57 protein-coding genes and 1 pseudogene (1 of these 58 cut by a window edge) are annotated in these 55,783 nt (G+C 72.7%); 31 read left to right on the forward strand and 27 right to left on the reverse strand.

Annotated elements, in window-relative coordinates; translation table 11 throughout:
• From D7044_RS28460 to D7044_RS28470, 3 genes are all read right to left on the reverse strand, one after another.
• On the reverse strand, nt 1-1,524 hold a 1,524-nt coding region (locus D7044_RS28460), incomplete at its 3' end, for a sodium:solute symporter family protein (protein WP_120690746.1).
• 143 nt (nt 1,525-1,667) lie between these two features.
• Nucleotides 1,668-2,711, reverse strand: a complete 1,044-nt coding sequence (locus D7044_RS33595; protein ID WP_120679572.1) for a hypothetical protein — start codon at nt 2,709-2,711, stop codon at nt 1,668-1,670.
• Between the two features lie 12 nt (nt 2,712-2,723).
• The gene (locus D7044_RS28470) at nt 2,724-3,458 is read right to left on the reverse strand and encodes a hypothetical protein (protein ID WP_233565157.1); all 735 of its coding nucleotides are present in this window, start codon (nt 3,456-3,458) and stop codon (nt 2,724-2,726) included.
• 558 nt (nt 3,459-4,016) lie between these two features.
• Here D7044_RS28470 and D7044_RS28475 point away from each other — a divergent pair.
• From D7044_RS28475 to D7044_RS28505, 7 genes are all read left to right on the forward strand, one after another.
• Nucleotides 4,017-6,428, forward strand: coding sequence for a sensor histidine kinase (locus D7044_RS28475; RefSeq protein WP_120679576.1), 2,412 nt, complete (start codon nt 4,017-4,019; stop codon nt 6,426-6,428).
• Entirely contained in the window at nt 6,428-6,850 is a 423-nt protein-coding gene (locus D7044_RS28480; RefSeq protein WP_120679578.1) for a roadblock/LC7 domain-containing protein, read from the forward strand. The genes D7044_RS28475 and D7044_RS28480 overlap by 1 nt, the downstream gene beginning before the upstream one ends.
• Nucleotides 6,840-7,226 carry a DUF742 domain-containing protein gene (locus D7044_RS28485; RefSeq protein WP_120679907.1) on the forward strand — a complete coding sequence of 129 codons (387 nt, stop codon included), beginning with the start codon at nt 6,840-6,842 and terminating at the stop codon, nt 7,224-7,226. The genes D7044_RS28480 and D7044_RS28485 overlap by 11 nt, the downstream gene beginning before the upstream one ends.
• Nucleotides 7,207-7,809, forward strand: a complete 603-nt coding sequence (locus tag D7044_RS28490) for a GTP-binding protein (RefSeq protein WP_120679580.1) — start codon at nt 7,207-7,209, stop codon at nt 7,807-7,809. Before D7044_RS28485 ends, D7044_RS28490 begins: the two co-directional genes overlap by 20 nt.
• 207 nt (nt 7,810-8,016) lie before the next feature.
• The gene (locus D7044_RS28495) at nt 8,017-9,054 is read left to right on the forward strand and encodes a lactonase family protein (protein ID WP_120690747.1); all 1,038 of its coding nucleotides are present in this window, start codon (nt 8,017-8,019) and stop codon (nt 9,052-9,054) included.
• A 146-nt stretch (nt 9,055-9,200) separates the two neighbouring features.
• The gene (locus D7044_RS28500; protein WP_199716808.1) at nt 9,201-10,952 is read left to right on the forward strand and encodes a substrate-binding domain-containing protein; all 1,752 of its coding nucleotides are present in this window, start codon (nt 9,201-9,203) and stop codon (nt 10,950-10,952) included.
• A 213-nt stretch (nt 10,953-11,165) separates the two neighbouring features.
• Entirely contained in the window at nt 11,166-12,650 is a 1,485-nt protein-coding gene (locus D7044_RS28505; RefSeq protein WP_120690748.1) for a sugar transferase, read from the forward strand.
• Nucleotides 12,651-12,660: 10 nt separating this feature from the next.
• Here the strand turns inward: D7044_RS28505 and D7044_RS28510 are convergent, their stop codons facing one another.
• The gene (locus D7044_RS28510; RefSeq protein WP_120679588.1) at nt 12,661-13,791 is read right to left on the reverse strand and encodes a PP2C family protein-serine/threonine phosphatase; all 1,131 of its coding nucleotides are present in this window, start codon (nt 13,789-13,791) and stop codon (nt 12,661-12,663) included.
• 59 nt (nt 13,792-13,850) lie between these two features.
• Between D7044_RS28510 and D7044_RS28515 the strand changes: the two genes are divergently transcribed.
• Complete coding sequence (locus tag D7044_RS28515; protein ID WP_233563219.1) at nt 13,851-14,423, forward strand: MarR family winged helix-turn-helix transcriptional regulator; 573 nt, start codon at nt 13,851-13,853, stop codon at nt 14,421-14,423.
• A 49-nt stretch (nt 14,424-14,472) separates the two neighbouring features.
• Here D7044_RS28515 and D7044_RS28520 read toward each other — a convergent pair whose 3' ends face one another.
• Nucleotides 14,473-15,711, reverse strand: coding sequence for an ROK family protein (locus D7044_RS28520; RefSeq protein ID WP_233565158.1), 1,239 nt, complete (start codon nt 15,709-15,711; stop codon nt 14,473-14,475).
• Nucleotides 15,712-15,787: 76 nt separating this feature from the next.
• Between D7044_RS28520 and xylA the strand changes: the two genes are divergently transcribed.
• From xylA to D7044_RS28535, 3 genes are all read left to right on the forward strand, one after another.
• Complete coding sequence (gene xylA / locus D7044_RS28525) at nt 15,788-16,975, forward strand: xylose isomerase (RefSeq protein ID WP_120690750.1); 1,188 nt, start codon at nt 15,788-15,790, stop codon at nt 16,973-16,975.
• Nucleotides 16,976-16,985: 10 nt separating this feature from the next.
• A complete protein-coding gene (xylB, locus tag D7044_RS28530; protein WP_120690751.1) occupies nt 16,986-18,437 on the forward strand; it encodes a xylulokinase in 1,452 nt (483 codons plus the stop codon).
• A 129-nt stretch (nt 18,438-18,566) separates the two neighbouring features.
• Nucleotides 18,567-19,994: an MFS transporter gene (locus D7044_RS28535; protein WP_120690752.1), complete on the forward strand. Its 1,428-nt coding sequence runs from the start codon at nt 18,567-18,569 to the stop codon at nt 19,992-19,994.
• A 94-nt stretch (nt 19,995-20,088) separates the two neighbouring features.
• Here D7044_RS28535 and D7044_RS28540 read toward each other — a convergent pair whose 3' ends face one another.
• The 5 genes from D7044_RS28540 to D7044_RS28560 form a co-directional block, all read right to left on the reverse strand.
• Complete coding sequence (locus D7044_RS28540) at nt 20,089-21,750, reverse strand: glycoside hydrolase family 13 protein (protein WP_411711007.1); 1,662 nt, start codon at nt 21,748-21,750, stop codon at nt 20,089-20,091.
• Between the two features lie 76 nt (nt 21,751-21,826).
• Nucleotides 21,827-22,900: a LacI family DNA-binding transcriptional regulator gene (locus D7044_RS28545; protein WP_120690753.1), complete on the reverse strand. Its 1,074-nt coding sequence runs from the start codon at nt 22,898-22,900 to the stop codon at nt 21,827-21,829.
• Nucleotides 22,901-22,967: 67 nt separating this feature from the next.
• Complete coding sequence (locus D7044_RS28550; RefSeq protein ID WP_120679600.1) at nt 22,968-23,933, reverse strand: carbohydrate ABC transporter permease; 966 nt, start codon at nt 23,931-23,933, stop codon at nt 22,968-22,970.
• A 1-nt stretch (nt 23,934) separates the two neighbouring features.
• On the reverse strand, nt 23,935-24,984 hold the full coding sequence (locus D7044_RS28555) for a carbohydrate ABC transporter permease (RefSeq protein ID WP_120690754.1): 1,050 nt from the start codon (nt 24,982-24,984) through the stop codon (nt 23,935-23,937).
• A 68-nt stretch (nt 24,985-25,052) separates the two neighbouring features.
• Nucleotides 25,053-26,396, reverse strand: coding sequence for an ABC transporter substrate-binding protein (locus D7044_RS28560; protein ID WP_120679604.1), 1,344 nt, complete (start codon nt 26,394-26,396; stop codon nt 25,053-25,055).
• Between the two features lie 245 nt (nt 26,397-26,641).
• On the opposite strand from D7044_RS28560, the gene D7044_RS28565 reads away from it, so the two are divergent.
• Nucleotides 26,642-27,418 (forward strand): M23 family metallopeptidase, encoded by a 777-nt coding sequence (locus D7044_RS28565; RefSeq protein ID WP_120679606.1) that lies wholly within the window; start codon nt 26,642-26,644, stop codon nt 27,416-27,418.
• Nucleotides 27,419-27,516: 98 nt separating this feature from the next.
• Here D7044_RS28565 and D7044_RS28570 read toward each other — a convergent pair whose 3' ends face one another.
• The 5 genes from D7044_RS28570 to D7044_RS28585 all read right to left on the reverse strand — a co-directional run bounded on the left by D7044_RS28570 (nt 27,517) and on the right by D7044_RS28585 (nt 29,925).
• The gene (locus tag D7044_RS28570; RefSeq protein WP_120690755.1) at nt 27,517-28,002 is read right to left on the reverse strand and encodes a TspO/MBR family protein; all 486 of its coding nucleotides are present in this window, start codon (nt 28,000-28,002) and stop codon (nt 27,517-27,519) included.
• A gap of 144 nt (nt 28,003-28,146) precedes the next feature.
• Nucleotides 28,147-28,290, reverse strand: a complete 144-nt coding sequence (locus D7044_RS32735) for a GPGG-motif small membrane protein (RefSeq protein ID WP_165435832.1) — start codon at nt 28,288-28,290, stop codon at nt 28,147-28,149.
• A 6-nt stretch (nt 28,291-28,296) separates the two neighbouring features.
• Complete coding sequence (locus tag D7044_RS28575; RefSeq protein WP_120690756.1) at nt 28,297-29,058, reverse strand: metallophosphoesterase family protein; 762 nt, start codon at nt 29,056-29,058, stop codon at nt 28,297-28,299.
• A gap of 10 nt (nt 29,059-29,068) precedes the next feature.
• The gene (locus D7044_RS28580) at nt 29,069-29,344 is read right to left on the reverse strand and encodes a hypothetical protein (RefSeq protein WP_120679613.1); all 276 of its coding nucleotides are present in this window, start codon (nt 29,342-29,344) and stop codon (nt 29,069-29,071) included.
• Entirely contained in the window at nt 29,341-29,925 is a 585-nt protein-coding gene (locus tag D7044_RS28585) for a nucleotidyltransferase (RefSeq protein ID WP_120690757.1), read from the reverse strand. The genes D7044_RS28580 and D7044_RS28585 overlap by 4 nt, the downstream gene beginning before the upstream one ends.
• Before the next feature lie 157 nt (nt 29,926-30,082).
• Between D7044_RS28585 and D7044_RS28590 the strand changes: the two genes are divergently transcribed.
• Nucleotides 30,083-30,790 (forward strand): dTMP kinase, encoded by a 708-nt coding sequence (locus D7044_RS28590; RefSeq protein ID WP_120679617.1) that lies wholly within the window; start codon nt 30,083-30,085, stop codon nt 30,788-30,790.
• 58 nt (nt 30,791-30,848) lie between these two features.
• Here the strand turns inward: D7044_RS28590 and D7044_RS28595 are convergent, their stop codons facing one another.
• Nucleotides 30,849-31,541 carry an SDR family oxidoreductase gene (locus D7044_RS28595; protein WP_120690758.1) on the reverse strand — a complete coding sequence of 231 codons (693 nt, stop codon included), beginning with the start codon at nt 31,539-31,541 and terminating at the stop codon, nt 30,849-30,851.
• 299 nt (nt 31,542-31,840) lie between these two features.
• Here D7044_RS28595 and D7044_RS28600 point away from each other — a divergent pair, with 299 nt between their 5' ends.
• The 3 genes from D7044_RS28600 (at nt 31,841) to D7044_RS28610 (ending at nt 35,207) form a co-directional block, all read left to right on the forward strand.
• A complete protein-coding gene (locus D7044_RS28600) occupies nt 31,841-32,755 on the forward strand; it encodes a MurR/RpiR family transcriptional regulator (RefSeq protein ID WP_120679621.1) in 915 nt (304 codons plus the stop codon).
• The gene (murQ, locus tag D7044_RS28605) at nt 32,752-33,711 is read left to right on the forward strand and encodes an N-acetylmuramic acid 6-phosphate etherase (protein WP_187398835.1); all 960 of its coding nucleotides are present in this window, start codon (nt 32,752-32,754) and stop codon (nt 33,709-33,711) included. Before D7044_RS28600 ends, murQ begins: the two co-directional genes overlap by 4 nt.
• A 506-nt stretch (nt 33,712-34,217) precedes the next feature.
• Nucleotides 34,218-35,207: a sigma-70 family RNA polymerase sigma factor gene (locus D7044_RS28610; protein ID WP_199716810.1), complete on the forward strand. Its 990-nt coding sequence runs from the start codon at nt 34,218-34,220 to the stop codon at nt 35,205-35,207.
• 69 nt (nt 35,208-35,276) lie between these two features.
• Here D7044_RS28610 and D7044_RS28615 read toward each other — a convergent pair whose 3' ends face one another.
• A complete protein-coding gene (locus D7044_RS28615) occupies nt 35,277-36,248 on the reverse strand; it encodes a C40 family peptidase (RefSeq protein WP_120679625.1) in 972 nt (323 codons plus the stop codon).
• 543 nt (nt 36,249-36,791) lie between these two features.
• Here D7044_RS28615 and D7044_RS28620 point away from each other — a divergent pair.
• Nucleotides 36,792-37,274, forward strand: a complete 483-nt coding sequence (locus D7044_RS28620; protein ID WP_120679626.1) for a DUF6232 family protein — start codon at nt 36,792-36,794, stop codon at nt 37,272-37,274.
• 16 nt (nt 37,275-37,290) lie between these two features.
• Here D7044_RS28620 and D7044_RS28625 read toward each other — a convergent pair whose 3' ends face one another.
• Both D7044_RS28625 and D7044_RS28630 read right to left on the reverse strand, forming a co-directional pair.
• Nucleotides 37,291-37,617, reverse strand: coding sequence for a DUF3817 domain-containing protein (locus tag D7044_RS28625; RefSeq protein ID WP_120679628.1), 327 nt, complete (start codon nt 37,615-37,617; stop codon nt 37,291-37,293).
• 25 nt (nt 37,618-37,642) lie between these two features.
• Nucleotides 37,643-38,071, reverse strand: a complete 429-nt coding sequence (locus D7044_RS28630; protein WP_120690759.1) for a hypothetical protein — start codon at nt 38,069-38,071, stop codon at nt 37,643-37,645.
• 131 nt (nt 38,072-38,202) lie between these two features.
• Here D7044_RS28630 and D7044_RS28635 point away from each other — a divergent pair, with 131 nt between their 5' ends.
• The 3 genes from D7044_RS28635 (at nt 38,203) to D7044_RS28645 (ending at nt 39,491) form a co-directional block, all read left to right on the forward strand.
• A complete protein-coding gene (locus D7044_RS28635) occupies nt 38,203-38,523 on the forward strand; it encodes a DUF6158 family protein (protein WP_120690760.1) in 321 nt (106 codons plus the stop codon).
• Complete coding sequence (locus tag D7044_RS28640; protein WP_120690761.1) at nt 38,523-38,858, forward strand: SRPBCC family protein; 336 nt, start codon at nt 38,523-38,525, stop codon at nt 38,856-38,858. Before D7044_RS28635 ends, D7044_RS28640 begins: the two co-directional genes overlap by 1 nt.
• 90 nt (nt 38,859-38,948) lie before the next feature.
• On the forward strand, nt 38,949-39,491 hold the full coding sequence (locus D7044_RS28645; RefSeq protein ID WP_120690762.1) for a DUF1360 domain-containing protein: 543 nt from the start codon (nt 38,949-38,951) through the stop codon (nt 39,489-39,491).
• A gap of 63 nt (nt 39,492-39,554) precedes the next feature.
• On the opposite strand, the gene D7044_RS28650 is transcribed toward D7044_RS28645, so the two are convergent.
• From D7044_RS28650 to D7044_RS28660, 3 genes are all read right to left on the reverse strand, one after another.
• Nucleotides 39,555-39,761, reverse strand: coding sequence for a hypothetical protein (locus tag D7044_RS28650; protein ID WP_120679638.1), 207 nt, complete (start codon nt 39,759-39,761; stop codon nt 39,555-39,557).
• Between the two features lie 36 nt (nt 39,762-39,797).
• Entirely contained in the window at nt 39,798-40,031 is a 234-nt protein-coding gene (locus tag D7044_RS28655) for a hypothetical protein (protein WP_407663369.1), read from the reverse strand.
• Between the two features lie 369 nt (nt 40,032-40,400).
• Entirely contained in the window at nt 40,401-41,486 is a 1,086-nt protein-coding gene (locus D7044_RS28660) for a 3-deoxy-7-phosphoheptulonate synthase (RefSeq protein WP_120690763.1), read from the reverse strand.
• A gap of 362 nt (nt 41,487-41,848) precedes the next feature.
• On the opposite strand from D7044_RS28660, the gene D7044_RS28665 reads away from it, so the two are divergent.
• The gene (locus D7044_RS28665; protein WP_120679643.1) at nt 41,849-42,073 is read left to right on the forward strand and encodes a hypothetical protein; all 225 of its coding nucleotides are present in this window, start codon (nt 41,849-41,851) and stop codon (nt 42,071-42,073) included.
• Here the strand turns inward: D7044_RS28665 and D7044_RS28670 are convergent.
• Nucleotides 42,040-42,795, reverse strand: coding sequence for a phosphodiesterase (locus tag D7044_RS28670; RefSeq protein WP_120690764.1), 756 nt, complete (start codon nt 42,793-42,795; stop codon nt 42,040-42,042). The genes D7044_RS28665 and D7044_RS28670 overlap by 34 nt on opposite strands.
• Before the next feature lie 122 nt (nt 42,796-42,917).
• On the opposite strand from D7044_RS28670, the gene D7044_RS28675 reads away from it, so the two are divergent.
• From D7044_RS28675 to D7044_RS28710, 8 genes are all read left to right on the forward strand, one after another.
• On the forward strand, nt 42,918-44,210 hold the full coding sequence (locus D7044_RS28675; RefSeq protein ID WP_120690765.1) for a M16 family metallopeptidase: 1,293 nt from the start codon (nt 42,918-42,920) through the stop codon (nt 44,208-44,210).
• On the forward strand, nt 44,207-45,544 hold the full coding sequence (locus D7044_RS28680; RefSeq protein ID WP_120679650.1) for a M16 family metallopeptidase: 1,338 nt from the start codon (nt 44,207-44,209) through the stop codon (nt 45,542-45,544). The genes D7044_RS28675 and D7044_RS28680 overlap by 4 nt, the downstream gene beginning before the upstream one ends.
• Before the next feature lie 337 nt (nt 45,545-45,881).
• Nucleotides 45,882-46,907 (forward strand): aspartate-semialdehyde dehydrogenase, encoded by a 1,026-nt coding sequence (locus tag D7044_RS28685; RefSeq protein WP_120690766.1) that lies wholly within the window; start codon nt 45,882-45,884, stop codon nt 46,905-46,907.
• A gap of 209 nt (nt 46,908-47,116) precedes the next feature.
• The gene (locus D7044_RS28690) at nt 47,117-47,593 is read left to right on the forward strand and encodes a PPOX class F420-dependent oxidoreductase (RefSeq protein ID WP_120679654.1); all 477 of its coding nucleotides are present in this window, start codon (nt 47,117-47,119) and stop codon (nt 47,591-47,593) included.
• 213 nt (nt 47,594-47,806) lie between these two features.
• Nucleotides 47,807-48,526, forward strand: coding sequence for a TMEM175 family protein (locus D7044_RS28695; protein ID WP_233565159.1), 720 nt, complete (start codon nt 47,807-47,809; stop codon nt 48,524-48,526).
• A 117-nt stretch (nt 48,527-48,643) separates the two neighbouring features.
• Nucleotides 48,644-49,060 (forward strand): CBS domain-containing protein, encoded by a 417-nt coding sequence (locus tag D7044_RS28700; protein ID WP_120679656.1) that lies wholly within the window; start codon nt 48,644-48,646, stop codon nt 49,058-49,060.
• Nucleotides 49,061-49,283: 223 nt separating this feature from the next.
• Nucleotides 49,284-49,652, forward strand: a complete 369-nt coding sequence (locus tag D7044_RS28705) for an SCP2 sterol-binding domain-containing protein (RefSeq protein ID WP_120690767.1) — start codon at nt 49,284-49,286, stop codon at nt 49,650-49,652.
• On the forward strand, nt 49,652-51,712 hold the full coding sequence (locus D7044_RS28710; protein ID WP_120690768.1) for an amylo-alpha-1,6-glucosidase: 2,061 nt from the start codon (nt 49,652-49,654) through the stop codon (nt 51,710-51,712). Before D7044_RS28705 ends, D7044_RS28710 begins: the two co-directional genes overlap by 1 nt.
• 39 nt (nt 51,713-51,751) lie before the next feature.
• On the opposite strand, the gene D7044_RS28715 is transcribed toward D7044_RS28710, so the two are convergent.
• The gene (locus D7044_RS28715) at nt 51,752-52,399 is read right to left on the reverse strand and encodes an alpha/beta hydrolase (protein ID WP_120679662.1); all 648 of its coding nucleotides are present in this window, start codon (nt 52,397-52,399) and stop codon (nt 51,752-51,754) included.
• Between the two features lie 208 nt (nt 52,400-52,607).
• On the opposite strand from D7044_RS28715, the gene D7044_RS28720 reads away from it, so the two are divergent.
• Nucleotides 52,608-53,216 (forward strand): isochorismatase family protein, encoded by a 609-nt coding sequence (locus D7044_RS28720; protein ID WP_120690769.1) that lies wholly within the window; start codon nt 52,608-52,610, stop codon nt 53,214-53,216.
• 3 nt (nt 53,217-53,219) lie between these two features.
• A pseudogene (locus D7044_RS28725) lies at nt 53,220-54,050 on the forward strand (GlxA family transcriptional regulator); the annotation flags it as partial.
• Nucleotides 54,051-54,081: 31 nt separating this feature from the next.
• On the opposite strand, the gene D7044_RS33475 reads toward D7044_RS28725, so the two are convergent.
• The 3 genes from D7044_RS33475 to D7044_RS28740 form a co-directional block, all read right to left on the reverse strand.
• On the reverse strand, nt 54,082-54,816 hold the full coding sequence (locus D7044_RS33475; RefSeq protein ID WP_325050924.1) for a hypothetical protein: 735 nt from the start codon (nt 54,814-54,816) through the stop codon (nt 54,082-54,084).
• A gap of 73 nt (nt 54,817-54,889) precedes the next feature.
• Complete coding sequence (locus D7044_RS28735) at nt 54,890-55,603, reverse strand: response regulator transcription factor (RefSeq protein ID WP_120679668.1); 714 nt, start codon at nt 55,601-55,603, stop codon at nt 54,890-54,892.
• A protein-coding gene (locus tag D7044_RS28740) for a hypothetical protein (protein WP_199716811.1) crosses the window boundary here: on the reverse strand, nt 55,576-55,783 show its final stretch. The gene runs 1,028 nt beyond the window's last position; the window shows 208 of its 1,236 coding nt (coding positions 1,029-1,236); the start codon falls outside the window, past its right edge; the stop codon is at nt 55,576-55,578. The genes D7044_RS28735 and D7044_RS28740 overlap by 28 nt, the downstream gene beginning before the upstream one ends.

Raw genomic sequence — 55,783 nt, forward strand, 5'->3', positions numbered from 1 at the left:
CCCGCGCAGGTCCTCGTCGCGCTTCGGCCTGGTCAGCGGAGTGAGGATCGCGGCGACCACGGCCACCGTGCCGAAGGCGAGGCCCGCCCCCCAGAAGCTCTCCTCCAGGTCCGAGTTGAAGTGGATCACTCCGGCCCGGTACAGCAGATAGGTCCCGACCGCCACCACGGTGCCGGAGAGCAGCGACCAGAAGCCGGCCAGCGCGGTCATCCGCTTCCAGAACATCCCGATGATGAAGGTGCCGAAGAGCGGGGCGTTGAAGACCGAGAAGAGGGCCTGGATGTAGTTCATGATGTTGCTGAACCCGGCCGCGATGAAGGCGGTGCCGATGCCGATCACGACGGCCCCGATGGTGGCGTACCGGCCGATCCGGAGGTAGTAGTCGTCCGGCCGGTCGCGGCGGACGTAGGCCTGCCAGATGTCGTACGTGAACACGGTGTTGAAGCCGCTCACGTTGGCCGCCATCCCGGCCATGAACGAGGCGAGCAGGCCGGTGACCGCCACCCCCAGCACGCCGTTGGGGAGCAGGTCCCGCATCAACAGCGGGATCGCGTTGTTGTACTGCAGGTCGCCGCTCGACGCGCCCAGGCCCTTCACGGTCACCAGGGCGATCAGACCGGGGATCACGGTGACGACCGGGATCAGCAGCTTCGGGTACGCGGCGATGATCGGCGTACGCCGGGCCGCGCTCATGTTCTTCGCCGACAGCGCGCGCTGCACCTCGGCGAAGTTGGTCGTCCAGTAGCCGAACGAGAGCACGAAACCGAGCCCGAAGACGATGCCGAGCCAGTGCGCCCCGAGCGGATTGGCCGAGCTGCCGGTCTCCTGCCAGGCGTGCAACCCCGCCGCACCGAGCTTCGAGTCGCGGACCGCGTCCATCAGGCCGGAGACGCCGCCGACCTTCACCAGACCGATCACGGTGACCGGGATGAGCCCGGCCAGGATCACGAAGAACTGGAGCACCTCGTTGTAGATCGCGCCGGAGAGGCCGCCGATGGTGATGTAGGCCAGCACGATCGCGGCGCCGACGATGACGGCCACCCAGAGCGGCCAGCCGAGCAGCGCCTGCATGACCAGCGCCAGCGCGTAGAGGTTCACCCCGGCGATCAGCACCTGGGCGACCGCGAAGCTGATCGCGTTCAGCAGGTGGGTCGGGCGGTTGAAGCGCAGCCGCAGGTACTCGGGCACGCTACGAACCCGGGAGCCGTAGTAGAAGGGCATCATCACGATGCCCAGGAAGACCATCGCCGGCACGGCACCGATCCAGTAGTAGTGGAGCGTCATCACGCCGTACTGAGCGCCGTTGGCGGCCATACCGATGATCTCCAAGGCCCCGAGGTTGGCGGAGACGAAGGCCAGGCCGGTCACCCAGGCGGGCAGTGACCGGCCGGAGAGGAAGAAGTCGACGCTCGTGCGGATCGCCCGGCGGGCGGCGAAGCCGACGCCGAGCACCGTGACGAAGTAGAGCGCCAGGAGGACGTAGTCCAAGGCGTTCATGTCGAGCCGAAGTCCGCCGCCGTCCATCCGCGTCACCTCTCGTCCCACCGGTCGCGTCTCGCGGGCGGCCTACTACCCGAGGCCACCGGAGTCCACGCCTGGATCGGAGGTTCACCGGCCGGGAAACACGAAAGCGCCCCGGCCGGTGGCCGGGGCGCCCTCGTGGACGGTCAACGACCGAGCACGCGGTCCAGGAAGTCCCGGTAGCGACGGACCGCCATCCGTAGCTCCTCGGTGTCCGCGGAGCCGTCCCCCTGCCAACTGCCGAGGCTGCTCTTCTGCGCCGCCAGCGCCGCGGAGAGCGCCTCGATCGCCTCCTCGACGAGCGCCTCGGCGTGGCCGGCCGCGGCCCGTGGGTCGTCCACGAAGCGCAGCTGGACGTCCCGCCAGCGATCGCGGAACCCCTGCGCGGTCAGCGCGTCGAAGAGGCTCGCCGGCTCGGCGGCCACGGTGGAGCCGGCCGGTCGGGCGGTTCCCGCCGAGGCGAGGGTGCCGGACCGGCCGGCCGGGGCGGAGCCCGGCATCTCGTGCCCCGTGGAGCGGGTGGGATCGGCGTCGGGCGAGACCGCGTCCGGGTCGACCGCCCCGGGGACGGGGCTGCCGTAGCCGGCCGCGTCGACCGTTCCCGCGTCGGGGTCGCCGCCGGACGCGGTCAGGTCCGCCCGTCGCTCCGGACCGCCCTCGACCGCGCCGGGTGGCACGACGGTGCGCGTCGCCGACGGGTCCGTCCGGACCGCCCCGGACGCGGCCGACGCGGTGACCGAGGTGCCCCGGCGGTGCAGTTCGGCCGTCGGATCGGCCCGCGGGCCCTCGCGGGTGCCCTCCTCGGCGCCGTCGCCCGGTCGCGCCGTCCGCTCCTCCCGGGCATCCGGCTCGTCCTCCGGACGTGGGCTGGCGAGTGCGGACGCGGCGACGGCGCCGGCCACCGTGGGGGCGCCGAGGGCGGTCGGCACCGGCCCCGGCTCGTGGAAGCCGCCCTCACCGGCGTCCCGCTGCGCCGTTCGGGCGACCCGGGTGTCGTCGTCGGCGTCGGTGCGCCCGGTCCGGGCGTCGTCGCCGGTCACCGACGGATCGTCGAACGTGCCCCGGTCGTCCAGCGCGTCCTCCGGCACCTCCGTCCGCCCACCACCGTCGCCGCCGGGCGGCACGGGTACCGGGGCGGACCGGACGGCCTCGGGCTGGTCGTTGCTCACCTGCTGCTTGTCCTGGCGCATCGCGGTGCCTCCTCAGCGGTTGGTGGCGTCGTGGGCCTGCTCCGGGCGGCGCTGCGCCGGGGGCTCCGCCTCCGACGCGCGGGGCTCGGGGTGCTCCGGCTCGCGCGGCTCCGGGTGCTTCCCCTCCGGTTCGCGCGGCTCGGGGTGCTCGCCCTCCGACGCGCGCGGCTCGGGGTGCTCCTCCGGCCGGCGCTGCTCCGGTGGCCGGGGATGCACCGGCTCCTCGCCGAGCAGGTCGGCGAAGAGCGAGCGGTAGTGCACGACGGCCTGCCGCAGCTCCTCGGTGTCGGCCTCGCCCCGGCTGTTGCGCAGGTGGATCTCGTGCGCGTCCCGGTAGTGGGTGAGCGTGCGGGCGTGCTCGACGGAGAGATGGGCGATCTGGTCGGAGAAGTCACCGGTGGGGTACCCGCGCTCGGCGATCAGCCGGGTGACCAGTTCGTCCGCGTCGCCGACGGCGTCGGCCGGGGAGTCGACGAAGCGGACCTGGAGCTCCTCCCAGGCGGCGGTGTAGCGGGCCCGGGACTCCGGGGTGAGCGGGGTGAGCGCCAACTCCGAGTGCCGGCGTTCCCGCTCGCGCAACTCCCGCTCGGCGGCCGCGCGGCTGTCCCGTTCGGCGACCACCCGGTCGTACTCCGGGCCGAACCGGTTGCGCAACGACCGCCGGCGCGCCGACGAGCGAGCGGCGACGGCGATCGCCACGAGCACCAGTACGGCGACGAGGATGACGATTATCTGCGTGGGCGACATGGCTCCTCCTTCGTCACCCGGTATTCCCTCGCCTCACCGATCGCCAATCCCGATCCGCCGTACTTTCCTGGGCGATCCCTGCGCTCCGCCGCGCCGGTACGCCCTCGCTGCGCGGCTTGTCCGGTTTCCGACCTGGAAGTTGCCGATTCCACGGCGACTCCCGGACCGGGGCGGCGGCCGGTGGGGCCGCTCGCCGCACCCGACCTCGTCGAGACCGTGGAGTCGCCGGATCGCGGAGCGCCGGGGGAGCAGCCCTGGGCCAGCGGCGAACCGGGGTCGACGAGGCGGGGTCGACGAGGACCCGGTCCTGGCGTGGCCGGCGTCCGGTCGTGCGGCTCCGACGATCGCCGGTCACCACCGGTCGACCCGCGCCCGCCCGGCTCCACATCGGAGCGTTGTGGTGACCGCAACGGGCGGTAGTGCATCTTGCCGCGATTACGTATCCTGCCCAAGGCGCCCGTGCCGGTGCCCGGCGCCAGGTGCCGGGAGGCTGCCCGGTGGGAGCGCTGCCCGGCCGTCGCCGGCGCTCCTCCTGCCACACCGCCCGGGCGAGGTCCGATGAGAACGCGCGACTGGCCGATCCGCTCGAAGCTGACGGCGCTGGTCGTCGTGCCGGTGACGGCACTGCTGGCACTTTGGATCTTCGCGACCACGCTGACCTTCGGGCCGGCGCTCGACCTGCTCTCCGCCCGTACGTTCCGCTACGACCTGGGCCGCCCCGGCGACGCAGCCGTCGCCGAGCTGCAACGGGAGCGCCGCCTCACCGTCGAGCAGCTCGCCGGCACCAGGCCGCTGCCCGCCCTCGCCGAGCAGCGGGAACGCACCGACCGGGCGCTCGCCGAGCTGCGCCGCCGGGTCACGGGCGAGGAGCTGCGGGACGCCGCGGACGCGTCTCTCCAGGCCCGGATCGACCAACTCGTCACCGCCCTGGACGCGCTCCCCGCCGGCCGGGGCTTCATCGACCAGCGGAGACTGGACCGGGCCGGCGCCTTCGGGCTCTACAACGGGATGATCGGATCGGCCTTCCAGGCGTTCGCCGCCACCGCGACGCTGCCCGAGCCGGAACTCAACCGGGAGTCCCGCGCGTTGACCGAGCTCGGCCGGTCCCGGGAACTGCTCGCGCAGGCCGACGCCCTGCTCAGCGGGGTGGTGACCGCCGGGCGGTACGCCGAGGGGGAGCACGCCCGGCTGGTGCAGATCATCGGCAACCACCGCTTCCTCACCGAGGACGCGGTGGCCGACCTGCCCGCCGCGGAGCGGGCCGCCTACCAACGGCTGACCGAGCAGCCGGCCTTCGCGCGACTACGGGTGATGCAGGACCGCCTGGTCGCCGGAGATTCCCGGACGGTGCCGTCGGTCGACCCGGCCGGCTGGCAGGCCAGCTACGACGAGGTGCAGCAGCAGCTGCGGGAGTACGAGCTCGACGCCGCCGACGGGCTCGCCGACCGCTCGGTGCCGAACGCGATCCGGATCCTCGTCCGGCTCGCCGTCGCCGGGGTGCTCGGGCTGGTCGCCGTCGTCGCCTCGGTGCTGGTCGCGGTGCGGGTCGGCCGGACGCTGGCCCGCCGGCTCAGCGGCGTACGGACCGCGGCCCTGGAGTTGGCCGAAGCGCGACTGCCGGAGGTGGTGACCCGGCTACGGCGGGGCGAACAGGTCGACGTGGCCCGCGAGGCACCCCCGTTGGAGTACGGCGACGACGAGATCGGCCAGGTCGGCCGGGCGTTCAACGAGGTGCAACGCACCGCCATCCGGGCGGCTGTCGACGAGGTCACCCTGCGACGTGGACTCAACGAGGTCTTCCTGAACATCGCCCGGCGCAGCCAGAGCCTGGTGCACCGGCAGCTCGCCCTGCTCGACCGGATGGAGCGGGGCACCGAGGACCCGGACGAGCTGGCCGAGCTCTTCCAGGTGGACCACATCGCCACCCGACTGCGCCGGCACGCCGAGGACCTGGTCATCCTGGCCGGGGCCGCCCCCGGCCGGGGCTGGCGCAATCCGGTCGCGGTCGTGGACCTCGTCCGTGGCGCGATCTCCGAGGTCGAGGCGTACGACCGGGTGGACATCGTGGACGTGCAGCCGGCCGGAGTGCTCGGGCGGGCGGTCGGCGACGTGATCCACCTGCTCGCCGAGCTGATCGAGAACGCCACCGCCTTCTCCCCGCCGGCCACCCGGGTCAGCGTCAACGGTCAGCGGGTGGCCAACGGGTACGCCCTGGAGGTCACCGACCGCGGTCTGGGTATGTCCGACGCCGCGCTGGAGGACGCGGGCCGGCGGCTCGCCCGCTCGCCCGAGTTCGACCCCGCCGAGAGCGCCCGGCTCGGCCTCTTCGTGGTGGCGCGGCTGGCCGCCCGGCACGCCGTACGGGTCAACCTGCGCCGGTCGGAGGCGGGCGGGATCACGGCCGTCGTGCTCATCCCGGCGGAGCTGGTCACCGACGAACCGGCCCCGGGCGTGGGGGACGTCGTCGGCCGGGTGCCCGAGCGTCGCCTGACCGCCGCCCGAAGTGGCGCGGCGCCCCGGCCACGGGTGGCCACGAGCCGCCGCGCCTCCACACCGGTGCCGACGACCGCCGGCTCCGATGCGGTGGCCGAGCAGCTCGCGCCGCCATTGCCCGTCGAGGCGCCGCCCTCGACGGAAGCAGGGGAGACCTCCCCGAGCGACCTGGACGGCCTGCCCCGACGGGTCCGCCGACGGCCCCCGCCCGCCCCCTCGGCGCACCCGGCCGACGACACACCGACGCCGCGTCCGCCCGAGGAGGTGCGCCGGGTGATGGCGGCGTTGCAGGCGGGCACCGCCCGTGGACGCGCCGCGGCGTCGACCGGCCCGGCGCCTGGCATCGGCCCCGACGTGGCCCGTGGGCGCGTGGTGGCGTCGACCGGCCCGGCGCCCGGCACCAGCCCCGACCCGGCCCCGCCGTCCGGCACTCCGATGGCCGGCGGAGAACCGACCGATCCTGAGAGGGACGCCTAGTGCAGCAACCGACGAAGCAGAGCGCCGATCTCGACTGGCTGCTCGACGAGCTGGTGCAACGGGTACCGGCCGCCCGCGAGGCGGTGGTGCTGTCGGCGGACGGGCTGCTCCTCGGCTCCACCGCCGATCTGGACCGGGCCGATGCCGAGCACCTGTGCGCCCTGGCCGCCGGATTCGCCAGCCTGGCCCGCGGCGCGAGCCGGCACGTCGACGGCGGGCCGGTGCGGCAGACCGTGGTGGAGATGGAGTCGGCGTACCTCTTCGTCACCGCCGCCGGGCAGGGCGCCTGCCTCGCCGTCGTCAGCGACGCCGACGCGGACATGGGTCTGGTGGCGTACGAGATGGCGATGCTGGTGATCCGGGTGGGTGAGTACCTCACCGCCCCGGCCCGGCCGTCCGCGGGTGCCGTCGATGCTGGCTGAGCCGCCGCGGCCGCACCACGAGTGGCTGGACGACGCCGCAGGCCCGGTCGTCCGCCCCTACACGCTCACCGGCGGCCGGGTCCGTTCCGCCGCCGACGGGTTCGACCTGGTCGCGTTCATCCTGGCGGGGCCGCAGGCGAACGCGGCCGACCCGCAGCTCGCGCCGGAGCACCGACGACTCGTCGAGCTGACCCACCGGCCGGTGCCGGTGGCGGAGCTGGCGGCCGAGTTGGATCTCGCGGTCGGCGTCGTCCGGGTGCTCCTCGGCGACCTGCTCGCGCGCGGCCTGATCGCGGTGCACGAGCCGCTCACCGCCTCCTCCATTCCCGACGACGACATTCTCAAGGCGGTGGTCAGTGGACTCCGTGCGCTTTGACCGGACGGGCGCCGGTACCCGGGTGCCCCTGGCGCTGAAGATCCTCATCGCCGGTGGGTTCGGCGCCGGCAAGACGACGCTGGTGAGCGCGTTGAGCGAGGTCCGGCCCCTGCAGACCGAGGAGATCCTGACCGGCGCCGGGGCCGACACCGACGACATCTCCGGCGTGGAGGGGAAATCCACCACCACTGTCGCGATGGACTTCGGCCGGATCACCATCAACGAGGACCTCCAGCTCTACCTGTTCGGCACCCCGGGACAGGACCGCTTCTGGTTCCTCTGGGACGAGCTGGCCTTCGGGGCGCTCGGCGCGGTGGTGCTGGCCGACACCCGTCGGCTGTCCGACTGCTTCCCCTCGATCGACTACTTCGAGCAGCGGGGCATCCCGTTCGTGGTGGGGGTGAACTGCTTCGACGGCGCTCGCCAGTACGACCTGGCGACCGTACGTCGCGCACTGGACCTCGACCCGGAGGTGCCCGTGCTGCTCTGCGACGCGCGGGATCGGCAGTCCGGCAAGCTGGTGCTGATCGGCCTGGTCGAGCACGTCGCCCGGCAGCGGGGCGAGCCGGTGCCGGTGGCCTGAGCCTCGCCATTCGCACCGCCGGACGTCGGCCGTCGAAAGCCCGCGGCCGCCCGGCGGCCGTCGAAAGCCCGCGGCCGGAGGTCGGCCGTCGAAGCCTGCTGTTCGGCTGTCCATCGGGAAAGAAATCACGCACCGATGGCTGACCGGGCGGCGACGGGGGAAGTCTCTGGTTGGATCTGACGGAGGCGTCGGCGGAGGGCGGATCAGGTGAACGGTCGGGTTGAGGTCGTCCACATCGGGTGCTACACGGCGGAGAGCGGCGGGCGCGGAATCGGGGTCATGACGGCCCGCCGTGATCCGGCGTCCGGCACGTTGACGCTGCTGGACACCGTCGCGCCGACCGCCTCGCCGTCGTTCCTGGCCCGCCACCCGACCCGGCCCGTGCTGTACGCCGTCAACGAGCTGGCCGACGGGGCGGTCAGTGCGTGGCGGGTGGGTCCGGCCGGGGAGTTGACGCCGCTGGCCAGCCGGGCCACCGGTGGTGCCGAGCCGTGCCACCTGGCCGTGCTCCCGGGCGGTGGTCACCTCGTGGCCGCCAACTACGGCGGCGGCAGCGTCACGGTCTTTCCGCTCGACTCCGCCGGGGTGCCCGGCGAGCGCACCGATCTGGTGGCGCACGAGGGGCACGGTCCGGATCGGCAGCGGCAGGAGCGGGCGCACGCGCACATGGTCTCCCCGGGGCCCGCCGACGGCCCGCTGCTCGCGGTCGACCTCGGAACGGACTCGGTCTACCGGTACGACCTGGACCCCGCCTCGGGCCGACTGACGCCTCGGGGCGCGCGGCTGCGCACCACGCCCGGCGCGGGCCCTCGACACCTGACCCGCCATCCGGACGGGCGGCGCGTTCACCTGGTGGGCGAGTTGGACGCGACGGTCACCACGTACGAGTTGACGGCCGACGGGTCGCTGCGGGAGCTCAGCCGGGTGAACGCGAGCGGCCGGCCCGGGCACGTGCAGCCGTCGGAGATCGCGGTACGGCCGGACGGGAACTTCCTCTACGTGGCCAATCGTGGCGTCGGCACCATCGCCGTCTTCGATCTGCGGGGCGACCGGCCGGACCTGGTGGCCGAGGTGGAGACCGGCGGGGAGTGGCCCCGTCACTTCGCGCTGATCGGGGAGCACCTCTACGTGGCCGACGAGCGAGCGCACATGATTCGCACCTTCCGGGTCGACGCGCCGACGGGGGCGCCCGAGCCGGTCGATGAGCCGTTGCCGGTGCCGAGCCCGACGTGTGTGCTGCCCTGAGTCGGGGCGTACGGCGACCGGATCGGCCACACCGCGAGGCCGGTTGGTAACCCTCAGTTCCTAAACGTTGATCAACTGTTTCTCCTCCGTAACTTTCGTCCGAACGGTCATGGCAGTTCAGCCGCTGGGTACGCAAGATTGTCTGCGTGTCTGCAGGCCGCCATCGCATGCGTTCGAAGATTTCCGGAGTCGCCGCCGCCGCATCGGCGACGGCGCTCGTCGTTGTTGCGGCGGGCACCTGGTTCGGTTACCGGGAGTTGATACAACCCGCGTGTTCGGGTCAGATCCAGCTCTCGGTGGCCGTGTCGGCGGAGCTGGCCCCCGCGGTCGACGCCGCCGCCTCACAGTGGGTCGAGGACGGCGCGGCGGTGGGCGGCACCTGTATCGCCGTCAACGTCAGCGCCAGTGAGCCGGTCGACGTCGCGGCGGTGGTCGCCGCCAAGCACGGCGCGGTCCTGGCCGGCGTGGGCCAGGCCAGCGGCACGGCCGTGGCGCCGGACGTCTGGATTCCGGACTCGTCCACCTGGCTGGTCCGGCTCAAGAAGGAGGCGACCGCCTTCGCGCCGACCAACGGCGCGTCGATCGCGCGCAGCCCGGTGGTCGTCGCGATGCCCCAACCGATCGCCATGCGGCTCGACTGGCCGAACGCGAAGCTGAAGTGGACCGACCTGCTCAAGCAGGTGAACAGCAGCAAGCCGCTCTCCACCGGCATCGTCGAGCCCACCCGTGACAGCGCCGGGCTCTCCGGCCTGCTGTCGTTGACCGCGGCCGCGGGCGGCGCGGGCGGCGACCAGGAGACGACTGTCGGCGCGCTACGCGCGTTGGCCACGGGTCGCTCCGCCCTCCGCACCGACCTGCTCGAGCGGTTCCCGAAGTCGACCGATCCGGCGGCGATCGCGAGCGGCCTCGGCGCCGCTGCCCTCTCCGAAGAGGACGTGATCGCCTACAACAAGACGAAGCCGCCGGTCCCCCTGGCCGCGCTCTACCTGGAACCGGCGCCGGCGCCACTGGACTATCCGTTCGCCGTGCTGCCCGGCGTCGAGCCGGACAAGGCTTCGGCGGCCCGGGTGCTCTTCGAGCTGCTGACCACCGGCGACTTCCGGGACCGGCTGGCCGCGCGCGGGCTGCGGGCGCCGGACGGCAACTGGGGCGCGGGGTTCGAGGCGCCGCAGGGCGCTCCCAGCCCGGCCGGAACGCCGGCCGCGCCGAACGGTGGCGGCACGGCGGCCGGCGGGCTGGACGGCGACTCGATCGACCGGGTCGTCTCCAGCTGGTCCATCGCCACCCAGACCGGCCGGATGCTCGCCGTCATCGACGTCTCCGGCTCGATGAAGGCGGAGGTGCCGGCCGCCAACAACCGCAGCCGCGAGGAGGTCACGGTCGAGGCGGCCCGTCGCGGGCTCGGTCTCTTCGACAACTCGTGGCAGATCGGGCTCTGGACCTTCTCCACCAACCTGGTCGGAACCCGGGACTACAAGGAGTTGGTGGGCATCGCGCCGCTCTCCGGCAACCGGGGCAGGTTGGAGTCGGCGCTGAGCACCATCCGACCGTCCGACGGTGACACCGGCCTCTACGACACCATCCTCGCGGCCTACAAGCGGGTGCAGGGCGACTGGCAGGCGGGCCGGGTGAACTCGGTGGTGCTCTTCACCGACGGCAAGAACGATGACAAGTCCGGCATCTCCCAGGCGAAGCTCCTCGCCGACCTGAAGGGCCTCGCCGACCCGGATCGGCCGGTGCAGGTCATCCTGATCGGCATCGGCGACGGCGTGAGCAAGGCGGAGCTGGACTCGATCACGAAGGTGACCGGTGGCGGAAGCTTCGTCGCCAAGAACCCGACCGAGATCGGGGGCATTTTCCTGAAGGCCATCGCGCTGCGGCCACCGGCGCCGCGCTGACCCGCCGGACAGCCTCGGGGCCCGTCGTACCGCTCGATCGGTACGGCGGGCCCTCTTCCATCCGCGCCCACGGCCAGGAAAAGTGACGGCAATACGTCGCAAGCAATCGGCCACCATGGTTGTCAGGGAGGATGTCGACGTGCCCCGGCATCGTCGGCCCCCGCCCGGCCCGATAGTCGACCCGGGGCCGTCCTGAGCGAAGTGGGAGGGCTGGTGACCTCGGCTACGCTGTTGACCCCTGCCAGGACGCCGTGGACTCCGGAGGGCACCCCGCCCGGAGCCGCGACCCGCATCGACGAGCGGGCCTACGTCCGTGCCCTCGTCGTGCTGGACAGCGTCGTTCTGACCGTCGCTCTGCTGGTCGGCTACCTCGCCCGCTTCGGCGACGAGGTGCCGAGCGGTTCGAAGGTCCCCTACGTGCTGGTGGCGCCCGGGCTGGTGCTCGTCTGGCTGGTCTCGCTCAAGGCGTTGGGCTGCTACGACGACCGGGTGATCGGCTACGGCGCGGACGAGTACCGCCGGGTGAGCACCGCAAGCCTGCGCCTGGCCGGTGGGATCGCCATCGTCGGCTACGTGGCCGACGTGGGCGTGTCCCGGGGCTTCCTGGCGATCTCGTTCGCGGTCGGCACCCTCGGCCTGGAAGTGGCCCGGTTCGCCGCCCGCAAGCGGCTGCACCGGGCGCGTTCGCACGGCGGCGGCTGGTCCCGCAAGGTGCTGGTGGTCGGCGACACCGCCCACGTGCTGGAGCTGGTGCAGACCCTGCGGCGTGAGCCGTACGCCGGCTACCACGTGGTCGGCGCCTGCATCCCGGACGCGCTGCTCGCCCCGGTGCCGCAGCGGCTCGGTGACGTGCCGGTGGTCGGGTCGTTCCGGGGCATTCCCGAGGCCGCCACCGCGATCGGCGCGGACACTGTCGCCGTCACCGCGTCGGGTGAGCTGACCGCCGCGCGGCTGCGCCGGCTCGGCTGGCAGCTCGAGGGCACCGGCGTCGACCTCGTCGTCGCTCCGGCGCTGACCGACGTGGCCGGCCCCCGCATCCACACCCGTCCGGTCGCCGGGCTGCCGCTGATCCACGTCGAGGCGCCCGAGTTCCGGGGCACGCGCAAGCTGGTGAAGGGGTTCGTCGACCGGGCCGCCGCCGGCGTCGCGTTGACGCTGCTGCTGCCGGTGCTCTCGGTCATCGCCCTCGCCATCCGGCTGGACAGCCGCGGGCCGGTCTTCTTCCGGCAGACCCGGGTCGGCCGCGGCGGGCACGAGTTCGGGGTGTGGAAGTTCCGCACGATGGTGGTCAACGCGGACGCCCTGCTGACCGAGCTGACCGCCCGCAACGAGACCGACGGCCTGATGTTCAAGATGCGCGACGATCCCCGGGTCACCCGGGTCGGGCGGCTGCTGCGCAAGTGGTCGCTGGACGAGCTGCCGCAGCTGGTCAACGTCCTGCTCGGCCAGATGAGTCTGGTCGGCCCCCGACCGCCGTTGCCGTCCGAGGTGGCCCGCTACGACGGGGACGTGGCCCGGCGACTGCTGGTCAAGCCGGGCATGACCGGGCTCTGGCAGGTCAGTGGACGGTCCGACCTGAGCTGGGAGGACGGCATCCGCCTCGACCTCTACTACGTGGAGAACTGGTCGCTCGCGGCCGACCTCACGATCCTCTGGAAGACCTTCGGCGCGGTGGTCAACGGCCGCGGGGCGTACTGAGCGCGCGGGGTCAGGATCGCCTGCCGGTCCAGTCCACGCAGACCACGACGGCGTCGTCGATCAGGTCGCCGGCCACGAACGCGCGCAGGTCGCCGAGGAGCGAGCGGACGGCGTCCAGTGGCTCCATCGGCCCGGTACGGCGCAGGAAACGCTCCAGCGCCGTCTCGCCGTAGTGGGCGTGCTTCCCGACCGCGTCGATCACCCCGTCGCTGAGCACGAAGAGCCGTTCCCCCCGGTGCAGCGGGAACCGCTGCTCGCGGTAGTCGGTCGCCTCGAACATGCCGAGGGGGAACTGCGCCTCCAGCTGCTGCTCGACCACCTCGCCGTCGCGGACGCGCATCAGCTGGGGCGATCCGGCGTCGACGGCGCTCATCACCCCGCTCTCCAGGTCGAGCTCCAGCAGCAGGGCGGAGAGGTACTGGTCGCCCCGGTACAGGTCGTAGATCGCCTGGTCGGCGAGGGCGGCCTGATCGGCCAGCGCGAGCCGGGCCCGGCGGGCGTTACGCAGCGCGCTGGTGGCCAGCGCGGTCAGCATCGACGCCGCGACCCCCTCACCCATCCCGTTGATGATCGCCACCCAGAGCCGCTGCCCGTCGTCGGACCAGTCGAAGCTGTCACCCCGCACCGCGTACGCCGGCTCCAGCTGCCCGGCGAGGCGGAACGCGGCCCGGGTGCGGCTGCGCCCCGGCAGCAGCTCCCACTGCATCTCGGCGGCGAGGGTCAGGCGTCGGCTGCGTCGGGCGGTGCGGTAGACGTCGGTGCCGGCGGAGACGGCGGCCAGCTCGTGGCCGAGCGCGGTGGCGATCCGGGCGAGCTCCTCCCGTACGGCCGGCTCGTCGGGCACCGGAGCCAGTCGCAGGACGCCGCGCCGCTCACCTCGCATGCTCACCGGAAAGTACCCGGTCGGGCCGTCCAGCACCGGCTCCTGGTGGTCGAAGCAGCGCCAGGCGGGGTGCCCGGGGCTGGTGATCCCCGCCCCCTCGCCGAGCGGCAGCAGGACCGCGAGCCGGTAGTCGACCTGGAGCAGCTCGGCGGCGGTGATCCCGTACGTCTCGGCGAGAACGCCCGCGACGGCGTCGACCAGCCGGTGGGCCGGCGCGTCGGTAAGCGCCTCTCGTGCCCGATTGACCGGTTTGCTCATTCCCCGCTCCTCGTTCGGCGGCCCGATCCGCCGGTTCGGCGGAGTACTCTCGGGCCACCATGGCCGAACTGCACGAACCACCGGACTCCGCGCCGAGTATGGCTGCCGCACTGGATGCTGCGGCGGGTGCCCTACTCACCGTATGGGAAGCGGCGCGGGAGCGGACGACCAGCCGCGTGTCCGGCGCGCAGTTGCGTGCGGTGATGGTGGTCGAGCAGCACGACGGGATCAATCTCCGCCGGCTCGCGAGCCGGCTCGACATGCTGCTCAGCTCGGCCAGCCGGCTCTGCGACCGGCTCGTGGCCGCCGGGATGCTCGAGCGCGAGCCGGGGCGGCTCGACCGTCGGGAGATCGCGCTGCACCTCACCCCGGAGGCCCGCCGCCTCCTCACCGAGCTGCGGGAGGACCGGCGGGAGCAGCTCGCCCGCATCCTCTCCGGGATGACCGCGGAGAGCCGGGAGGCGCTGCTGCACGGGATGCGGGAGTTCGACGAGACCGCCCGCCGGCAGGAGGCCGAGTCCGCCCCGGTGGAGCCGGTGCCGGTCCGGCCGGACGGGTTCGACGGCGACGCCGCGACCCTGCCCGCGCCCCGCGACTGGTCGGACGGATCACCGGTGGCCCGTACGGCCTGACCCGCGGCCGCCTGCCCGGGATCGGCCGGGTCCACCCGGCGCGGGTCGCTCAGCCGGTGCGCGCCAGCCAACCCGCCGGCCGCGCGATGATCCGGCGCACCACCGAGCCGGCCGCCCCCACCGCCGCGGCGTCGGCGCCGAGGGCCGCCGGTCGGACGGTGACCGGTGACCAGGCGGCGGTGAGCACCCGGCGGGAGATCTCGTCGAGCACCGGTGGGCGCAGCCACGGGGTGAGCGGGGCGTAGCCGCCGCCGAGCACCACGGTGTCCAGGTCGAGCAGGTTCACCACGGAGGCGACCGCGATGCCGAGCGCGGTGCCGGCCTCGTGCAGCGCGCCCAGCGCGTCCGCCGAGCCGGCGGTGGCGAGTTCGGCCAGCCGGAGGGGGGCCGTGTCGGCCGGCAGGTCGGCCCGGTCCAGGCCGGCGGCGGCGAGGATCGCCTCCTGCCCGGCGTACTGCTCCAGGCAGCCCCGGCCGCCGCAGCGGCAGCTGCGCCCCTGCGAGTGGACGGGGATGTGCCCGATCTCGCCGCTCCAGCCGCGGGCGCCGCGGAAGAGGTCGCCGTCGAGCACGATCCCGGCGCCGATGCCGACCTCGCCGGAGATGTGCAGGAAGCTGCTCGGCCCGTCGGTGTCGGCGTGCAGCTCGCCGAGCGCGGAGAGGTTCGCCTCGTTGTCGACCACGATCAGGGGTACGCCGTCGACCCGTTCGGTCAGCGGGGGGAGTCCGGCGAGCAGCGTCGGCACCGGCACGTCCCGCCAGCCGAGGTTGGGCGCCAGCCGGACCGTGCCGGCGTCGTCGACCAGGCCGGGCACGCCGAGCGCCGCTCCGGCCAGGGTGAGTCCCTGCGCGGCGGCCTCGGCCCGGGCCTGCCCGGCCAGCTCGACGAGTCGGTGGAGCGCGTCGGCGGGGGAGACCGGCCGCAGGTCGGCGCGGCGCACGGTGTGGTGCCGTACCCGCCCGGCGAGGTCGACCACGCAGACGGCGAGGTAGTCGACGTTGATCTCCAGCCCGAGCCCGGCGGGACCGTTGCCGGCCAGCACGAGCCCACGGGCCGGTCGGCCCGCACCGGTACGCGGGGCCGGTTCGGCCTCGGTCACCAGCCGGCCGGTGATCAGGTCCTCGACGACGGCGGAGACGGTGGCCCGGGTGAGGCCGGTCTCGGCGGCGAGGTCGGCCCGGGACGGCGGGCGCTCGGCGGCGGCGATCCGGCCGAGCACCACGGCGAGGTTGAGCTCGCGCAGGCTGCCCTGGCGGACCGCGCCGCCGGGGCCGGGGGTAGGCGTCACCCCTTGACAGTGCCACAGGTCAGCCAAATAATTCAATCGCTGAACAAATAGCCGACCCCACCCCTCGGAGGCTGCCATGGCACCCCGTCCCACCCCCGCCGACAAGTTCTCCTTCGGGCTCTGGACCGTGGGCTGGCAGGCCCGGGACCCGTTCGGCGACGCCACCCGCCCCGAGCTGGACGCGGTCGAGGCGGTGCACCGGCTCGCCGAGCTCGGCGCGTACGGCATCACGTTCCACGACGACGACCTGATCCCGTTCGGCGCCGACGCCGCCACCCGCGACCAGCACATCGCCCGGTTCCGCAAGGCCCTTGACGAGACCGGCATGGTCGTCCCGATGGTCACCACCAACCTCTTCACCCACCCTGTCTTCAAGGACGGCGGCTTCACCAGCAACGACCGTGACGTCCGCCGGTACGCGCTGCGCAAGGTGCTGCGCAACGTCGACCTCGCCGCCGACCTCGGCGCGAAGACCTTCGTGATGTGGGGCGGCCGCGAGGGCGCCGAGTACGACGTCGCCAAGGACGTCCGCGCCGCGCTGGAGCGCTACCGCGAGGCCGTCGACCTGCTCACCCAGTACGTCATCGACCGCGGGTACGACCTGCGCTTCGCGCTCGAGCCCAAGCCGAACGAGCCGCGCGGCGACATCCTGCTCCCCACGGTCGGGCACGCGCTCGCCTTCATCTCCACCCTGGCCCACCCGGAGCTGGTCGGCCTCAACCCCGAGGTGGGCCACGAGCAGATGGCCGGGCTGAACTACGCCCACGGCATCGCCCAGGCCCTCTGGCAGGGCAAGCTCTTCCACCTCGACCTCAACGGCCAGCGCGGCATCAAGTACGACCAGGACCTGGTCTTCGGCCACGGCGACCTGATGAACGCGTTCGCCCTGGTCGACCTGCTGGAGAACGGCGGCCCCGGGGGCGGGCCCGCGTACGACGGCCCCCGGCACTTCGACTACAAGCCCTCCCGCACCGAGGACATCGCCGGGGTCTGGGCGTCGGCCGAGGCGAACATGGCGACCTACCTGCTGCTCAAGGAGCGGGCCGCGGCGTTCCGCGCCGACCCCGAGGTGGCCGAGGCGCTGGCCGCCAGCAAGGTGGCGGAGCTGGCCACCCCGACCCTGAGCGACGGGGAGGGCTACGCCGAGCTGCTCGACGACCGCTCGGCGTTCGAGGAGTTCGACGTGGATGCCGCCGCCACCCGCGGGTTCGGCTTCGTCCGGCTCAACCAGCTCGCCGTCGAGCACCTGCTCGGCGCGCGCTGAGGCGGTCGCCATGCCGCTCGTAGCGGGGGTGGACTCGTCCACCCAGTCCTGCAAGGTCGTGATCCGGGACGCGGAGAGCGGCGCACTGGTCCGCCAGGGCCGCGCCCCGCACCCGGACGGCACCGAGGTCGACCCGGCCGCGTGGTGGACGGCGCTACGGGCGGCGGTCGCCGCCGCCGGTGGGCTGGACGACGTCGCGGCCGTCTCGGTCGGCGGCCAGCAGCACGGCATGGTCGCCCTGGACGAGGCCGGCCAGGTCGTCCGACCGGCGCTGCTCTGGAACGACACCCGCTCGGCCGACGCGGCCGACGAGCTGGTCGACGAGGCCGGCGGCGGTGAGGTCGGCCGCCGGTTCTGGGCCGACGCCGTGGGCAGCGTGCCGGTCGCCAGCTTCACGGTCACCAAGCTGCGCTGGCTGGCCCGGCACGAGCCGGAGCAGGCGGCCCGGGTCGCCGCCGTCTGCCTGCCGCACGACTGGCTCACCTGGCGGCTGGCCGGGTCGCCCGGCCTCACCGGCCTGCGCACCGACCGCGGCGACGCCAGCGGCACCGGCTACTGGTCGCCGGCGACCGGGAAGTACCGGTTCGACCTGCTGGAGCAGGCCTTCGGCCGGCGCCTCCAGGTGCCGACCGTGCTCGGCCCGGTCGAGGTCGCGGGTGAGCTGCACCCGGGCGCGCTCACGGCCGACGGCACGCCGGCCGGGCCGGCCGGCGGCGGCGTGCTGCTGGGGCCGGGCACCGGCGACAACGCCGCGGCGGCGCTCGGCGTGGGCGCCGGCCCCGGTGACGTGGTCGTCTCGATCGGCACCTCGGGCACCGTGTTCAGCGTCGCCTCGGGACCGTCCGCCGATCCCACCGGCATCGTGGCCGGCTTCGCCGACGCCACCGGCCGTTACCTGCCGCTGGTCTGCACGCTCAACGCGGCGCGGGTGCTGGACGCCGCCGCGTCGATGCTGCGGGTCGACCTGGACGAGCTGGCCGAACTGGCTCTCGCCGCGCCGGCCGGGGCGGACGGGCTGGTCATGGTGCCGTACCTGGAGGGGGAGCGGACGCCGAACCGGCCCACCGCCACCGGCGCCGTGCACGGGCTGACCCTGCGCAACTCGACCCCGGCCCACCTCGCCCGGGCCGCCGTGGAGGGGATGCTCGCCGCGCTCGCCGACGGGCTGGACGCCCTCGTCGCCCAGGGCGCCGAGGTCCGCCGGGTGATCCTGGTCGGCGGCGGCGCCCGCTCGATCGCGGTGCGGAAGATCGCGCCGCAGGTGTTCGGCTGCCCCGTGGTCGTGCCCCCGCCCGGCGAGTACGTCGCCGACGGCGCCGCGCGCCAGGCCGCGTGGGTCGCGCTGGGCGGCGACGGGTCGCCCGCGTGGCGCCTCGACGGCACCGAGGAGTACGCCGCCGAGCCGGTCCCCGCGATCCGGGAGCGGTACGCCGCCGCCCGCGACCACGTCATCGAGCGCTGACGGAAGCCCGGGGCGGGCCGCCACACCTCCCGCCCCGGGCTCCTGTTTCGCCCGCCGCGGCCGGTGAGACAGCACCCGTCACGGCGGGCCTTCACCCGCTCGTGACCTCGGGCTGCTTGGCTGCGACGCATGACCTTGAGCCGGGGCGGGATGACGCGTGCCTGGGGCGGCACGCCCCTGCACCGCGGTTACAGCGTCGTGGTCTTCGTGCTGCTCGCCTCGCTGGACAATGTGGCGATCGGGCTGGTCCCGCCGTTGTACGGCCCGATCGCCGACGGCTTCGAGGTGCCACAGCGGCTGCTCGGCCTGGTCACCGCCGCGACGTTCGTGGTGAGCGCGGCGGCGGCGGTCGGCTGGGCGTACGTCGGCGACCGGGCGAACCGCAAACCGCTGCTCATGGCCGGGACGCTGATCTGGGCGGTGGGCACCGGAGGCAGTGCCCTCGCCGGTGACTACCTGACCTTCCTTATCGCGCAGGTGGTCGCGGCGGTCGGCCTGGGCGCGGTCGGCTCCGTCGGGTTCTCCGTGGTCACGGACCTGATCTCACCCCGCCGCCGGGGACTGGTGATGAGCTTCTGGGGGCTGTCCCAGGGGGTCGGCACGCTGGCCGGAACCCTCGTCGCCGGGCTGCTCGGCAGCGTGGACTGGCGTCGGCCGTTCCTGCTGCTCACCGTCGTCGGCCTGGCGGCCACGGTGCTGTACCTGTTCACGTACGACATCCGGCGCGGCCAGAGCGAACCGGAGCTGGTCGACGCGCTCGCCGCGGGGGCGGAGTACGACTACCGGATCAGCCGGGCCGACCTGCCGCGGATCCTCGCCCGGCGGACGAACCGGTGGCTGGTCCTGCAGGGGTTGACCGCGCAGGCCGCGTTCGGCTCCCTGGTGTGGCTGCCGGTGCTCTTCGCCGAGCGGGCCGAGGCCCAGGGCCTCTCGGGCGCCACCGCCGTGGTCGTGGGCAGCGTCTTCGCCACGCTGTTCCAGCTCGGCGGCGTCTTCTCGATCGTGGGCGGGCTGGTCGGCGACGCGGTGCAGCGGCGTACGCCCCGGGGGCGTGGCCTGGTCGCCGCGGTCGGTGTCCTCGCGGCGGTGCCGCTCTACCTGGTGTTGTTCTTCGTGCCGATGCGTATCGACGTGCCGGACGGCGCGAGCACCGGCGCGGTGGTGGCGGCGGTGCTGGCCAGCGTGGTCACCGAGCCGACGGTCGGGCTCAGCCTGCTGACCGCCCTCTTCGCGCTCGCCCTCACCTCGGCCAACTCGCCGAACTGGTTCGCGCTCATCGCCGACGTCAACCCGCCGGAGCACCGGGGCACGGTCTACAGCCTCGGCAACCTGGTCAACGGGGTCGGCCGGGCGGCGGGCAACGGGCTGGTCGGCGTCTCCTTCCCGGTGCTCCAGGCGGCCTTCCCGCCGCCGCTGAACTACGCCGTCGGGCTCGCCGCGTTCCAGCTCTTCTTCGTGCCGACCGGCGTCATGTACTGGCTCGCGGCACGCCACTCGCCGGCCGACATCGTGGCCGTACGCGCCCTGCTGCACGAGCGCGCCGAGCGGCTGGAGTGAACGAGCGCGCCGGGTTGAAAGAGCACGCCGAGCGGGTGGAGTGAACGAGGCCCCGGTCGACGCCGGGCGTCGACCGGGGCCTCGCGTCGGCGGCTCAGGCCCGGAACCAGACCGTCACGTCGGTCGGCACCGCCCCGTCGTCGGTCAGCGGCTCGCTCGCGTGCAGCACCTCGGCGCTCGCCGGCAGGGGAACCGCCGCCGCGCCGAAGTTGGTGAGCACGGTGAGGTCGCCGTTGTCGAAGGTCAGCACCGTGTCGCCAGACTCCCGCCAGCGCAGCGTGCCCTGGCCCAGCCCGTGCTCGCGGCGCAGCCGCAGCGCGGTCCGGTACGTCTCGTACGTCGACCCGGGCACCTCCCGCTGCCGGTCCAGGGCGTACTCGGCCCAGATCGCCGGCTGCGGCAGCCAGCTCGCGTCCGTCGGCCCGAAGCCGTACGAGGGCGCGTCGGCCTCCCACGGGATCGGCACCCGGCAGCCGTCGCGGCCACGCTGGGTGTGCCCGCTGCGGGCCCAGGTCGGGTCCTGCCGGGCCTCGTCGGGCATCGTGGTGTGCTCCGGCAGCCCCAGCTCCTCGCCCTGGTACAGGTAGGCCGAGCCGGGCAGGGCGAGCATCAGCAGGGTGGCCGCCCGGGCCCGGCGCAGGCCGAGCGCGGCGTCCGGCTGCGGGTCGCCGATGCCGATGCCGTTGGGGCGCGGCGTGCCGACGGGCAGGCCGAGCCGGGAGGCGTGCCGCACCACGTCGTGGTTGGAGAGCACCCAGGTCGTCGGCGCCCCCACCGAGTCGGTCGCCTCCAGCGAGCGGGTGATCACCGCGTACTGGGCGGGCGCCGTCCAGGCGGCGAGGAGGTACTCGAAGTTGAACGCCTGGTGCATCTCGTCCGGTCGCACGTAGCGGGCCAGCCGCTCGGCCGGCTCCACCCACGCCTCGGCGACGAGGACCCGCTCACCCGGGTAGCCGTCCAGCACCCGACGCCAGTCGCGGTAGATCTCGTGCACCCCGTCCTGGTCCCACATCGGCGGGCGGGGCCGGTCCGCCTCGTTGCCGGAGAGGATCTCCTGCGGCTCCTGCCAGTCGGCCAGGTCCGCCTGCTTGATGAGGCCGTGCGCCACGTCGACCCGGAAGCCGTCCACCCCCCGGTCGAGCCAGAACCGCAGGACGTCGAGGAACTCGGCGCGTACCTCGGGGGTGTCCCAGTTCAGGTCGGGCTGGCCGGTGTCGAAGAGGTGCAGGTACCACTGGCCGGGCCGGCCGTCCGGGTCGACCACGCGGGTCCACGCCGGTCCGCCGAAGACGCTCTGCCAGTCGTTCGGCGGCTGCTCGCCGTCCGGGCCCCGGCCGTCGCGGAAGACGTACCGGTGCCGCTCCGGGCTGCCCGCTCCGGTCGCGAGCGCGGCGGTGAACCAGGGGTGCGCCGAGGAGGTGTGGTTGGGCACCAGGTCGACGATCACCCGCAGCTTGCGTGCGTGCGCCTCGGCGATCAGCTTGTCCGCGTCCGGCAACCGGCCGAAGAGGGGGTCCACGTCGCGGTAGTCGGCCACGTCGTACCCGGCGTCCGCCTGCGGCGAGGGGTAGAACGGGGAGAGCCAGACCGCGTCGACGCCCAGCTCGACGAGGTGGTCGAGGCGGGCGGTGATACCGGGCAGGTCCCCGATCCCGTCCCCGTCGCCGTCGGCGAAGGAGCGCGGGTAGATCTGGTAGATGACCGCTTCGGTCCACCAGCCGGTGATCGGGCCGCCGGAGGGGTCTTCCTTGCTCACGTTGCTGTTCAGGGCCTTCTCCCGTGTGTCGTACGTGTGCTGCGTGGGCCCCGGCGTCGCTGCCGGGCGGGTCCGTTCAGTGTGCCCGGGGTGGTGCCGTCGACTCACGCACCACCAGTCGAGTGGGCAGGATCACCGGCGGGTTCTGCGGGTTCGACGTCCCGGCCGGACCGGAGGCGGCCAGTGGCCGGCCGTCGACCGCGGCGAGGGCGTGCCCGCCGAGGGGGTCGAGCAGGATGCGGGCGGCGAGCCGGCCCTGCTCGGCCGCCGGCTGGGCCACGGTGCTGAGGCCGAGCACACCGGCCAGGTCGTGGTCGTCGATGCCGATCACGCTGACGTCCTGCGGTACGCGCAGCCCCGCGTCGCGCAGCGCCGCCAGCGCGCCCATCGCCATCTCGTCGCAGGCCGCCACGATCGCGGTGGGCGGTTCGCCCCGGGCCAGCAGTTCGGCGGTGGCCCGAGTGCCACCGGCGATGGTGAACTGGGACTCCACGTCCAGGCTCGGGTCGGGCCGCAGCCCGGCCGCCCGCAGCGCCGCCTGGAAGCCGCGCCGCCGCTCGGCGTGGGCGGTGAAGGCCAACTCGTCGTGGGGGTAGCCGGAGATGTGCGCGATTCGACGGTGACCGAGGTCGAGCAGGTGCCGGGTCGCGGTCCGCGCCGTGTTCAGGTCGTCGATCCGTACGCAGGGCCACCCCGGTACCGGCGTGCCCGAGCTGATCGTCACGCCGGGCACGTCCAGTGCGGTGAGCGCGCTGACGTCGGCGGCGAAGAGCGGGGTGGCCACCAGCATGATGGCGTCCGCACGCTTGTGCAGGTTGGCCGTGCGCAGCACCCGCTGCCGGGACTGCTCGCGGCCACCGAGGTTGTAGAGCAGCAGGTCGTACCCGGACTCGTGGAGGAACTTCTCGACCGCCTCCACGACGGTGGCGAAGAACCAGCGGGTGATCTGCGGGACCACCACGGCGATCGTCCCGGTCCGGCCGCCGGCGAGGCGGGACGCGCTCGGCGAGACGGCGTACTGCAGCTTCTCGGCAGCGGCGAGTACCCGGTGGCGCGTCGCGGGCGAGACCGTCGGCAGGCCGCGCAGGGCCCGGGAGACGGTCGCCGTGGAGACGCCGGCCAGCCGGGCGACATCATCGATCGTGGTCACGGTTACCCCAGCTCCGTGGCCGCGTCCGCCGCCGCCCACGAGCGCGGGCGGCGGCGGACGACGTGCCTCAGCCCTTCACGCTGCCGGCGAGGAGTCCTCGCACGAAGAAGCGCTGCAGGGACAGGAACACGATCAACGGTACGACGATCGACACGAACGCACCGGCGGTGAGCCGCTGCCACTCGTTGCCGCGCGTTCCGGCCATCTCGGCCAGCCGCACGGTGAGCGGGGCGGTCTCGTCCCCGCCCCCGGCGAAGATGAGCGCGACCAGCAGGTCGTTCCAGACCCAGAGGAACTGGAAGATGCCGAACGCGGCCAGCGCCGGGGTGATCAGCGGCAGCACGATGGTGCGGAAGATCTTCGGGTGGCTGGCGCCGTCGACCCTGGCCGCCTCCATCAGGTCACCCGGCAGCTGCGAGATGAAGTTGTGCAGCAGGAAGACGGCGAACGGGAGCGCGAAGCAGGTGTGCGCGAACCACACCTGGGCGAACTTCTGTTCGTCGACCAGGTCCCAGGCCGGCAGCACCTGGACACCGGCGACGGTGACGCCGGTGGAGAAGAACTTCAGCAGCGGCACGAGGGCCATCTGCAGCGGCACGATCTGCAGCGCGAAGATCGCGATGTAGAGCCAGTCCCGCCCCCGGAAGTTGATCCAGGCGAGCGCGTACGCGGCCAGGGCCGCGAAGGCGAGCGGGAAGAGCACCGACGGGATGGTGATCGCCAGCGAGTTGATGAAGTAGCTGGCGAGCTGGCCGGAGGAGGAGGAGCGTCCGAAGAGGACCTCCTGGTAGTTCTCCATGGTGAACTGCGGGTTGGTGAAGAACGTCCACCAACCGGTGGTCTTGATCTGGTCCTCCGGCCGGAACGAGGAGATGAAGAGGCCGAAGGTCGGAACGGTCCAGACCAGCGCGATGATGATCGACACCAGGGTGGCGGTACGGCTGTTCAGCCGCTTGCGGACCCGGCCGGCGACGGACTTCGGCCCGTCGGTCTGCTGGGTGCCGGCGGCGATCGTGGGCGTGGCGGTGGTCATCTCAGCCCTCCCGCTGCTGACGGAGGTTGCGGATCTGGTAGATCACGATCGGGATCACCAGGACGAAGAGGAAGACCGCGAGCGCGGAGCCCTGCCCGTTCTCGCCGTAGCGGAACGCCTGGTTGTACATCTCGTTCGCGATGACGCTGGTGTCGTAGTTGCCGTTCGTCGCGGTCCGGACGATGTCGAAGACCTTGAGCGTGGCGATCGACAGGGTCACCACCACCACGATCAGCGCGGGGCGGATGCTCGGCATGGTGATCCGCCAGAACATCTGCCACGGGCTGACCCCGTCGAGCCGGGCTGCCTCGACGATGTCGGCGGGGATGGCCTTGATGGCGGCCGAGAGCACCACCATGGCGAAGCCGGCCTGGATCCAGATCATGATGACGATCAGCAGCAGGGTGTTCAGCGGTGACTCGAGCAGCCACTGCTTGGGCTCGCCGCCGAGGCTGACCACGATCTGGTTGAGCAGACCGATCTGCTCCTGATCGTCGCCCCGGTAGGCGTAGACGAACTTCCAGATGATGCTGGCGCCGACGAAGGAGATCGCCATCGGCAGGAAGATCAGTGATTTGGCGACCGCCTCGAAGCGGGCCTTGTCCACCAGTACGGCGTAGATCAGGCCGAACGCGGTGGCCACGAGCGGGACGAGGAGCACCCAGATCAGGCTGTTGATCAGCACCCGGACGACGAAGTTCTCGGAGAACAACCAGCCGTAGTTGCGCAGCCCCACCCAGTGCGTGCTGCCCGAGTCCATGAAGGAGAGCAGGGTGGTGCGGATGGCTGGGATGACCAGCCCGATGGTGAGCAGGAGCAGCGCCGGCAGCAGGAAGAAGAGGGCCACGGTGCCCTCCCGCTGTTTGCGGCGGCGGGGAAGCGGGGCACCGCTGGCGGAGGCGGCGACGAGCCGCGCCTCCCGGCGGCGGGTGAACCAGGCCGGCACCACGTCGAGAAGCAGGAGCAGACCACCCACCACCGCGACGAAAGCGATCAGCCCGTACATCAGCATGAGGAACTTCGGCTGTTCCTCCGCGAAGTCGAACTCCATCGACCCTCCCAGGTCCTTGTCCGACGATGGGCCGGCCCGCGTCGTGCGGACCGGCCCACCGGCTCAGATCACTTCCAGCTGCTCTCGATGCCCTGGAGCACCGACGCGGTGTCCTTACCGTTGATCCACTCGACCATGCCCTTCCAGAAGGTGCCCGCGCCGACGGCGGCCGGCATCAGGTCCGACCCGTCGAAGCGGAAGACCCCGCTCTTGTCCTGCAGGATCTCGACGGAGAGCTTGTCGATCGGGCTGGCGACGTTGGCGATGTCCAGCTTGTTGTTCGCCGTCACCCAGTTGCCGAGCTTCGCGCGGCTGTTGACGTACTCGCCGGAGGCCAGGTAGGTCTGCACCGCCTGGACCTCGGGACGGTCGGCGTAGGCGACGACGAACTCGCCGGCGCCCAGCACGGGCTTGCCCTTGGCCGGGTCGATGGCCGGGAAGTAGAACGCGAAGGCGTCGCCGTCCTCGGCCACCTTGGTGCCGTCGGGGAACTGGTTGGCGTAGAAGGACGCCTGCCGGTGCAGCGCGCACTTGCCGGTGGTGATCGGCAGGCCGGCCTCACCGAAGGCGGTGGTGCCGATGCTCTTCACGCCGCCGAAGCCGCCGTTCATGTACTTCTCGTTCTTCAGGATGCTGCCGGCCCGGTCGACCGCGTCGGCGATCTTCGGGTCGTTGAACGGGATGCTGTGCGTGGTCCACTGGTCGTAGACCTCGGGGCCCTGCGTGCGCAGCAGCACGTCCTCGATCCAGTCGGTGGCCGGCCAGCCGGTGGCGTCACCGGACTCGATGCCGGCACACCACGGCTTCATGCCGGTGGCCGCGATGGTGTCGCTGAGCTTGATCAGCTCGTCCCAGGTGGTCGGGACGGTCCAGCCCTTCTCCTTGAAGAGCTTCGGCGAGTACCAGACGAAGGACTTCACGTTGGCGCCGAGCGGCACGCCGTAGAGGTTGCCGTCGACGGTGCCGTACTTCAGCCAGTCGGCGGGCAGGTTCTGCTCGGCCATCGCCTTGGTGTCGGCGCCGAGGGACTTCAGCTTGCCGGCGTCGGCGAACCGCTTGACCAGGCCCGGCTGGGGGACGAACGCCAGGTCGGGCGCGTTGCCGCCGTCGACCCGGACGGGGAGCTGCGCCTCGAACTCGGCGTTGCCCTCGTAGTCGATCTCGATGCCGGTGCACTTGGTGAACTGCTCCCAAGACTGCTCCAGCAGGTCGGCCTCGGCGTCGCGGATGGACGCGTAGATGGAGACCTTCTTGCCGTCGTTGCCCTGGTACTTGTCGTACGCGGCGCACTCCGGCGCGTCCGCGTTGCTGCTTCCCTTGTCGTCGCCGGTGCCGCAGGCGCTGGCGCTGAGCGCCAGCCCCAGTACGCCGGCGATGACGAAGGCCTGGCGTGGTCTGGCAAAGACCGCCATGCCGTCCTCCTTTCTTGCCGGCGCGGTTGCGTGAACCGGCGCCGGTCCGATGGGCGTCACAACATGTAAGCGCTTGCATGGCGCGCGGTCCACCCCCTGTCAGACACGACCGAGTAACGATCCGGAAACCTTCCGAACGCATATGGGCACGCTCCCATAGCCGAATTCCAGCCTCTTTCGATCGCTGTCGATATCTGTCAGGCTGTATGTGTTCCATTGAAGGATTTCGACATAGGAGGAGCTGGATGCGTAAGCGGTGGTTCAGCCTGGTGGCGGCCGGTCTGTTGGTCGCGGGCACCCTGGTGCCGGCGACCCCGGCGATGGCCGCCCCGACCTTCAAGGTGCCCTTCCCGTGCGGTCAGGTCTGGTCCGGCCAGACGCGCACCAACCACAGCCCGGCGAACGCAGTCGACTTCAACCGCACCGACGATCTCGGTGACCCGGTGGTCGCCAGCGCGCCCGGCACCGTCGACCGGGTGACCGACCTCGGCGGCACGAGTTACGGCAAGTACGTACGGATCAGTCATCCCGGCGGATATCACACGTACTACGCCCACCTGAACGGGTTCAACGTCTCCGTCGGCCAGTCGGTGGGCTACGGAAGGGTGATCGGCTATGTCGGCAGCACCGGCGGCTCGACCGGCCCACACCTGCACTACGAGCAGCGCCTCAACGGCGGCGACATCCAGGTCCGGTTCAACGGCACGCTCGCCCTCTACTGGGGGACGAGGAACTACACCAGCGACAACGGCTGTTCGTCCGGCGGCACCGCCACCGGCACGGTCAACACCAGCGGCACCCCGCTGACCGTCCGCTCCGGGCCCGGCACCGGCCACTCCGCCGTCGGCACGGTCGCCGACGGCGCCCAGGTGACCATCCAGTGCCAGACCACGGGCACCACGGTCACCGGCACCTACGGCACCAGCTCCATCTGGGACCGGATCGGCTCCGGCCGGTTCATCTCCGACGCGTACGTCTACACCGGGCACGACGGGTTCATCCCGGGCGTGCCCCGCTGCTGAGCTGACCGGTGTGCCCGGCCGAACCCGGCCGGGCACACCGGGCGCGGGTCACCGCGGGGCAGGCGACGGCGCGCAGCCGCGGCCACGGCCCGCGAAGTTCAGGGGTTCAGCCGCCAGATGGCGAAATTGAGGGCGGCCGCGTAGCTGACCCAGGCCCAGTAGGGGAGCAGGAGCAGCGTCGCCGCCCGGGACACGCGGGCGAAGAGCGCGACGGTCACCGCGATCGCCAGCCACAGGACGACGATCTCGGCGAAGGCCGACCCGTAGCGACCGGCGCCGAAGAAGATCGGTGTCCAGGCCGCGTTGAGCGCGAGCTGCGCGACCCACGCCCAGAAGGCGGCACCGATGCCGACGCGCCGCCAGACCAGCCAGCCGGCCAGCGCGATCAGCGCGTAGAGCAGGCTCCACACCGGGCCGAAGAGCCAACCGGGCGGGGCCCACGCCGGCCGGTCCAGTGCGGCGTACTCGGCCCCGGTGCCTCGCACCCCCAGCGCACCGATCGCCGCGGCCACCGCGACCGCCGCGCCGAAGCCGAGCAGCGCCCACCACGAACGAGCGCCGGCGTGCCCGCGTGACGTCTCCATGGTCGTCCCTTCGCGCTGCGTCGGCGACCGGCCCGGGTCCGGACGCTACGGCGCCGGGGCCGTCGCGAGCGGTGCTCCTGTCGGGAGGACGGAGAACCGGCCACGACGACCCCGGCGGGTCCAATGGTGGGGCGGTGTGTGACGTCAATTGAAGATGCTGACACCGCCCGGGCCCACGAGCAGTCCGACGATGATGAGGACGATGCCCCAGAGGATCTGCCGGCGGAACAGCGCCAGGATGCCGGCAACGACCAGTACGACCGCGAGAATCCAAAGAATCAGCTCCATGGCGAATCAGGTACCCGAGGCCGTCAAACGCGAAACCTCACCCTGATCAAGGTCGTCGCCCACGTGGAAGACGCTGTACGCCTGCTTGATCACCGGGTGCGCGACGTTGCGGACGCGTACCCCGCCCGGGGTGGTGCCGCGCTCGCTGCCGGCGTGCGCGTGCCCGTGCAGGGCGAGCGCGGTCGGCGCCGAGTCGATCGCCTGGCCGAGCTGGTACGCGCCGAGGAACGGGTAGATCTCCAGCGGCTCACCGGCGAGCGTGTCCGGCACCGGCGCGTAGTGGGTGAGCGCGACCAGCAGGTCGCAGTCCAGGCTCTTGAGCGCGTGGGCCAGCCGGTCCGCGCTGTCGGTGGTGGTGCGGACGAACGCCTTCATCTCCGGCTCGCCGAAGTCGCTGGCGCAGCGGCCGGCGAAGCCGCCGCCGAAGCCCTTCACGCCGGCCACCCCGAGCCGGCCGCCGACGCAGTCGAGCACCACGCCGTCGCCCTCGAGGACGGTGATGCCCGCGTCCTCCAGCACCTCGATCACCTGCGGCACCTGGTCGCACTGGTGGTCGTGGTTGCCCAGCACGGTGATCACCGGCACGCCCAGGCCACCGAACTCCCGGGCCACGCAACGCGCCTCCGCCTCGGTGCCGTGCCGGGTCAGGTCACCGGCGAGCAGCAGTGCGTCGGCGCAGTCGGGCAGCTCCTCCAGGGCCGGCCGGAACCGGCCCACCACGTCCTCGTCGAGGTGCACGTCACCGACGGCAGCGATCCTTATCACCACGGAACCCTCCTCAGGGCAGTTGCTCGATCTGCGTCGGCGCCTCGGTTCGGATCACCCCGATCTCGCTGGTGACCGGCAGATCCGGGAACCGTTCCGCGACGCGGCGGAGAATCTCCTCGCGCCGGTGGGAGCTCTCCACCTCGCCGTAGAGCACGAGGCCGGTCTCCCGGCGCACGACGGTGATGCCCTGCTCGGCGACGGACGGGTCCTCGGCCAGCAGCCGGTGGATCTCCGCCTCCAGGTACTCGTCCGGTGGCCCGATGCCGGTGTCACGGTGTTGGGTCACGATCTCCCCTTCTCTGCCGGGGTGCCGACGTACGGCACCACCTCCAGCCGGTCCAGCAGCACCAGGAACGCCTCGGCGTACGGCGAGTGCTGCGTCTCCTTCCGTACCCGATCCCAGTCGATCTGCTCCCGCAGCGAGCGGGCCAGCGGCAGGCCGCGGGCGAAGTCGCAGTAGTGCTGCGAGAAGCTGAGCAGCTTGTGCACCATGAGTTGGGTGGCGGAGAGCACCGGCATGTGGATCGCGTCGACGGGCCGTACCACGGTGTCCGCGAACGTCTCCTCGGTCACCGGCGTCTCGATCGGCCGGTGGATCAGGTCCACCATCCGCTCGTCGTCGTAGACCTTCACCAGCCAGTCCTCCGGCGGGTACTCGGCGGTGAAGCCCGCCTCCACGAGCGCCGTCATCGCCGACTCGACGTCGACCTCGCGGATCAGGAAGTCGACGTCGTGGTCGCTGGAGTGACCACCGTGCGCGTACACGGCGAAGCTGCCGCCGAGGGCGAAGGGAATCTCGGACTGCTTGAGCACGGCGGCGACCTTCTTGAGGGTGTGCAGAAGACTCTCGTCCCCGCGCTCGGCCATCTGGCTTCTCCCGTCGGTCGTAACAGGCGGTTGATTCCGACTTCGGTACCCGGCATTCGGGTCACCCACACCTGCCCCGGTGGCGGTCGGGCGTGAAACGGGAGCAACCGGTATATAACGCTGCAGTCGAGAGCGCGGGTCCGATAGCCTGTGCAAGGTGGTCAGATCACTGCGGGCGCGCCGGCGCCGACGCCGGTTGCGCAGCGTCGCCCTGATCGGCATCGACGGCTCGGGCAAGACCACCCAGGCGCACCAACTCGCCGACGCGCTCGTCGCGGCCGGGCGTCCCGCCACCTACCACCGCAACGCCGGCGGTCGTCGCTGGCTGGGCCGGATCGCCCAGCGGCTGGGCCGCCCGGACGCGCAGCGGCTGGTCGGGCGGGACGGACTGCTCGCCGTGGAGTCCGTGCTGCGCTGGCTCGCCATCGCCCTCGCCCTGATCAGCTGCCTGGTCACCGGCCGGACGGCGGTGATGGACCGCTACTCCGCCTGCCAGTACGCGAGCATCCGGGCGCACGGCGGGCACCGGTGGGAGCGGCTGGCCCGGGCCGGCTACCGGGTCTTCCCGCAGCCGCAGGTGACCTTCCTGCTCTCGCTCGATCCGGCCGAGGCGTACCGGCGGATCGAGCGGCGCGGCACCGACCACGAGACGTTGGGCTGGCTCACCGCCGCGGACACCGCCTACCGGGCGCTGCCGGAGTACCCGACCTTCATCCTGGTGGACGCCGGCCGGCCGGCCGACGAGGTGTCGAAGCAGATCCGCCACCACCTCGCGGACTGGTTCGGCGCCGACGAGGCCGCAGCCGGTCTCCCGCTCACCACCGGCGAGCGGGAGAACCAGCCGGAGTCACTGAAGTCGGCGTGACCAACCGGTGGGACGCGGCGGCGAACCGCCACGGCCCCGCCCGTGCCCCGACACCGGCTCAGGCGCGGCCGTAGACCGGCACCGCCGCGCCGCTCGTCGGCGCGGACTCGTCGGAGGCGAGGAACCGGATCACCGTGGCGATCTCGGCCGGGGCGACCCAGCGCGAGTGGTCGGCGTCCGGCTGGGCGGCCCGGTTGGCGGGCGTGTCGATGACGCTCGGCAGCACCGTGTTGCACCGCACCCCGAAACGCCGGTACTCCACCGCCACCGCGTTCGCGAAGGCGAGGACCGCCGCCTTGGCGGTGGCGTAGCCGGCCGCGCCGGAGAACGGGCTGAGCGCGGCGCGGGCGGAGACGCAGACCACGGAGCCGCCGCCGGCGGCCACCAGGTGCGGCAGGGCCTCGCGGGTGACCAGGTGGGTGGGGCGCAGGTTGGCGGTGAGCATCCGCTCGAACTCCTCGACCGGCGTCTCGTGCACCAGCCCGCCGCTGGCGTACCCGCCGATCAGGTTGACCACCGCGCGCAGTGGCGCATCCGGGTCGTCGGCGGCCGCCCGTACCGCCCGGGCCACGTCGTCGGGGTCGCTGACGTCCGCGACCAGCCGGTGCACGCCGTCGGCCGCCGGTTCCGCGGTGGTTCGACCGCCCCGCACCGGTACGACCACCCGCCAGCCCGCCTCGGCGAAGGCGGTGGTGACCGCCCGGCCCAGGCCGCCTGATCCGCCGGTGACGAGCACACTCTGTCCTGCCATGGGGCACACGCTAGCGCCGCCGGGAAGCGCCCGTCGCGCGGGTGCGCGGGCCGACGCCGCCGACTCGTCCGATCCCGGACTGCCGAACCGGATGCCGTGTGACGCCGTACGGTTGGAGTGGATCGGATGCCCGTGTCAGCGGCGACCGTCGCGGGACGGCGGTCCCGGCCCGGCGGCTGACGCGTCGTCGCGGCGAGGGTGGCACGCTGTCCCGGATGGTGGGCCGCGGTCGGTGGTCCGTCCCTCAACACGCGGGAGTCATGGTTGACGCTCACGCCTCATGAAAGTAAGTTTCATCCGTGGCGAAGAGTCCGAAGATTTCTGCGAGTCACGAGCCCGGTGGGCTGATCGTCCACATCAGTGGCTTGCTCCCGTCGCTGTCGCCGGCCGAACAGCGGGTTGCCCGACTGGTCGTGGCCGACCCCGCGGACGCCGCGCGCCGGACCATCACGGACCTCGCCACCGCAGCCGAGACCTCCGAGGCGACAGTCATCCGGTTCTGCCGCTCCGTCGGCATGGACGGCTACCCGCAGCTGCGCATCCGGCTCGCCGCCGAGGCCGCCCGCCGGATCGAGCCGCCCGACGCCCGGGTGGTCGGCGGTGACATCCCACCCGGCGCCGACCTGGCCCAGATCATCGCGACGATCGCCTTCAACGACGCGCGTGCCGTCGAGGAGACCGCCGAGCAGCTCGACCCGGCCGTCTGCGAGCGGGTGGTCGACGCGATCGCGGGCGCCGGCCGGATCGACGTCTACGGCGCCGGCGCCAGCGGCTTCGTGGCCTCCGACTTCCAGCAGAAGCTGCACCGGATCGGCCGCACCGCCTTCTACTTCCCCGACGTGCACACCGCGCTGACCTCGGCCGCATTGCTGGGCCGGGGCGACGTGGCCCTCGGCATCTCGCACACCGGCACCACCTCCGACGTCATCGAGGTGCTGGAGCAGGCCCGCGCCCGGGGCGCCGCCACGGTCGCGCTGACGAACTTCCCGCGTTCGCCGATCACTGAGGTCGCCGACTACGTGCTCACCACGGCGGCTCGGGAGACCACGTACCGGTCCGGGGCGATGGCGAGCCGGCTGGCCCAGCTCACCGTGGTCGACTGCCTCTTCGTCGGGGTGGCCGCCCGCAACCGGGCCCGCGCCAAGAAGGCCCTGGAGGCGACCGCCGAGGCCGTCCAGTCCCACCGGGTGGGCGGCGGACGGAGGCGGGCGTGACCACGGGCGCCGTGGAGCCGGATGAGGTGTCGACGCCCGCCCCGGACGCCCGCCCGGTCGTGCGGGTGGGCGCTCCCACCGAACGCCGCAATCCGCTCAGCGCCGATCTGGACCTGATGTCCACCCGGGACGTGCTGGCGGTCATCAACGAGGCGGATCGGCTGGTGCCGGCCGCCGTCGCCGAGGTGCTCGACGAGATCGCCGCCGCGGTCGACCTGGCCGTGACGGCGCTGCGCGGCGGGCACCGGGTGCACTACTTCGGTGCCGGCACCTCGGGCCGCCTCGGCGTGTTGGACGCCGCCGAACTGGCCCCCACCTTCAACTCGCCCCGGGACTGGGTCTGCGCCCACCTCGCCGGTGGGCCGCAGGCCGTGTGGCGGGCCGTGGAGAACGCCGAGGACGACGACCGGGGCGGAGCGGCCGAAGCGGCCGACTGCGTACGCGCCGGTGACCTGGTGGTCGGTCTGGCCGCCAGCGGCCGCACCCCGTACGTCCTGGGGGCGCTCGCCGCGTCCCGCGCCAAGGGCGCCTCGACGGTGCTGCTCTGCGCCAATCCGGAGGCGGAGGCCGCTCGGTCGGTGGACGTCTTCATCGGGGTGGATACCGGACCGGAGGTGGTGACCGGATCGACCCGGATGAAGGCGGGCACCGCGCAGAAGCTGGTGCTGAACGCGTTCTCCACCGCCGTCATGGTCCGGCTGGGCCGGGTCTACTCAAACCTCATGATCGACATGGTGGCCACCAACGCCAAGCTCCGGGGCCGGATGATCTCGATCCTGATCGAGGCCACCGGCTGCTCCGAGGAGGTCTCCCGACGGGCCCTCAACGAGGCCGACGGTGACCTGAAGACCGCTCTCGTCTCGCTCGTCTCCGGTGCCGGGGTGCCGGCCGCCCGGGCCGCCCTGACCCGCGCCGACGACCAGGTACGCGGAGCGCTCGCCCTGCTCGCCTCCTGACCCGACGTCGAACGGTAGCCGTCACCTCACCCGGAGCAAGGATCGCGCCGGGGATGATCCGGGCCGGAGGGCGCCCCGGGGGTGTTTGTTCGAACTGGTCGCGGGCCCGTCCGGCGAGTGGGCATAGAACCCGGCCACGGATTGTTCACCGAGGCGCGGGGTAATACCAAGTACGTGGATGAACCGCCCCGTCCACCGGTGCGTATTCGGCAGTGACCAGGATCGCACCCCTGGTGGTGACCCGGGTCGCTGTCCCCCTCCTATCCGCAGTGCTGCCATATCAGGGGCGACGGTGAGCGGTCGTGCCACCGGCCCGTACGTGGTGCCCAAGGCGAGCCACCCGGCGGGGTGCTGACAGCAAACATGGATCGCGCTTTCAGCTACTACTCAGGCATTCGTGACAGTTTCGACTCACGACATGGAATCCCCGACACGTCTCAACTGTTGTGTAGGTGTCACCACCGACGGGCACAGCGGTACGCGGGGGAGGGCTGATGGACGTGGGGATGGCAAGGAACCGGGCAACCGGCGCGAGCGAGGGGACCGTGGGCAACGTGGACAAGAACATCGGCATGCGAACCGACGAGGTCGCCGAGGAGCGTGACCTGGTCGGCGTCTACCTGCACGAGATCTCCCGGACGCCACTGCTGGACGCCGCCAAGGAGGTCGATCTCTCCAAGGCGATCGAGGCCGGCCTCTACGCCGAGCACCTGCTCGACGAGGACCGCGTCCCCGACGGCGTCGCCCGTGAGGACCTGGAGCGGCTGGTCGTCGAGGGGGAGCGGGCGAAGGACCTCTTCATCCGCGCGAACCTCCGACTGGTCGTGTCGATCGCCCGCCGGTACGTCCGGTCGGGGATGCCCATGCTGGATCTGATCCAGGAGGGCAACACCGGTCTGGTCCGGGCGGTCGAGAAGTTCGACTACGAGCGGGGCTACAAGTTCTCCACCTACGCCACCTGGTGGATCCGCCAGGCGATCAGCCGGGCCATCGCCCAGCAGGAGCGCACCGTCCGACTGCCGGTGCACCTGGTGGAGGACGTCAACCGGATGCGCAACGTGGCCCGGCAGCTCACCCGTGAGCTGGGCAGCGACCCGGAGCCGGAGCAGATCGCGGCGGCCCTCGGCGTGACCGTCGAGCGGGTCAACGAGCTGGTGCGCTGGTCGCAGGACACCGTGTCGCTGGACACGCCGGTCGGCGACGACGGGGACACCAACCTCGGTGACCTGGTGGCCGACAGCGACGCCCCGTCGCCGGAGGACATCGTCCTGACCGGGCTGGAGCGGCAGCGGATCGAGGGTCTGCTCAACCACCTCGACGACCGTTCGGCCGGCATCATGCGGGCCCGCTACGGGCTGGAGGACGGCCGCGAGCACTCGCTCACCGAGGTCGCCTCGCGGTTCTCGCTCTCCCGTGAGCGGATCCGGCAGCTGGAGATCCAGGCCCTCGGCCGGCTCCGTGAGCTGGCCCGGGCGGAGGGGCTCCAGGCGGCCTGAGACACCGACGAAGACGGCGAACGGCCGGCGTCCGATAGGGGGACGCCGGCCGTTCGCCGTCAGGTGGGATCAGCGCACCCGGCCGTACCCCTGGATGGGCATCATGTTCATGCCCCGCTTGAGCACGTTGCGACCGGCGCTCGGCGCGTCGATCACCTGGCCGTCGCCGACGTAGAGGGCGACGTGCCCGAGCCCGCGGTAGAACACCAGGTCACCCGGGCGCAGCTCGCCGCGGCCGACGTGGGATACCGCACCCCACTGCATCCGGGCGTTGTGCGGTAGCGACTTCCCGGCCGCCCGCCAGGCCGCCGAGGTCAGCCCCGAGCAGTCGTAGCCGTTGGGGCCGGAGCCGCCCCAGACGTACGGCTTCCCGATCGCGCCGTACGCGTACCGCACGGCGGCGCCGGCCTGACCGGAGACGGCGGGCGCCTGGTGGTCGGCGGCGGGCTTCGCCGCCGGCGCCTCGGTCGCCCGTCCGTACGCCGTGCGGCGCAGGTCGTAGAGGCGGTCGAGGTCCCGCTCGATGCGGGACTTGGTGCCGGCCAACGCGCGTGCCTGGGCGTCCTGCCGTTGGAGCACCTTGTTCAGGCGGGTCTTCTCGTCGACCAGTTGGCGCTGGCTCTCGGTGAAGCCGGAGATCCGCGCCTGGCGTTGCCGGGTCAGGTGCTCGATCGTGCCGAGCCGGTCGAGCATCGCCGCCGAGCCGCCGGGGCGCAGCAGCGCGTCCGCGGTCTGCAGGGCGCCGGTCTTGTACGCGGTCGCGGCGATCTGCGCGACGTCGGCCCGGCCCTGCTCGGTCTGCCGTTCCAGCGGGCCGATGCGGGCCTGTAATCGGTCCACCGCGGCCTTGTTGGTCTTGATGTCCTCACGGAGCTTGTTGTACGACTCGACGACCCGTTCCAGTTCCGTCGAGGAGCGCTCGATCTGGCGGTTGAGGTCGGCGGGGGAGGGCTCTGCCCGGGCCGCCGTGGCCGGTGCGACCAGCGCGGCCGACAGGCCGACGACTGCCAGTGTGCGCAGCAGTTTTCTCAGGGATGACAAGAGCGGAAGGCTCCTCTCCCACGGCCACCGGCGGGTGCTGACGCCCCCGGTGGCACCGGACCGGGGCCCTCCGGATGGTGGGCACTGGGCCGGGCCGGCTCGCTCAACCTAACCCGGGACGGGAGTGATCCGCAGTGGAAGTCGGGACGTCTGTTGGCAAAGTGGTAGCAAGTGCCACCTGCGGCAGGTGACCCACTGTGATCATTAACGAGGCGGTCGCGCCTGGGGCGCGCCAGGGATGCGGCTTTTGCCCAGACAATGGAGTTCGTCGTTCTGGACGTATGCCGCCGGAATGCGGCGCCCCATAACCGATAAAGACGGAAATGGATTCCCATTCCTGGCCATGTACCGCTCCGGCCTGCCGACGAGGCCCGGCAAAACCCGATCTGAGCTGGCAGGACGGCAACACAATGAAGCCGTAGCCGGGATTCCCGTCAAGCGGCATTGAAGGTGTGAGGCCGGGACGGGCCGACCCGACGGACGCCGCGGGAGGAAGCCGTGAATCCTGAAGGCGCGACCACACGAGCACCGGGATCACCGAGGGTGACCGGCGCCCGGAAGACCCTGCTCTACGCCCGCCCCGGCATCGTCGTGACGATCGACAGGTTCACCGTCGGCCGCAACACCTACCGGGTCGCCCACCTCACCCACCTGCGCAGCACCCGCGGCCCGCACGACCGGATCGCCGTACGGGCGGTGGCGACCAGCGGGGCGATGATCGGTGGAGTCGGCCTGCTGCTCGGCTTCACCGGCGGGCTGCAACGGCTCACCGCGGGCGCGTACCTCATCTTCGGCGCCGTGCTGCTGGTGCCGGCGCTGCTGGCGACCGTCGGTGACCGCTGGCGGCCCCCGGCGTACGAGCTGTGGGGCGTGTACCAGGGCGAGGAGGTGCTGCTGTTCAGCGCCGACGACGAGCGGCAGTTCGGACAGGTCACCCGGGCCCTGCTGCGGGCCCGGGAGATGAACCGGTACGGCGGGTGGAACGAACCGCTCGCCTCGGCCGATCCGTGGCGGCCGAGCCGTTGACCGGAGGGCCGGTCGCTCAGCCGGCGATCGGCTCCGGGGTGCGCTCGGCCGGGCGGTGCAGCCAGGCGGTCGCCCGGCGCTCGGCGTAGAAGGAGACGAACGGCACCGTGCCGGCCAGCATCACGCCGAGCATCCGCTTCATCGGCCAGTTCGCGCGGCGGGACAGGTCGAAGGTGGCCACCAGATAGATCATGTAGAGGAAACCGTGCGCCGGGCCGACTGTCTCCACCACGACCGGGCTGTCGAACAGGTACTTCAGCGGCATACCGATCACGACCAGCACGATCAGCACCACGCCCACGATCCAGGCGATCGCGCGGTACCGGGTAAGGGCTCCGCCCACCTCTGTCCGTCCTTCCGAACCCGGCTCAGCCGGGATAGTCACCGGGCCGAGCGCCCGGGTTGGCGTTCAACCATGACAGGTAGCGGTTGTACGCGGCCAGGTCGGCGTCGTCCTCCACGCCGTTCAAGACCGCCGGGACGCGGGTCACCCGGACCGGCCGGCGTACCACCGGTCGCGTCGTCGAACCGCGCTCGCCGACGATCGGCTCGACCTCGGCTACCGACTCGACACGCTGCTCCGGCTCGTCACCACGCACGGTGTGTCGCGCCTCACGCCACCACACGAAGACCACGAACCCCGCGAAGATCGGCCACTCGAAGGCGTACGCCCAGCTGAGCGTGTTGCCCCCGGCGGCCCGGCTGATCTGCCACCAGCCCAGCGCGAGGAACGCGACGACCAGGACGACCATGGCCGTGTGGCGTGCGATCCACACCGGGGTCCAGAGCCGCTTCATGGCATCGAGGGTACCGGCCCGCCCGGCGCTCTCCGACGAGGTGTCGTAGTTGTCATGGGTCCGGGACGTTTGGTGCCACCCGGCGTGGGCAACCGTTTAGACGCCAGCCCAGACGAGACCAGGGGGGCCAGATGAGACAGGAAGGCTACCCGCCGGGCGGTGGGGCCAGCCCGGAGGAGCGGGTCATCGAGTGGAGCGGCGACCACCTCGCCGACCCCACCACGCTCGGCCCCGGCCTCGACGGTGAGCTGGGTGTCGACCCCGCGGAGCTGCCCGACGAGGACCTGATCCGCGAGATCCACAGCCTGCACCGGACCCGGCTCGACACGCTGCGGCACGCGGCCGATTCGGCGCTCGCCCACCACCTGCGCCGGACCGCCGAGCTGGAGACCGAGTACCTGGCCCGGTACCCGAGCCGGGAGATCGACCCGAGCCGGCTGCGGGACGAGTGATGGCGCACGCCGAGCGCGGCATGTCCGCGCCGCCCGAGGTCGTCTTCAACACCGCCACCGACCCGGACCGGGCAGCGGCGTGGTTGCCCCCGTTCCTGCGCGCCGACGGCGCACCGACCCCCGAGATCCGCGGCGAGGAGCTCCGCGCCCGGTGGCGGATCGCCTCGCCGACCGAGCTGACGGCGGAGATCCGGGTGGACCCGGAGAACGCCGGCGGCGCGCGGATCCGGTTCGACCTCTCCGGCGGGTCCGGCGGACAGGACGCCGAGCGGCTGGCCGCCGAGGCGCTGGACAGCCTGGCCCGCGAGGTGGCCGACAACCTTCAGGCGGGCTGAACCCCCGCGGAGCACCCCCGCCGGCCGCCAGGGCCGGAACCGTCGGCGATCCGGTCGGCGGAGCGCAGCAGGCGAGATCGAGGAGGCCGGGTGACCCCCTACGGCTTGAGGAAGAAGGCGACGCGGCTGCGCCAGGCGTACGCGCCGCACGAGCACCGCCCACTCGGCGGCTACCTGGCGGCGATGGGCGCGTACGCCGGGGTGACCGGGGCCGTCGCGGGTCTGGTCCGGGCGACCGGTCGGCCGGTGCCCGAACGTCCCGCGCCGGCCGACGTGGTGCTGCTGAGCATCGCCACGCACAAACTGAGCCGGTTGCTGTCGAAGGACGCGGTCACCAGCCCGCTGCGCGCCCCGTTCACCCGCTACGACCGGCCCATCGGCAGCGGCGAGGTGATGGAACAGGTACGCGACTCGGGCAGCTCCACCCGGCACGCCATCGGCGAGCTGCTCAGCTGTCCGTTCTGCCTCGCGGTCTGGGTCGCCACCGGACTGACCGGTGGCCTGGTGCTCATGCCGCGGCTCACCCGCCTGGTGGCCACGGCGCTGACCGCGGTGGCCGCGTCCGACTTCCTGCAGATGGGATACGCGGTCGCGCAGCAGGCCGCCGAGAGCGGCGGGCGGCACGAGGAGTAGACCTCGACCGACGACCGGGGGGCCGGCGCTTCGCGCCGGCCCCCCGTCAGGTGAACGTCCTCGTCACGTCGGTGTCGTTCCGCCGTCCTCGCCCGCCCAACCACGGGACGCCTCCGGTTCCCGTTCACCCTTGTCCTCGCCGGTGACCACCTCGCGGTCCACCGCCGTCCGGTCGTGCTCGTCGGCGAAGTCCGGCTCGGGCAGGCTGTCCACGCCCGCCGGGGGCTGACCCAGCGCCGGGACCCGGTCGTGGTGCTGCTCGTGGGACATCTCGTTCTCCTCTCCCCCCGGGGAGCGGGGGCGGTCTCAGGTGACCGTGCCGCCCAGCAGGTCGGCCGCCTCGTCGACCGAGTACTCCCCCTCGGGCAGCGCGCAGATCCGGGTGAGCCATTCGGAGGGCAGCTCGGCGGCGACGGCGCGCCGGTAGATGTCCGCCTGGCTGACCCGCTCCTGGCCGCGGTACAGGTCTTCGAGCAGGTCGTCGAGGCGTCGGGTGTCCGGCTTCTCGGTCACGGGTACGTCGTCGGTCACGGCGATCAGCTACCCGTGCCGGAAACGGTCAAACGTCACGCGCGCGAGCGAGAGCCCGGAGGCGGAAACAGCGGCGCCCCGGCCGGATGGCCGGGGCGCCGCTGGGCGTCGGTGTGCAGGTCGCCTCTCGGCGAGTGGCTCGACGCGGCTCCAGCCGGACGGTATTCCGCGAAGGCAATTGGGTGAGGCCCGGGGACACTGGACACACCGACACCCCTCACAACCACGCCACCCCCGCGACTCTTCCGCACCCCCCCTGTGCCCTACACCACACCCCTCCGCCCGTTCCGCGCCGACCCCGCACCGGTCCCGTTGATCAAGAGATTCGCGTCGGATCCGCGCGCCCTCGTGACGCCGAGCTCTTGATCACGCAGGACGTCAGGCGCGGGTGGGCAGCGACGCGCGGCGGGCGCGGACGGCGGAGGCGAGCTGGTCGAGGACGTCGGCGGTGGTGTCCCAGCCGATGCACGCATCGGTGATCGACTTGCCGTACTCCAGCTCCCGGGTCGGGTCCAGGTCCTGCCGGCCGGGCTGGAGGAAGGACTCCAGCATGATGCCGACGATTCCGCGCTGCCCGGCGGAGAGCTGGGCGGCCACGTCCGCCGCCACGAGCGGCTGGTTGCGGTGGTCCTTGCCGCTGTTGGCGTGGCTGGCGTCGATCACCACCCGCTCGGGCAGGTCGGCCCCCCGCAGCAGGTCCAGCGCACCGGCCACCGACTCCGCGTCGTAGTTCGGCCGGCCGCCGCCACCACGCAGCACCAGGTGGCCGTCGGCGTTGCCCCGCGTGTGCATGATCGCCGGGGTGCCGGAGAAGTCGATGCCGGGGAAGACATGCGGCACGCCGGCCGCCCGGATCGCGTCCACGGCGGTGCCGATGCTGCCGTCCGGGCGGTTCTTCATGCCGATCGGCATGGAGAGCCCGGAGGCGAGCTGGCGGTGCACCTGACTCTCCACGGTGCGGGCCCCGATGGCCCCCCAACCCACCGCGTCGGCGATGTACTGCGGGGTGATCGGGTCGAGGAACTCGCAGCCGACCGGCAGGCCGACCCGGAGCACGTCCAGCAGGAGCGCGCGAGCCAGCCGAAGGCCCGTGTTCACGTCGCCCGAGCCGTCCAACCGCGGGTCGTTGATCAGCCCCTTCCAACCCACCGTCGAGCGGGGCTTCTCGAAGTAGACGCGCATCACGATCAGCAGGTCGTCGGCGAACCGGTCCGCCGCCTCGCGCAGCCGCCGGGCGTACTCCAAGGCGGCGACCGGGTCGTGCACCGAGCACGGGCCGACCACCACCAGCAGGCGGTCGTCGGCGCGGTCGAGCACCCGGCCCACCGCGCGCCGGCCGGTCAGTACGGCCGAGGCGAGCGTGTCGTCCAGGGGCAGCTCGTGGTGCAGCAGGGCGGGGGTGGTCAACGGCACGACACGGTCGATCCGCTGATCGCTGACCCGATCGGTCTCCGGGGTCGTCACGGTGGGCTTCCTTCCGCCGACCGTGCCCGGGGCCGGTGCCCGGGTCGAGCCGGCTGCTCGTACGCGAAGGGCAGGACCAGAAGGCCCTGCCCAGCCGGCTCGAAGAGGAGTGACGTCAGTTCATGGTGAAGTCACCGGCTCCTCCAGCCGGCTGCCTAAACCATCGATACGACCGCGTCACGGTGCACAGCGTACCCGACGGATCGCGCGGCGTTCAGTCCCACGTCCGCGGCGTCCCACGCCGGTGGTGCGCGGGCGTGTCGACCGCCGCGCCGGGGTATGAGGGGTGGCATGAGCGAGCGAATCAATCGGCACGGCGCGGGCGAGCCGCAGAGCGCCGCCGACCGGAGGGGGGCGTCGGCATGAGCGAGCCAGGCGGTGGCACCGGCGACGAGCAGGAGCGCGTCGAGTCCCGGGCCCACCTGCTGCCGGAGGAGAAGGCAGTGGGCAGCGACGACCCCGAGGCGCAGGCCGACGCCATCCTCACCGAGTCCGACGCCCGCGAGGACCGGAACGTGGCACCCGACACGCTGCTGGAGCACCGGACGTCGGCTCAGACGGTGACGCCGATCGAGCCGCCGGACTGAGCCTCGACCCCGCGCGCCCGGCGGGAACCCCGGTAGGACTGCCCCCGCAACCACGCCATCGCCCCGACCGCGCGCAGCCCGGCCGGCAGGTTGCCGATCGGGTCGAACGCCAACGCGGCGTCCTGCCGGGCGCTGAGCTGGGTGCCGATACTGACCTGGCCGAACGGGCGCCACGGCCCGACCGCGGACGCCGTCGCGAGCACCAGGCGCGGCTCCTCCGTCCGGGTCGCGGCGGCCACCTCGGCGAGGCTGCGCCCCAGGTCGATCGAGTCCGGGTCGGCCAGCGCGGCCAGCCAGAGCCGCCGACCACGATCGGCTCGCAGGGGCACGATCGTGCTGTACGTCCCGGCGAACCGTCGACGGGGCAGCGCCACCGCCCGCAGCACCGGCCGCGCGCCGCTGGAGCTGACCAGCAGGTCGACCGGGCGCGGCCCGTCCGTGTGCACCCGCACCGCCAGGCCGAGCACGTCCGGCCAGCTCCCCGGGGTGGACGTGCCCTTCGAGAGGCGGATCGTCGCCGGGTAGCGGCCCGGCTCGTCGAGGAAGGCCACCCCGGTCGGCGGGCCCGACGTACCCCAGATCGTCACCTCACCCGCGAACGACCGGCCGGCGGGATGGAAGAGCCGGGCCCGCCGCAGGCGGGTCAGGAAGGCGGAGGCCCGGCAGACGGCGTCGCCCGCGCGTTTCGCGAAGGCGGACGGGCGGGCGGTGGGCGCGGACATGCCCCTGCGGTACCCCGGCCCGCCCGGTCGATGCGCGTGGCGGGCGAGCACCGCAGCCGGCGACGGCTCGCCCGACCTCGTCGTGTCCCGTTTCCGCCCCGGAGATCGGATAGCGTCGTCCCATGCCCGAGAGCGGTTACCCCTGGCCCATCGAGACGACCCGACTGGACAACGGCCTGCGCGTGGTGGTGAGCGAGGACCGCACCGCGCCGGCGGTCGCGGTGAATCTCTGGTACGACGTCGGTTCCCGGCACGAGCCGCAGGGGCAGACCGGCTTCGCCCACCTCTTCGAACACCTGATGTTCGAGGGCTCCCTGAACGTGGCGAAGACCGAACACATGAAGCTCATCCAGGGCTCCGGCGGATCGCTCAACGCCACCACGAACCCGGACCGGACGAACTACTTCGAGACGGTGCCGGCCGAGCACCTGGAGTTGGCGCTCTGGCTCGAGGCGGACCGGATGGGCGGGCTGGTACCGGCCCTGACCCAGGAGACGCTGGACAACCAGCGCGAGGTGGTCAAGAACGAGCGGCGGCAGCGCTACGAGAACGTGCCCTACGGCGACGCGTGGCTGCGGCTGCTGCCGCTGCTCTACCCGCCGGGTCACCCGTACCACCACGCGACCATCGGTTCGATGACCGACCTGAACGCCGCCGACCTCGCCACGTTCCAGGAGTTCCACCGCACGTACTACGCGCCGAACAACGCCGTGCTCACCGTGGTCGGCGACGCCACCGCCGCCGAGGTCTTCAAGCTCGCCGAGAAGTACTTCGGCGTCATCCCGCCGCGGGCGGACATCCCGGCCGCGCCGGACGGCCGGACGGTGCCGGCCACCGGACGGCCGGCCAGCGAGACGGTCACCACCAACGTGCCGGCCCCGCGGGTGTACGTCGCGCACCGCACCCACGCCTTCGGCAGCACCGGGTACGACGTGCTCACCGTGCTGGCCACGGTGCTCGGCAGCGGTCGGGGCAGCCGCCTCTACCAGCGCCTCGCCGACGGCGAGCGGATCGCGCAGCCGGACCTCGTGGGCGCGTACGGGGTCGACCTGGCGCACGCCCCGGCGCCGCTGATCGCGACTGCGACGGCCCGCCCCGGGGTGGACGGCGAGCGCTTGGCCGCCGGGCTGCACGCGGTGGTGGACGAGTTGACAACCGTTCCGGTCACCGCCACCGAGCTGGACCGGGCCAAGTCGCTGCTCAGTACCGCCTGGTGGCGCCAGATGTCGACGGTGGACGGTCGCGCGGACACCCTCGGCAGGTACGCCACCCAGCTCGGCGACCCGGCGAAGGCCGGCGACCGCCTGCCGGGCTGGCTCGCGGTGACCGCCGAGCAGATCGCCGAGACCGCCGCCGAGGTGCTCGCCGCCGACGACCGGGTGACCCTGACCTACCTCGCCGAGGAGAAGCCATGACGCTGATCGCCACGCGCCCCGGACCGGGCGCCGCCCGCCCGTACCGGTTCCCGCCGGTCGTCCGCCGCGCGGTGGCCGGCGGGCAGGTCGTCGCCGCCCACCTGCCCGGGCAGAACCTCGCCGTCGCGTTGCTGCTGCTCGACGCGGGCGCCGAACGGGAGCCGCTCGGCAAGGAGGGGCTCGGCGGGGTGCTCGCCAAGGCACTGGAGGAGGGGACTGCCCAGCGGGACGCGGCCGCCTACGCCCTCGCCGTCGAGGGGCTCGGCACCGAGCTGGTGACCGGGCTGGACTGGGACTCGTTCCAGGTCAGCGTGCAGGTGCCGGTGGACCGGCTGGCCGCCGCCGTGGAGCTGCTCGCGGAGGCCGTGCGTACCCCTCGACTCGACCCCGTCGACGTGGCGCGGGTACGCGACGACGAGGCCACCGGGCTGCGGATGGACTGGGCCAACCCGGGGCCGAGGGCGGACGCGGCGCTGCGCGCCGACCTCTTCGGCGGGCAGAACCGCTGGGGCCGCCCGATGTACGGCGACCCGGAGTCGGTCGCCGGCCTGGACGTCGAGGACGTCCGGGTCTTCCACTCGGAGTGGTTCATCCGGCCCGGCACCCTGATCGTCGCCGGTGACCTGGACCGGCTCGACCTGGAGGCGCTCGGCGCGGCCGCCTTCGCCGGCACCGGTGGTGGCCCGGTCGAGCGGGGCGGCCCGGTCGAGGCGCCGTTGCGCAGCGGGCGGCGGATCATCCTGGTGGACCGGCCCGGCTCGGTGCAGTCGACGCTGCGGCTCGGGCACCCGGCCCCGCACCGCGCCCACCCCGACCATGTGGCGATGACGCTGGCCGGCACCGTCCTCGGTGGCGCCTTCACGTCGCGGCTGAACCACCTGATCCGCGAGGTGCGCGGCTACACCTACGGGATCCGGGGCGACTTCGCCTCGTCGCGACGGTTCGGGCGGTTCGGGGTCAGCTCCGGCGTGCAGACCGCGGTCACCGCGCCGGCGCTGGTCGAGGCGGTCGGCGAGATCTCCCGTACCCGCAGCGGCGGGGTGACCGAGGAGGAGCTGGCCGTGGCCCGCTCCTGGCGGGCCGGGCAGCTGTCGGTGGAGTTGCAGACCCCCCGGGCCATCGCCTCGGCGCTGACCACGCTGGTGGTGCACGACCTGCCGGACGACTACCACGCGCGGCTGCGGGAGGCACTGCTCGCCGCCGACGTCGACGCGGTGAGCGCCGCGGCCGCCACCCACCTGCACCCGGACTCGCTCACCCTGGTGGTCGAGGGCGACGCCGCTGTGATCCGCGACGACCTGGCCGCCGCCGACCTGGGCGAGATCGTCTCCTAACCCCTGCGCACCTTCACGGAAAGAGTGGCCATTTCCTGACGGGAGGCCACTCTTTCCGTGAAAGTGCGCCCCGGCTGCCTGGGGTGGGTGGGGTGTGATGTGGGTCGCAGGGGGGTGGTGGGTGGCGGCTCGGTGGGGGTGGGGCGGCGCGGAGGGGCTGCGGCGGGGTCCGGGGTCCGGTTGGGGATCTTCCGGGCGGTGGGGCGATCGGCGGTGGGCTTTGCGGGCGGGCGGGCGCCGGTGGACGGGTGCTCGGCGCGTCGGAGGCTGTGACGTCCGGCGCCGGCGGGGGGAAAGGGTTCCCACTACGGGTGCCGCCGTGGGTAGCCTCGCGAGCATGAGGATCGGCATTGTGGGGGCCACCGGGCAGGTTGGTGGCGTGATGCGGCAGGTGCTGGCGGAACGGAAGTTCCCGGCGGAGCAGTTGCGGTTGTTCGCCTCGGCGCGGTCCGCGGGCCGGACCCTGCCCTGGGGCGGCGAGGAGATCACCGTCGAGGACGCGGCCGTGGCCGACTACTCCGGGCTGGACATCGTCCTCTTCTCGGCCGGCAAGTACACCTCGAAGGAGCTCGGACCCCGGGTCGCCGAGGCCGGCGCCGTGGTGATCGACAACTCGTCGGCGTTCCGGATGGACCCGGATGTGCCGCTGGTCGTCGCCGAGGTCAACCCGCACGCCGCCGCGGTACGGCCGAAGGGCATCATCGCCAACCCGAACTGCACCACGATGGCCGCCGTGCCGGTGCTGCGTCCGCTGCACGCCGAGGCGGAGCTGGTCAGCCTGGTCGCGTCGACGTACCAGGCGGTCTCCGGCGCCGGTCTGGCCGGTGTCGCCGAACTGGACGAGCAGGTCCGCAAGGTAGCCGAGCACGCCACCGGGCTCACCTTCGACGGTTCGGCCGTCGAGTTCCCCGCGCCGCGCTCGTTCGCCGAGCCCATCGCGTACAACGTGCTTCCGCTCGCCGGCGCGCTCGTCGACGACGGCTCCTTCGAGACCGACGAGGAGCAGAAGCTGCGCAACGAGAGCCGCAAGATCCTCGAGATCCCCGGGCTCAAGGTCTCCGGCACCTGCGTGCGGGTGCCCGTCTTCACCGGCCACTCGCTCCAGATGAACCTCCGGTTCGCCCGGCCGATCACGCCGCAGCGCGCCCGGGAGCTGCTCGCCGACGCCCCCGGGGTGGCGCTGACCGACGTGCCCACCCCGCTGCGGGCGGCGGGCCGGGACCCGGTCTACGTCGGGCGGATCCGGGCCGACGAGACGGTCGAGAACGGGCTCGCGCTCTTCTGCTCGAACGACAACCTGCGCAAGGGCGCCGCGCTCAACGCCGTGCAGGTCGCCGAACTGGTCGCCGCCGAACTCGGCTGAGCGCCGTCGACGGTTGAGCACCCACCCGGCCCCGGCCACCAGCCGGGCCGGGTGCCGGCCGGGTCGGGTGCCGGCCGGGTCGGGCGGCTCGTCGCGATCGGGTCTACGCCGCGGTGATCCGCCCAGCCGGACGCTCCCGGGCCACCGGGCGCCGTCGACCAGGCAGCCGGGTCGACCACCGCGGGAGACGGCCCCCGGCCCATGCTTGGATGGGAAACCGGAAGCAGGACGAGGTGGAGGAAACCGTGCCGGACGAGCGTACGCAGCAGGCGTTGACCGATCTGATCGCCGCGCGCCGGATGGCCGTGCTGGCGACCCTCAAGCGGGACGGTCGGCCGCAGTTGTCCACCGTCATCTACTCGTTCGACCGGGAAGCGGGCCTGATCCGGGTCTCGGTGACCGGCGACCGGGCGAAGACGGCCAACCTGCGCCGGGACCCGCGCGCGACCCTCCACGTGAGCAACGAGGACGGTTGGGCGTACGCGGTGGTCGAGGCGCGCGCCGAGCTGACGCCGGCGGCCACCGACCCGGACGACGCCACCGTGCGGGAGCTGATCGAGGTCTACCGGTCGCTCCAGGGCGAGCACCCCGACTGGGACGACTACCGGCGGGCGATGGTCGCCGACGGTCGCCTGGTGCTGCGCCTGCACGTCGAGCGCGTCTACGGCCTGCCGCCGCGCGACTGACCCGCGAACCCGCAGCACCTCACGGCGGCCGACTCCCGCCGCCGGGGCGGCCCCCGGGATGGGACGCCCCGGCGGCGCCTGAGCCGCTCGGTCGCCGATCGAGCGGCGATCCGGGCCGCCGCCGGTCAGGCCGGCACCGGCAGGCGCCTGGCGAAACAGGCGCTGTAGGGGCGACCTGGACGGGTATACGCGTCGCGCCGGGGGAGGGGCGTGATGCGGGCGGAGCAGAGCGGTGGCGACGAGCCGGTCGACGGCGCCGAGTACGGCGTGGACGCCGAGGCGGCCGACCGCATCGTCGGCGGTGAGATGCGCTCGGAGATCGGTCGCCTGCTCACGTTCAGCGACGCGGTCTTCGCCATCGTCATCACGCTGCTCGTGCTGGAGTTGCGCGCGCCGGAGGTGCCGCCGGGCGGACTGGCCCGGGCGCTGCTCGACCAGTGGCCGTCGTACCTCGCGTACGTCACGTCGTATCTCCTGATCGCCGTGACCTGGTACAACCACAAGACCACGTTCCGCCGGGTGCACCGCTGCGATCCCTGGCTGCACGTCACGAACCTCGGCGTGCTGTTCAGCACCGCGCTGTTGCCCTTCGCGACAGCTGTCGTCTCCCGGTCGCTGCGGCACGGGAACCAGGCCGACGAGCGGATCTCCACCGCGCTCTTCGGCCTGGTCGGGGTACTGATCTCGATCAGCTGGCTCGGGCTCTACCACCATCTCGTCCGGAACCGGAGGTTGCTGCGTCCCGGGGTGACGGTGCGCCTCTTCACACTGGAGCGCCGGCGCGGGCTCTTCGGCGTGGCCGCGTTCGGGTTGGGCGGTCTGCTGGGTTTCCTGGTCAGCCCGCCGGTCGCGCTCGGGATCTTCCTCGTCCTGCCGGTGATCTTCGCGCTCTCCGCGGAGAGCGTGGCAGAGGTGCGTCGCCTGCGGCGGTGACCCGTTCGCGGCGCGGCGAGCCGGCGGCGGGCGCTACCGGCGGCTCGAACCGGCGGCGCGCGTTACCCCCTCGGGAGGGGCGGGTAGACCGCGGTGCCGACACCGAGAGGGGGCACCATGACAACGGTCGGAGAGTTCATGACGACCCGGCTGGTGACGATGGACGGCAACGACACACTCACCGCCGCGGCACAGGAGATGCGTGACATGGCGATCGGCGATGTGGTGGTCACCGATGGCGACAACGTGGTCGGCATCGTGACGGACCGCGACATCACGGTCCGTGCCGTGGCGGAGAACAGAAATCCCACCACCACCCGGCTCAACGAGATCACCACCAAGGACGTGATCACGGTGAGCCAGTACGACGACGCGGTCGCCGCCGCGGACCTGATGCGCACCTACGCGGTGCGACGACTGCCCGTCGTCGAGGACGGCCGGCTCATCGGCCTCGTCTCGATGGGCGACCTGGCCGTCGAGCGTGAGCCCCAGTCGGTGCTCGCCGACATCAGCGCCGACGACCCGAACAACTAACGTCCGCCGCGGGCGCGCGCCGGCCTTTCGGGAGACCGGGGGCCGGCGCGTCGTGTCCGCTGCGGGCGGATGCGCCCGGCCGGGGCTCACCCGATCCGGGCGAGGTTGACGGCCCGCCGGACGGGCACCCGTGCTCGGACGCCGAACGGCCGCCCGGAAGGGCCGGAGACCACCCCAGACCGGGCGGACGCCGGGCGTGACGGGCCGCGGGAGGAGGGGACCTTTGGACGCCACCACGAGGTTCTTCGAGGAGATCGACCGGCGAGGGTACGAGCCGAGGCTAGCCAAGACCGCCGGCACCATGCGGGTGGACCTGCAGGAGGGGCCGCACACCACGCACTGGTTCCTGAAGATCGAACACGGTCGGATCGCGGTGAGCCGGGAGAACCAGGAGGCCGACACGGTGATCGGCACCAGTCCGGGGCTCTTCGAGGACATCGCGGCCGGGCGCGAACACGGGATCGCGGCGATCCTGCGCGGCGACATGACGGTCTCCGGCGACGCGCGCCTGCTGGTGCAGGTGGAGCGGATCTTCCCCGGCGACCCGGACGCCCGTGGGCCCCGCCGGAAGTTCGAGCGGGAGGTGCGGTGATGGCTTCGAACGGCACGATCCGGATCCTGGACGGCAACACCTTCGTGGTGTCGGAGGACACCGGGGACATCGAGGCCACGCCGAGCGAGCCGACCGGGCTCTTCTCACTGGACACGCGGTTCCTGTCGAAGTGGGTGCTGACCGTCAACGGCGAGCGGCTCAACGCGCTCTCCTTCGACGACCTCCAGTACTACGAGGCGCGGTTCTTCCTGGTGCCCGGCATGGCCACGCACTACATCGACGCGAAGCTGTCGATCATCCGGGAGCGGGCCGTCGGTGGCAGCTTCCGGGAACAGATCATCATCCTCAACCACGACGAGAAGCCCGTCGACCTGGAGGTCCGGATCGACGCCGGCTCCGACTTCGCCGACCTGTTCCAGGTCAAGGACGAGATTTTGAACAAGAAGGGCGAGCTCTACAGCGAGGTCGAGTCCGACTGCCTACGGCTGGGCTACCGCCGCGGCAACTTCGTACGGCAGACCGCCATCGTCTCCTCCGCCCCGGCCCGGTACGACCGAGACGGGCTCGCCTACACCGTCCACCTGGAACCGAACGAGCAGTGGGAGACCCGGATCGACGTCTCCACCACTGCCGTGGGGCCGGGCGGACGCGACCTGCGGTTGGGTGTGAGCACGCACGGCGCCGAACGGCTGGCACTCCAGCACGACCTGGAGAAGTGGATCAAAAACGCGCCGAAGCTCAACAGCCAGCACGAGGCGCTCTCCTCGACGTACCGGCGCAGCCTCGTCGACCTGGCCGCGCTGCGCTTCTCGCCGCTCTCCCTGGGCGGGGCGACCCTGCCCGCCGCCGGCCTGCCGTGGTTCATGACCATGTTCGGCCGGGACAGCATCCTGACCTGCCTGCAGACGTTGCCGTTCACCCCGGCGCTGTCGAAGACCACGCTGCGGATCCTGGCGTCGTTGCAGGGCAGCCGGTTCGACGACTTCCGGGAGGAGGACCCCGGCCGGATCCTGCACGAGATGCGGTACGGGGAGACCGCGGCCTTCGAGGAGCAACCCCACTCGCCGTACTACGGGTCGGTGGACGCCACGCCGCTCTTCGTGATCCTGCTCGACGAGTACGAGCGGTGGACCGGGGACGCCGCGCTGGTCAAGGAGCTGGAACAGGAGTCGCGGGCCGCGCTGCGCTGGATCGACGACTACGCGGACCTGGTCGGCACCGGCTACATCTGGTACGAGCGGCGCAACACCGACACCGGCCTGGAGAACCAGTGCTGGAAGGACTCCTGGGATTCGATCTCCTACTCTGACGGAAAGCTGCCGCCGTTTCCCCGGGCCACCTGCGAGGTGCAGGGGTACGCGTACGACGCGAAGGTCCGCGGCGCCCGCCTGGCCCGCGAGTTCTGGGACGATCCGGCGTACGCCGAGCAGCTCGAGCGGGAGGCGGCGCAGCTGAAGGAGCGGTTCAACCGCGACTTCTGGGTGGCGGACGGCGAGTACTTCGCCCTCGCGCTCGACCCCGACGGGCGTCAGTGCGATGTGTTGAGTTCGAACATCGGCCACCTGCTGTGGAGCGGCATCGTCTCGCACGAACGGGCCGAGAAGATCGCACAGCACCTGGTCGGCCCGCGGCTCTTCTCCGGCTGGGGCGTGCGTACCCTCGCCGAGGGGGAGATCCGCTACAACCCGATCGGCTACCACAACGGCACGATCTGGCCGTTCGACAACTCCTTCATCGCCTGGGGGCTGCGCCGGTACGGCTTCGCCGAGGAGGCGGCCATCATCGCCAGCGGCATCCTGGACGCGGCCACGTACTTCAGCGGCCGGCTGCCGGAGGCGTTCGGCGGCTACCACCGGGAGCTGACCAAGTTCCCGGTGGAGTACCCGACCGCGTGCAGCCCGCAGGCGTGGTCGACCGGTACCCCGCTGCTGCTGCTCCGGACCATGCTCGGCCTGGAACCGCACGAGGGCCACCTCTCGGTGGACCCGCGGCTGCCGGTCGGCATGGGCCGGATCGAGGTGCTGGACATCCCGGGCCGCTGGGGCCGGGTGGACGCCTTCGCCCGCGGTCGGCTGGAGGTGCACAACCTGATCGACTGACCGCCCGCGGCGCCGCCCCGGCCCCGATCCCGCGCCGGTTCAGCTCGCCGGCAGGACGGTGTCGAGGAAGGCGGCGGTGGCCGCGTGCAGGTCGGGCCGGTCCAGGGCGAGCGCGTGGCCGCCGTGGGTGAGCCAGCTGTGCACCGGATGCCCGGCGGCCAGCAGCGCCCCGGTGAGCCCGACGGCCTGAGTCGCCGGCACCGAGCGATCGTCGGTGCCCTGGACCAGCAGCACCGGCACCCCGTTCCCGGCGTGGGTGGTGACCGTCGCGTCGACGGTCGCCGGGTCGCCGGGCGCGGGCGGGTGGCCGAGCAGGTCCGCCCATGGGTCGTCGCCGGCGCGTAGCCGCCGCCAGTCCGTGCCGAGCGGGTCCACCGGTGCCCAGTACGCGAGCACACCCGCCACGTCGTCCGGGCGGTCCACCCCGCGCAACGCGAGGTGCAGGGCGAGCATCCCGCCGGCCGAGTCACCGGCCACCAGCAGCGGCAGACCGCCCGCCTCGGCCCGGGCCCGCCGGGCGGCGGCCCGGACGTCCTCCAGCTGGGCCGGCCAGCGCGCCTCGTGCACCAGCCGGTAACCGGCCGGAACCACCCGCAGTCCGTGCGCGGCCAGCGCCGCGCCGTCCTCGCTCGCTCGGGCGCGCCACCCGCCGCCGTGGATCCAGAGCAGTACGCCGCGTTCGGTCATGCCGCCATGCTGCTGCGGGCACCGCCCCGACGACCAGTTTCTTCGCTGACGGCAGAAGATCCACGGCCGGGGTGGATGCCGCGACGGCGCCGGCTGAAGCAGCGAGCCCGGGGCGAGAGTGCCCAGGTCACCCCGGAGGCCGGATCGTTCCGCAGCCGGGCAGGATGGTGTCTGCCCCTGCGGCTCCCGCCCGACCAGGATCCTTCCCATGAGCAGAACAGCACTCGTCGTGATCGACGTCCAGGAGTCCTTCCGCCAGCGCCCGATCTGGGCGTACGGCTCCAACCCCGACATCGTCGGCCAGGTGAACCGGTTGGTGGCCGCCGCCCGCGAGCGGGGCGACCTGGTGCTCTGGGTCCTGCACGCCGAGCCCGGCAGCGGCGGCGTCTTCGACCCGGCCCTCGGACACGTACGACTGATCGACGGGCTGGCGGCGGCCGAGGGGGAGCCGACGCTGGTGAAGACCGCGCACAACGCGTTCACCACCACCAACCTCCAGCAGTTGCTCACCCTCGCCGGAGTCCACGACGTGACCGTGTGCGGGATCCGCACCGAGCAGTGCGTGGAGACCACCACCCGGCTCGGCTCCGACCTCGGCTACCGGATGACGTTCGTGACCGACGCGACGATGACCTTCCCGATCCCGCACCGGGACCTCCCGGGGACGGCCGGCCCGGCGGAGATCCTCGCCGACCCGCGCACCCTGTCGAACGAGGAGATCCTCCGCCGCACCGAGTACGCCCTGGCCGGCCGGTTCGCCACCGTACGCACGGTGGACGAGGTGACCGGCGCGTCCCTCTCCGGCGCGCGGAGCTGACCGATGGCCCGGGTCGTCTTCCTGCTCGTTCCGCAGCTGCACCTGCTGGATCTCGCCGGGCCGGCCCAGGTCTTCTCCACCGCGGCCGACCTCGGCCACGACTACGAGCTGCACTACGTGGCCGAGCGGGAACGGGTGCCCACCGTGCAGGGCGTGCCGCTGGTCGCCCGTACCCGGTGGCCCGACCTGACCCCCGACGACCTGCTGGTGGTGCCCGGCTGGCGGCCGAACGCGCACGGGCCGGCGGGCCCGGTCGGCCCGGACGATCTGCGGCGGCTCGCCGCGCACCACGCGGCCGGGGGCACCGTGGCGAGCGTCTGCGCCGGTGCGTACGCCCTCGGCCGGGCCGGCCTGCTCGACGGCCGGCGCTGCACCACCCACCACGACGTGCAGGAGGACCTCGCCCGCCGGTATCCGGCCGCCCGGGTCGTCCAGGACGTGCTCTACGTGGTCGACGACCGGGTGGTCACCTCCGCCGGAATCGCCAGCGGGATCGACGTGGCGCTGCACCTGGTGGCCGGCCGGCACGGGCCCGCCGTCGCCGCCGACGTGGCCCGTGAGCTGGTGGTGTACGCCCGCCGCAACGGTCTCGAACAGCAGGCCAGCGTGATGCTGCGGCACCGCTCGCACCTCTCCGACGCGGTGCACCGGGTGCAGAACCTGATCGACCGCCGCTACGCCGAGCGGCTGCCGCTCGCGGACCTGGCCGCCGCCGGTGGGGTCGCCGAGCGGACGCTGAACCGCCTCTTCCGGCAGGCCACCGGCCTCACCCCGCTCGGCTACCAGCAGCTCCTGCGGGTCGAGCGGGCGGAGCACCTGATCGGGCACGGCGTCACGGTGGAGGCGGCCGCGCGGACCGTCGGGTTCACCGATGCCCGAATGCTGCGTCGCCTGCGGGCCCGGACGCGTCGGGTGCCGGATCCGCAGCCCGCCGGTAGTAGTCGTCCCGGGACCGGAACTCGACCGGGAGCGACCCCGGCAGGGTGATCCGGGACTCCCCGATGAGGCGTCCCGCCGACCGCAACGCCAGCACGTCGCGCTCCTGCGGAGAGAGGTCGACCAGCTGGGGCCGGCCCAACCGGAAGGCGGCGACCGCCCGGCACACCTGCCGAGCCAGCCGGGCGATCTCGTCGGCCGGGCCGCCCAACGCGAGCGCCGGCTGCTGGATGGTCCGCAGCGCGTCGCACACGATCAGCAGCCGGGCCGGGCCGTCGTGGTCGGCCGGCGCCAGCTCCAGGCGAGACGGCCACTGCCAGCGGATCTGCCCGCTGAGCAGGCCGGGCAGCCGGACCGGCGGACGGTGCCGGGCGATGCCGACGGCTCGCCCACCGGCCAGCACGGCGAGCTGCGAACCCTCGCCCACCCAGACGACCCGCTGATCGGTGACGGTCACGGTCACCGGGCCGGGCAGCGTCCACACCCGCCGGATCTCGGTCGGGCCGAGCAGAAGTCCCGAGACCTCCACCCGGTGCCGCCAGAGCACCTGTTCGCCCAGGGTCGGCACCAGTTCGTACCGGCGGTCGAGCAACGGGCCCATCTCATCGTCCGGCGCGTCGAATCGGTGCGGACCGATGAAGAAGGGCGACGCGTCAGCCTGCATCGTCACGACCTCCCACAGAGCTCACCCCTGCTTTCGAGCCTGGCGGACCACCGAACGGGTGTCATGACACCCGTTAGGGGGTCGGCCGGTCGTACCTCGCCTGCGACCGGTAGATGCCGATCTCTTCCGGCCGGATGAGGCCGTCCTCGATCGCGCGGGCGAGCAGCGCCGCCTTTGTGGCGGCCGGGCGGCCCGCCCGGGTGTACTTGATCCGCGCCCGGTCGACGTACTGCTTGACCGTGTGTTCGCTGATCCGCATCCGGCGGGCCACCGACGCCTTCGACATCGACTGGAACCAGAGCAGCAGCGCCTCGCGCTCCTTGTCGGAGAGGACCGGGCGATCCGGCCGCGGATCACCGACCATCGCCCCGGCCAGCGCCGGTGGCACGTACGGGCGGTCGCTCGCCGCGGCGAGCACCGTGGCGACGCAGTGCTCCCGACCCTCGTGCTTGGCGAGGAAGGCCACCGCACCGGCGTCCAGGGCGGCGAGCATCGTCTCCGGGTCGGTGTGCTCCGAGTAGACCACCACCCGGCGTCCCGCGGCGCTCAGCTCGGCCAGCTTGCCCAGCGCCATCCGACCGTGCAGCCGCAGGTCGAGCAGGACGACGTCGGCGTCCGGCGCGGCCCGGAGCACCTCGTCCGGATCGTCCCCCGTGGCCAGTACGGTCAGCAGCGGCTCGGTGGCCAGCCAGGCGCGTACCCCGTCGACCACCACCGGGTGGTCGTCCACGATGGCGACCCCGATGGGCCGTCCACCGCTCATCTCCGCCACCGGGTCTGCACCCATCTGATCTCCCCGTCCCGCTCGTAGATCCGATCAACCCGGCCCTCGTGCGAACCGTTGTCCCACTCGGGCGGGCCGGTCGCGTCGGGGCCGTTCCGGTCGGGGGTGACGAGGCTGACCACCACCTCGTCCGGACCCGACACGACCGTCAACCGGGCCCACTCCAGGGCGTCCGCCAGCGTC

The sequence above is a fragment of the Micromonospora musae genome (assembly GCF_003626635.1).
Classification (GTDB): domain Bacteria; phylum Actinomycetota; class Actinomycetes; order Mycobacteriales; family Micromonosporaceae; genus Micromonospora; species Micromonospora musae.

Excerpts from the sequence above, each read along its gene's own strand:
- D7044_RS28560 (WP_120679604.1), bottom strand. The coding sequence starts at position 26,396 with ATGGCGGTCTTTGCCAGACCACGCCAGGCCTTCGTCATCGCCGGCGTA.
- D7044_RS33595 (WP_120679572.1), bottom strand. The coding sequence starts at position 2,711 with ATGCGCCAGGACAAGCAGCAGGTGAGCAACGACCAGCCCGAGGCCGTC.
- D7044_RS28650 (WP_120679638.1), bottom strand. The coding sequence starts at position 39,761 with ATGTCCCACGAGCAGCACCACGACCGGGTCCCGGCGCTGGGTCAGCCC.
- D7044_RS28670 (WP_120690764.1), bottom strand. The coding sequence starts at position 42,795 with ATGTCCGCGCCCACCGCCCGCCCGTCCGCCTTCGCGAAACGCGCGGGC.
- D7044_RS28485 (WP_120679907.1), top strand. The coding sequence starts at position 6,840 with ATGCTGGCTGAGCCGCCGCGGCCGCACCACGAGTGGCTGGACGACGCC.
- D7044_RS32735 (WP_165435832.1), bottom strand. The coding sequence starts at position 28,290 with ATGGAGCTGATTCTTTGGATTCTCGCGGTCGTACTGGTCGTTGCCGGC.
- D7044_RS28510 (WP_120679588.1), bottom strand. The coding sequence starts at position 13,791 with ATGAGCAAACCGGTCAATCGGGCACGAGAGGCGCTTACCGACGCGCCG.
- D7044_RS28695 (WP_233565159.1), top strand. The coding sequence starts at position 47,807 with ATGCGGGCGGAGCAGAGCGGTGGCGACGAGCCGGTCGACGGCGCCGAG.
- D7044_RS28715 (WP_120679662.1), bottom strand. The coding sequence starts at position 52,399 with ATGACCGAACGCGGCGTACTGCTCTGGATCCACGGCGGCGGGTGGCGC.
- D7044_RS28565 (WP_120679606.1), top strand. The coding sequence starts at position 26,642 with ATGCGTAAGCGGTGGTTCAGCCTGGTGGCGGCCGGTCTGTTGGTCGCG.
- D7044_RS28610 (WP_199716810.1), top strand. The coding sequence starts at position 34,218 with ATGGCAAGGAACCGGGCAACCGGCGCGAGCGAGGGGACCGTGGGCAAC.
- D7044_RS28635 (WP_120690760.1), top strand. The coding sequence starts at position 38,203 with ATGAGACAGGAAGGCTACCCGCCGGGCGGTGGGGCCAGCCCGGAGGAG.
- D7044_RS28680 (WP_120679650.1), top strand. The coding sequence starts at position 44,207 with ATGACGCTGATCGCCACGCGCCCCGGACCGGGCGCCGCCCGCCCGTAC.
- D7044_RS28675 (WP_120690765.1), top strand. The coding sequence starts at position 42,918 with ATGCCCGAGAGCGGTTACCCCTGGCCCATCGAGACGACCCGACTGGAC.
- D7044_RS28535 (WP_120690752.1), top strand. The coding sequence starts at position 18,567 with ATGACCTTGAGCCGGGGCGGGATGACGCGTGCCTGGGGCGGCACGCCC.
- xylA (WP_120690750.1), top strand. The coding sequence starts at position 15,788 with ATGGCACCCCGTCCCACCCCCGCCGACAAGTTCTCCTTCGGGCTCTGG.
- D7044_RS28595 (WP_120690758.1), bottom strand. The coding sequence starts at position 31,541 with ATGGCAGGACAGAGTGTGCTCGTCACCGGCGGATCAGGCGGCCTGGGC.
- D7044_RS28685 (WP_120690766.1), top strand. The coding sequence starts at position 45,882 with ATGAGGATCGGCATTGTGGGGGCCACCGGGCAGGTTGGTGGCGTGATG.
- D7044_RS28710 (WP_120690768.1), top strand. The coding sequence starts at position 49,652 with ATGGCTTCGAACGGCACGATCCGGATCCTGGACGGCAACACCTTCGTG.
- D7044_RS28640 (WP_120690761.1), top strand. The coding sequence starts at position 38,523 with ATGGCGCACGCCGAGCGCGGCATGTCCGCGCCGCCCGAGGTCGTCTTC.
- xylB (WP_120690751.1), top strand. The coding sequence starts at position 16,986 with ATGCCGCTCGTAGCGGGGGTGGACTCGTCCACCCAGTCCTGCAAGGTC.
- D7044_RS28475 (WP_120679576.1), top strand. The coding sequence starts at position 4,017 with ATGAGAACGCGCGACTGGCCGATCCGCTCGAAGCTGACGGCGCTGGTC.
- D7044_RS28555 (WP_120690754.1), bottom strand. The coding sequence starts at position 24,984 with ATGGAGTTCGACTTCGCGGAGGAACAGCCGAAGTTCCTCATGCTGATG.
- D7044_RS28665 (WP_120679643.1), top strand. The coding sequence starts at position 41,849 with ATGAGCGAGCCAGGCGGTGGCACCGGCGACGAGCAGGAGCGCGTCGAG.
- D7044_RS28630 (WP_120690759.1), bottom strand. The coding sequence starts at position 38,071 with ATGAAGCGGCTCTGGACCCCGGTGTGGATCGCACGCCACACGGCCATG.
- D7044_RS28720 (WP_120690769.1), top strand. The coding sequence starts at position 52,608 with ATGAGCAGAACAGCACTCGTCGTGATCGACGTCCAGGAGTCCTTCCGC.
- D7044_RS28470 (WP_233565157.1), bottom strand. The coding sequence starts at position 3,458 with ATGTCGCCCACGCAGATAATCGTCATCCTCGTCGCCGTACTGGTGCTC.
- D7044_RS28700 (WP_120679656.1), top strand. The coding sequence starts at position 48,644 with ATGACAACGGTCGGAGAGTTCATGACGACCCGGCTGGTGACGATGGAC.
- D7044_RS28570 (WP_120690755.1), bottom strand. The coding sequence starts at position 28,002 with ATGGAGACGTCACGCGGGCACGCCGGCGCTCGTTCGTGGTGGGCGCTG.
- D7044_RS33475 (WP_325050924.1), bottom strand. The coding sequence starts at position 54,816 with ATGCAGGCTGACGCGTCGCCCTTCTTCATCGGTCCGCACCGATTCGAC.
- D7044_RS28585 (WP_120690757.1), bottom strand. The coding sequence starts at position 29,925 with ATGGCCGAGCGCGGGGACGAGAGTCTTCTGCACACCCTCAAGAAGGTC.
- D7044_RS28735 (WP_120679668.1), bottom strand. The coding sequence starts at position 55,603 with ATGGGTGCAGACCCGGTGGCGGAGATGAGCGGTGGACGGCCCATCGGG.
- D7044_RS28550 (WP_120679600.1), bottom strand. The coding sequence starts at position 23,933 with ATGACCACCGCCACGCCCACGATCGCCGCCGGCACCCAGCAGACCGAC.
- D7044_RS28690 (WP_120679654.1), top strand. The coding sequence starts at position 47,117 with ATGGGAAACCGGAAGCAGGACGAGGTGGAGGAAACCGTGCCGGACGAG.
- D7044_RS28515 (WP_233563219.1), top strand. The coding sequence starts at position 13,851 with ATGGCCGAACTGCACGAACCACCGGACTCCGCGCCGAGTATGGCTGCC.